The sequence below is a fragment of the Nocardia sp. NPDC004582 genome (assembly GCF_053602115.1).
In genome coordinates this window covers 1-47,714 of sequence record NZ_JBSGCY010000038.1, presented here as the reverse complement: position 1 = coordinate 47,714, position 47,714 = coordinate 1, and the positions used below count along the sequence as shown (strand labels likewise).

Here is a 47,714-nt window from a genome sequence, read left to right as displayed (position 1 = left end):
CGCGAAGAACATGAACGGTGAGCGCGAGCGGGTGTGCGCCGGACTGCACGGCCGAGTCGTCGAGATCGGCTTCGGATCCGGGCTCATACCCGGACCTCGTTCACGGCCTGGTCGAACCCGACGATCGCGCCCGCGGGGTGCTTGGCGAGGTACCGCTGCGCGGCCGCCGGGGTGGTGAAGGGCAGATAGTTGTCGCCGTCGCGCACCCAGATCGCCTTGTCCGCGAACCAGCGGGTGCCCAGCTCGGCGTCGGGTACGTAGGCGGCGCGCACCGTCTTACCCTGTGCCCGAGCCTGTTTCACGGCGCGCAGCAGGGCCGTGGGATCGGCGAGCGACTGCGTGGCGTCCTGCCCGGCGAGCCAGAGTTCACCGCCGGACCCCGGCAGCGGGTTGGCGTTGTTTGCCAGTTCGGCCTCGTAGTTCAGCCCGCGTTCCTGGTACGCCTGCTTCAGCGCCGCCGGGTCGACGAACTTGTCGATGTCGAGGTCGGCGAAGTCGCCGATCGACTTCAGGTACGGCACATCTCCCTTGAAAGCACCCAGCAGCGACGGCTTCAGTGTGGTGTCGAAGGAGGTTCCGCCCGGCCCGTTGTAGAGGTACACGACCTCCGGGGCCAGCCCGGCGTTGTCCGCGACGGTCTGCGCCGCCTCCAGGGGGTGCTGGTGGATGAAGTCGGTGGCGTCGAGCTGGGCTTGCAGGAAGGCATCGAGCACCTCCGGGTGCTGCTTGGCGTAATCGCGGCGGGCGACCACGCCGTGGAAGGTCGGGACGTTCAGCTCCGCGCCGTCGTAGAGCAGCTTGGCCTTGTTCTGGAACACCAGCAGGCCGGGCCAGGCCACGAACTGCGACAGCGCCGCCACCTGTCCGGATTCCAGTGCGGAGGAACCGATCTGGGGCTGCTGGTTGAGCACCTCCACGCCGGACTTGGGGTCGATGCCCGCCCGGGTGAGCGCCTGGACCAGGGTGCCGTGCCCGGCCGAGCCGACACTGGCCGAGATCTTCTGCCCGGCCAGATCATTGATGGACTGCGCCTTGGAGTCGGGCGCGACCACCACCATGTTCAACGCGCCCTTGGGGTTGTAGCCGGTGATGGAGACCAGTTCGGTGCGGGAGCGCTCATTGGCCTGGGTGCGCGAACCGTTGATGAGCAGCGGGTAGTCGCCCATCGAGCCGATGTCGATCTTCTCGGCCACCATCTGTGCGGTGATGGGCGCGCCGGTGTCGTAGTCCTGCCATTCCACCTGGTACTTCGCGCCGCCCTCGGCGCTCAGCGCGTTCAGTCGTTGCTCCAGGAATCCCTTGGCCTTCAACAGGGTTCCGGCGGTGACGGTATTGATGGTCTTGGACTGGTAGCCGATGACGACCTTGACGGTGTCCCCGCCGCCGGCGTTCTCGAGCGAGCAGCCGGACACGGTCAGGGCGAGGGCGGAGGCGAGGGCCGCGGCGATGACGCGGGCGGGGCGGTACTTCATGGGTTTCCTCAGCGGGTAGGGCTCAACGCAGCAGGTAGGGCATGTTGACGGTGACGGCGCCGGTGGGACAGCGGGCCGCGCAGGGGCCGCAGTACCAGCACTCGTCGACGTGCATGTACGCCTTGCCGTTGTCGGGGTTGATCGCCAGCGAGTCCAGCGGGCAGATCTCCACGCAGAGCGTGCAGCCCTGGATGCACAGTGATTCGTCGATGGTGACCGGGACATCCGCCCGGTGTTCGGCCAAAGCCATCTAGGTCAACCTCCAGTCGGTGTCCGCGTCGGACTCCGGTAGGCGTTCCGGCTGCCGGTTCAGGCTGCCGCGCATGGTGATCCGGTCGCCGCGCATGCGGATGTATTCCAGGTCGACCGGGCGGCCGTCCTCGAGTCTGGTGAGCCGCTCGAGCAGCAGCAGGGCGCCGCCCTCGGGCATCTGGAGGGTCATGGCCGAGTGCGCGTCGGCGGTGATGGCCTCCAGCGCGAGGTCGGCCGAACCGAGCGGTCCGCCGCTGATCTGCTCGATGAGGGCGAACACGTCATTGGTCTCGAGGTCGCGCGTGACGACCTCGTCTCCGATGTCGGGCGCCAGGTAGGTGAGGTCCAGGCTGAGCGGCAGGTCGCCGAACCAGCGCAGCCGCTCGATGTAGACGGCCTGGTCGCCGGGCTCGAGCCGCAGCTTGCGGGCGACGGCCGGCGGTGGGGTGACCCGGCGGGCGGCGCGCACCTCGTTGCGCACCTCGCCGTGGCCGCGCAGCGTTTCCTTCAAGCCGAGCAGGGCGTCGAGCCCGTGATCGTATTTGCGCTGGGCGACGTGGGTGCCGACCTTCGGGGCGCGCTCGATCAGGCCCTCGTCCTTGAGCAACGCGAGGGCGTCGCGAACGGTATTGCGGGAGACCGCGAATTCGGCGGCCAGCTCGGGTTCGGTGGGCAGCGCCCGGTCGAAGGCTCCCGAGTGGATCTGCTGACGCAGCACATCCGCCACCTGGCGGGCGCGATCCGCCCGGCGTTCGGGGACGCGCAGCGGTACCGGTTCCGGCGACACCTCGACTCCTTTCCACGCCTTTGACCTGCGGTTTCAGAACTGTAATGGCGAAATAGGGGGCCGCCGGGACACCGCCGGGGAGCGCCGGCGGGCGGTGCCGGTTTACGCCGCCCGCGCAGCCCCGCGGCCTGCCCGGATGCCGGCGAACCGGGGTATTGCGCCACCCGTCCGCAGCAGGGCGGTCTTGGAATCATGGTGAGCGGAATGCGTGTCCATGCGGCCGAAGCGGAGTGGGCTGGGGCCACCGGCGCGTTCTCGAGATATGAGACCCCGATGTGGCGTGCGCCACTCGCCGCACCGCCGCCGGGCATCGCCGACGCCGGCGTGAATGATCAACCGACGCAAAAGATTCGGCCATGAAGGAGGTTGTCCGGAGGGTTTGGGGTGACAGTGCCGCGGCAGGCTCGAGCCTGCCGGGAAGGTCGCGCACGCCTTCCGTTCCCCGTGATCGGAATGATACTTTGATCCTATGTCTGCACGCCGCCCTCTCTCCGCGCCGCGGGTCACCTACGTGACCGTCGCGCTGGGCGTTCGGCTGCCGCTGCAACGGGAACTGTGTTGTCGCTGCCGTCGCGCAGCCGAGTTCTGACCCCCGATTCCGTTTCGAATCCGGGCTCCTCGCTGCACCGCTGAAACCTTCATGTAGGCATTCGTCCACCTCTCGGCAGGTGGACCGCAGCAAGGATTCGACACAGTGTCCAGCCCCACGCTCGAGCGTTCCCATTCCGCCACCTCCGCCGCGGCCGCGCGCCTGGCTCCGGCCCGCCCGGCCGTGCCGCCGGAGCTGCGCATCACCGACAATCCGGCGGCCGCGGTCCTGCGCGCCGCCACCCGCGGCCCGATCTTCCGCGATATCGCCGCCCAGACCACCGGTCTGAGCATCGCCACCGTGAATCGCCAAGTGTCCGCGCTGCTTTCGGCCGGGCTGCTGCGTGAGCGCGCGGATCTGACCGCGTCCGGCGCGGTGGGCCGCCCGCGCGTGCCGTTCGAGGTGGACGTCGACACCTACGTGACGCTGGGTGTGCACATCGGCTTCACCGTGACCCGTATCGTGGCCGCGGACCTGTCCGGCCGGATTCTCGGCGGACTCGAGATCGCCACGCCCCAAACGGGTCAGGACGCGGCGCTGACCATAGTGGCGCGCAGCGCCAAGGCCTTCCTGGACCGCCTGCCGCGCCGCCGCCCGCTGTGGACCGGCGTCGCGCTGGCCGGGCGGGTGGATCCGGCGGCGGGCGTGGTGGATCACCCGCGCCTGGGCTGGCAGGCCGCGCCGGTGGCGGCGGTGTTCAGCAGCGTGCTGGACCTGCCGGTCTCGGTGTCGGCGCACGTCGAGGCGATGGCCGCGGCCGAGCTGCTGCTCACCCCCCGCGAGCCCGGCGAGGACGCCCGGCCCGGTAGCAGCCTGTTCGTGTACGCCCGCGAAACCGCCGGTGTCGCGGTCACTCTGCACGATCGCGTGCACACTCCCACCAACGGCCCCGGTTCCATCGCGCACTTGCCGACCGGCTCGGACGCCGATTGCATCTGCGGCCGGCGCGGCTGCTTGGAAGCCACCATCGGTGAGCGCGCCCTGCTGGAGCGCGCCGTGCGCAAGGGCATCCTGCCCAAGCCGGAGGCCCCGCGCCGCCCGGCCATCGCGGACCTGTACCGGGCCGCCGACGCGGGTCAGGCCGAGGCCCGGGACCTGCTCATCGAGCGCGCCGAAGTTCTCGGCCGCACCGCGGCGCTGGTGCGCGACATGTTCAATCCGGACCGGGTGGTGCTGGGCGGTCAGGCGTTCACCGGCTGGCGGCCGGGTATGGAGCGGGTCGCCAAGGCCTTCGCCGAGTCGACCACGCTGCCCGCGGCGGATCTGCGGATCAGCCGATTCGGCGGCCGGGTGCAGGAATTCGCGGCGGCGGTCACCTCGGTGAGCGCGTTCTACGCCGACCCGCTCTCGGCCATGCGCCGGGCGACGCGGGCCCGCTAGTCCCGCTCCCCCGAACGACGAAATCCCCGCCGGTCACCCGGCGGGGATTTCTCTGTATTCCGTTGTGCCCGGGAGGTATTCCGTTGTCCCGGGAAGCCGGGCCGGATGGTCCACGATCCGGCCCGGCCCCGGTTCCCGCTCCGCGCGCGAGGCCCTGTGCGCGCGGGGCGGGCTACCGCCGCCCGCCCCGGAGTCCCCTTCCAGGCGGGCGGCGGTGGTCTAGGCGGCGCGCGCCTGCGGGGTCAGCCCCCACTCGCGCGCCAGCAGGCGATGCGACCGCACCCGGTCCTCATGGTCGAAAGCCACACTGGTGACCAGGATTTCGTCCGCGCCCGTCAGCTTGCGCAGGGCGTCGAGGCGTTCGGCGACGGTGGCCGGAGCACCCACCAGCTGGGTGGTCACCCGGTCGTCGACCAAGTGCCGCTGCGGTCCCGACAGCGGGGGCGCGGTGGCGGGATCGAGGTAGTCCGACGCGCCCGCGCCACTGCGGATGGAGTACACCCAGTGGCCATAGCTGGAGGCCAGATGGCGGGCGGTGGCGTCGTCCTCGGCGACCAGCACGTCGGCGGACACCACCAGGTACGGCCGTGGGAAGCGGGCCGACGGCCGGAAGGCCGCCCGGTACGCCTCCACGGTCTCCACGATGGTGCCCGGCGACACGTGATAGTTCGCGGCGAACGGCAGCCCGAATCGACCGGCCAGTTGCGCGCTTTCGCCGCCGCTGCTGCCGAACAACCAGGGCTGCACCTCCGCGCCCTCACCCGGGACGGCGTGCAGTTCGACGCCGTCGCTCGTCACGAAGCTCCCGTCGAGCAGCGCGAGGATCTCCTCGACCTGCTCGGTGTACGGCAGCGGCCGCGACCCGGGGAGGTGCAGGGTCTCCAATGCCGCCTTCACCCTGGTGAAGTCGAGCAGCTGGCCCGGATAGAACGGCGGCGGGAGCACCACGCCGTCGCGGACCTCGGTCGGTCGCGGCGGCGCGGGCACCGGCGGCACGCCCGCGGAGCGCACCTGCTCGGCGCGCTGGCCCGAACGGCCGAGCCCCAGATCGACCCGGCCCGGGTAGAGGGCGTCGATGGTGCCGAAGGCCTCCACCACGGAGATCGAGGTGTGATGTCCGAGCTGTACGGCCGCCGAGCCGACCCGGATGGATTCGGTGGCGGCGGCGATCAGTCCGATCAGCGTCGTCGGCGCCGCGCTGGCGACCCGCACGAAGTGATGCTCGGCGACCCAGAACCGGTGGTAGCCCAGCTTTTCCGCCTGCCGGGCCAGGTCGACGGTGTTACGCAAGGCCTGCCGGGGCGTCGAACCCGCACTGATCGGCGACAGGTCCAGGACCGAGAGCGGGATGGTCATAGCGCCCGCCCCCGCCGCGGATCCTGTTCGCCCGCTTCGACGGCCAGCGGCAGCCGGTTCTGCGCCGGGGCGATCGGGCAGGTCGCGTAGTCGGTGAAGGCGCAGGGCAGGTTGACGGCGCGATTGAAGTCCAGCAGTACACCGCCGTCGGCATCGGGCGTGGCGAGATCCAGTCTGCGCGCGCCGCCGTAGGTGGTGTCGCCGCTGGTGGCGTCGGTGAACAGCACGTGCAGGCCGAGCGCTTCGCTACCGAACACCACGAGTTCGCGGCGCTCGCCGTCGAGCTCGAAAGCGACTGTGCCGGTGGCGGTGTGGTGATGTTCGAGGCCCTCGACCACCGCGCCGGTGGTGACGACGCGGGTCTGTGCGAAGGGCTCGAATCGGCCGGTCACGACCCACCGCTGTCGCGGTTCGTAGACGGGGATCTCGGTGAACGCCGCCAGGGTCGGCGCGGCCGGATCGTGCACGCGCAGCGCGAACTGCCCGGTCCGCCGGATCACCTCGATGACGCGGTCGCCGGTGTGCACCTGGAGTCCCGGCGCACCTTCGGCGGGGGTGATCGCGGCCGTTCCGCTCAGCGCCGCACCGTCCAGCAGCAGGTCGGGTTGTGCCGAATCGACCGTGACATAGACGTTTTCACCGTCCGCGTGCCAGCGGCCCGGCAGGCCGTCGACCGTCTCGGCGTCGGCCCCCAGCCAGTGCAGCCCGGTCAGGCTGAGCCAGCCCAGGGGCTGGCGCGCCCACGCGGCGCGTTCGGCGCGAAAAGTAGCCCACTGCTGGTCGTAAGCGGTTTCGGTGGCGGTCATGAGGCGCGTACTCCTTCGGTGCCGTGATGGGGGTGGCGCAGGCCCAGGTGTTCGCGCAGGGTCGCGCCGGTGTAATCGGTGCGGAAGCTGCCCAGGGACTGCAGCTCCGGGACGACCTTGTCGACGAACTCGTCGAGGCCGGTCGGGGTGAGGTGCGGGACCAGGACGAAACCGTCCGCCGCGTCGGATTGCACGTAGCGGTCGATCTCGGCGGCCACCTGCCGGGGCGTGCCCACGAACTGCTGGCGGGCGGTGGTGGCGATGATGAGGTCGCGGATGGAGAGGTTCTCGGCGGCGGCCCTGGCCCGCCACGCCTCGGCGACCGCACGCGGGTCGCGGGCGTGGCGGACCCGCCCGCGGGTGATGTTCGCGTCGTCCACCGGCTCGATGTCGGGCAGCGGTCCGTCCGGGTCGTAGGCCGAAAGGTCACGGCCCCACACCTGTTCGAGGAAGGCGATGGCGGTCTGCGGCGTCACCTGCTGCCGCCGGATGTGCCGGGCGCGTTCGGCCGCGTCCTCGGCGGTGTCGCCGAGCACGAACGCGGCGGCGGGCAGGATCTTCAGGTCGTCGCGGGCCCGGCCGTACTTGGCCAGCCGGTCCTTCACGTCGCGGTAGAAGCGCTGCCCGTCCTCGAGCTCGCCGTGCGCGCTGAAGATGACATCGGCCTTGGCGGCGGCGAATTCGCGGCCTTCGTCGGAGTCGCCGGCCTGGATCTGCACCGGATAGCCCTGGGGACCGCGCGGCAGCACGAACCGGCCCTCGATGTCGAACTGTTCGCTGCGGAATCGCGCTTCCGGGACCGGCTGGGCGAAAACCCCGCGCGCCCGGTCGATCACCAGGGCGTCGGCGGGCCAGCTGTCCCACAGCGCGCGGGTGGCCTCGACCACCTCGTGCGCGCGGGTATAGCGCTTGGCGTGCTCCAGGTAGCCGCCGCGCCGGAAGTTCTCGCCGGTGAAGGCGTCCGAGGAGGTGACCGCGTTCCAGGCCGCACGACCACCGGAGAGGTGATCGAGCGAGGCGAATTGCTTCGCCAGCTCGAAGGGTTCGTTGAAGGTGGTGTTGATGGTCCCGGCCAGTCCGAGCCGGGTGGTGACCGCGGCCAGCGCGTTGAGCACCGTGAAGGTGTCGGGCCGGCCCACCACGTCCAGGTCGTGGATGCGTTCGCGGTGTTCCCGCAGCCGCAGGCCCTCGGCCAGGAAGAAGAAGTCGAACAGGCCGCGCTCGGCGGTACGGGCCAGGTGCACGAAGGAGTCGAAGTCGATCTGGCTGCCCGAGTCCGGGTCGGTCCAGACGGTGTGGTGGTTGACGCCCGGGAAGTGGGCGGCCAGGTGAATCTGCTTGCGTATCCGGTGATCCGGCATGACGGTGACTCCTCAGGCGTGGGCGTAGCGACTGGCGGGCCGGGGCAGGCCCAGGCGTTCGCGCAGAGTCGGGGTGAGGGCGGGCAGATACGGCAGGGCGGCGGCGAGGGCCAGCGGGCGCAGCACCACACCGTCGGCGGCGCAGTCGGTTTCGATGCGGCGCAGGATGTCGCGCAGTTCCGCGGGGGTGCCGATGTGGAAGACGGTGGCCGGGGCGGGCGACGCGGTCCAGTCCTCGAGTTCGGCGACCTCGAGGGCGGCCGCGTCCGCGGTGCCGGCGAGGTGGATGTCGATATCCAGCAGCACCCGCACCCGGTTCGGGTCGCGTCCGGCGGCGGCGATGGCGGACCGCAGTTCGGAGCGGGTAGCGGTGGCGGTCGCGAGATCCGGTGCGGCGATCCGGATCAGGTCGGCGCGGTGCACGGCGACCCGGGTGCTGTGCGGGTCGGCGGCGCGCACCGCGACCGGTGGCTGTCCCTGCGGCGGACGCGGGGTGATGGACGGGCCCTTCACCGAGAAGTGCTCGCCCGCGAAGTCGATGTAGTGCAGCCGGTCGCGGTCGACGAACCGGCCGGTGGCCTGGTCGCGGATCTCGGCGTCGTCCTCCCAGCTGTCCCACAGCCGGGCCACCACCTCGACGGCCTCGTCCGCCTCCTGCCAGCGGGAGCGCTCGTCCTGTTCGGGCTTGCGGCCGAACAGCCGCGCCTCGCCCGCCCCGACGGCCACCTCCCAGCCCGCCCGGCCCGCGGCCGCGAAGTCCAGGCTGGCAATGGCTTTGGAGAGGTGGAAGGGCTCGGTGTGGGTGACCGCGGCCTGCGGGATCAGGCCGATGCGGCGGGTCGCGGCGGCGGCGCGCGCGGCCACAGCCACCGCGTCCAGCCGCCCGATCGCGCCGGCGGATTGCAGCGTGAAGGAGTCCGGCAGGAAGGCCAGCTCGATCCCCGCGTCCTCGGCGGCACGCAGCGCGTCCACCCAGTAGCGGGCGTCGAAGAGGTCCTCGGCGCGGGAGTCGGCGCGCCGCCAGGAGGCGGGGTGCGCGCCGGTGCCGGACAGTTCCAGGCCCAGCAGCAGCGGAGTCGGATGCGGCATCAGGCTGTCCTTTCGAAGGATTCGGGGAGCTCGGGCGTGGCCGCCCGGGGCACGGCCGCGAGCAGCTCGCGGGTGTAGGCGTGGCGCGGATTGCCGAAAAGTTCGGCGGTAGGCGATATCTCGACCACACCGCCCTGCCGCATGACCGCGACCCGGTCGGCCAGGCGGCGGACCACGGCCAGGTCGTGCGAGATGAACAGGTAGGCCAGGTCCAGCTCGGCTTGCAGGCTCTCGAGCAGCTCGAGGATCTGCGCCTGCACCGAGACGTCCAGCGCCGACACCGGTTCGTCGAGCACCAGCAGGTCCGGGCGCAGCGCGAGGGCGCGGGCGATCGCGACGCGCTGCCGCTGCCCGCCCGACAGTTCGGCGGGACGACGGTCGCGGTACGCGGCCGGGAGCCCGACCTGTTCGAGCAGTTCGGACACCGTCGCCCGGCGACCGTGCCGATCGCCGATTCCGAACGCCCGCAGGGGTTCCGCCACGATCGCGCCGATGTCCAGCTTGGGATTCATCGAGACGTACGGGTTCTGGTAGACGACCTGGATGCGACGGCGCAGTGCGCGCAGCGCGGATCCACGCAGGGCGGTGATGTCTTGTCCGTCGAAGGTCACGGTGCCCGCGTCGGGCTCCGTCAGCCGGGCGATGAGGCGCGCGGTGGTGGACTTGCCGGATCCGGATTCGCCCACCACGGCCAGGGTTTCGCCGCGGCCGATCTCCAGCGAGACGTCGTCGACCGCACGGACGGTGAAGTCTCTGGTGACCCGGAAGGTCTTCCGCAATCCGGTCGCCGAGAGCAGCGGCGGCGCGGGTGCCCGGACCGGGCGCGGGCTTTCGTCTCGGTCCAGGCTCGGCGCGGCCTCGATCAATCGGCGCGTGTACTCGTGCTTCGGGGTGCCGAGTACCTCGGCCGCCGTTCCGGTTTCGACGATCCGGCCGTCCTTCATGACCGCGATCCGGTCCGCCCGCTCGGCGGCGACACCGAGGTCGTGGGTGATGAGCAGCACCGCCGTGCCGGCCGCCGCGGTGCGCTCCGCGAGGTGATCGAGAATGCGGCGCTGCACGGTGACGTCCAGCGCGCTGGTCGGCTCGTCGGCGATCACCAGGTCCGGGCCGCAGGCCAGCGCGATGCCGATCAGCACCCGCTGCCGCTGGCCGCCGGAGAGGTCCTGAGGATACTGCCGGGCGCGCAGCTCGGGGCGGTCCAGTCCGGCCTGCTCCAGGATGCGCACCGCCTCGATCCGCGCGGTGCGGCGGTCGGCGCGGCCGTGGATGCGCAGCACCTCGCCCACCTGATCCCCGATGCGCAGCACCGGGTTCAGCGAGGTGCCCGGGTCCTGGGGCACCAGCCCGATGCGCGCCCCGCGGAGCCGCCGCAGCGTGCGCGGCGCGGCCCGGTCGAGCCGCTCGCCCGCGAAACCGATCTCGCCCGCGGTGGTCCGGCCGCCCGGCAGCAGCCCGATCACCGCGTGCGCGAGAGTCGATTTGCCCGAACCGGATTCGCCGACCAGCGCCACCGTCTCACCCCGCCGGACCGTCAGGGACACGCCCCGCACGGCCGCGGTGGTGCCGGTACCGCCCCGGTACTCGACCTGCAGCCCCTCGATACTCAGCAGCTCGGTCATCGGGAATGGTCCTTCTGCAGTGCGCGTGAGATGCGCTGGGTGGACAGCACCAGGACGACGATCACCAGTCCGGGCAGCGTGGTCAGCCACCACGCGGTGGCCAGGTAACCGCGGCCCTCGGAGACCAGCGAGCCCCATTCCGGAGTGGGCGGCACCGCGCCGTAGCCGAGGAAACTCAGCGAGGCCACGAACAGGGTCACCACCCCGAAGTCGACCGCGGCCAGCGCCGCCACCGGCCCGTAGGCGTTGCGCAGGATGTGGCGGAACAGCACGATGTGCCAGCGCACGCCGGAGGCGAACGCGGCCTCCACGTACGGCGCGTTGCGCACCCGCAGCACCTCGCCGCGCATCACGCGAGCGAACTTGGCGATCAGCGAGATGCCCACGGCGATGGCCACATTGCGGGTGCCCAGCCCCAGCACGGTGATGGTGGCCAGGGCGAGCAGCATGTCGGGAATCGAGAGCACCACATCGACCGCACGCATGATCACGGTGTCGACCACGCCGCCCGCGGCACCCGCGACCAGCCCGATCAAGGCACCGGTCACCAGTCCGATCAACACCGCGAACACGGTCGCGCTCAACGACAGCGCCGCGCCGTGCACCACCCGGGTGTAGAGGTCGCGCCCGAGATTGTCGGTGCCGAACCAGTGCTGGAGGCTCGGGCCGCGCAGCTTCTGCGCGGGCACGCCCCGCAGGGGATCACCGCCGGCGAACACCGCCGGCGCGACGGCCCAGGCGAAGACCAGCAGCACCACCAGCGCCGCGGCGACCACACCGGCATTGCGCCGCGCCCGGACCAGGGCGATTCGAACCGAGCCGGATGGAACCCGGCCGACCCGAGTCGCGGTCTCCGGCACGGCGATCGCCTCGGTCATCGGTCATCCCCGAACCGTGCGGGCACGAGCGCCGCGACGCGCCGGATCATCCGGTCACGCATCGGTGGACTCGTCGTCGGACGACCAGTAGGCGAAGCCCGGGTCGAGCAGCGGGTGGGTCAGGGTGATCACCCGCAGCGTCGAGCGCGGGCCCGAGCCGGAACCGGAGCGCAGGCGGGCGCGCAGGTTTCGGATCACGTGCCGGGTCGGGGTCGGCGAACGGTCAGGCATGAGCACGCTCCTTCGTCGAATTCCGTTGCACCACACGGGGGTCGAGCAGTGGGTAGGCCAGGTCCACGAGCAGGTTGACGGTCACGAAGGCCAGGGCGGCGAACACGACGATGCCCTGGACCACCGGGATGTCCTGCCGCAGCACGGATTCCTGGGCGAGGCGGCCGATACCGGGGCGGGAGAAGACGGTCTCGGTGACCACCGCCCCGGCCAGTACGGTCCCCGTCCACAACCCGGCCACGGTGAGGGCGGGCGCGGCGGCCGGGCGCAGGACGTGGCGCAGCTGCACCCACCAGCGGGACGCGCCCTTGGCGAAGGCGACCTCCACGAACGGCTGCCGCCAGGTCGCGATCAGGCTCGCGTAGAGCACCTGCGCGATGACCGCCCCCACCGGGATGGCCAGCGTGATCGCGGGCAGGATGGTCGCGCCGAATCCGGTGCCGCCGAACGCGGGCACCAGCTTCAGCCGGAACGAGAACAGTTGCAGGAGCAGCAGTCCCACCCAGAATCCCGGCATCGACGCCCCGATCGCGGGCAGCGCGGTGAGCAGTCCACGCAACCGTGGACGCTCGGTGTACGCGGCCGCCACGGCCAGCGCCCCGCCGGCCGCCACGGCCAGCAGCAGCCCGGTCGCCGCCAGTGTCAGCGTCGAGGGCAGGGCGTCACCGAGCGCACCGGTGACGGTCCGGCCGGTGGAGATGGAATGGCCGAGGTCACCGCGCACCGCGTGCGACAGGGCCGTCCAGTACTGGGTCCACAGCGGCTGGTCGAGACCGTAGCGGGCCCGCATCTCCGCGATCGCCGCGGCGTCGACGGGGGTGCCGGTGGCCGCGTCGGCCGCCAGCGCCACCGGGTCGCCGGGCAGCAGATACAGCCCGGCGAACGACAGCGTGAACGCCGCCCACAGCACGCCGATAGCCTGCAGCACCCGTCCGATCACGTAGCGGCCCATGGGTTTACCGCGCCAGCCAGGTGTCGTGGAATTGCAGTCGCGCCGAGGCCTCGAACGTCACCCCGGCCACGTTCTTGCCGACGCCGATGGCCTGCGAGAGTTCGATGGTCGGGATCCACAGGCCCTGATCGAGAACCGCGCCCTGGGCGTCGCCGATGATGCGGGCGCGCGCGGCCGGGTCGGTGGCCGACAGCTGCTGGGCGAGCAGGGTATCGAGGGGGTCGGCCGGGCCGCGGGCGTTCAGGTTGCGCTGGTCCACCGCGAAGGTGGTGCGCAGGATGTCGCCGTCGGCTCGGGTGGAGTTGTAGTAGTTGAAGTCGAAGTCCTTGGTGTTCTGGCGCACCGTCGATTCCGCCACCGACAGCGGTTCGAGTCGCAGATCGAAACCGACCGCCCGGAGCTGTTGCTGGGTCAGCTCGAGAATGGGCTGATTGGCGGCGAAGACCGGGGCGAAGATGACGCCCGCGCTCAGCCGCTGCCCGTCCTTGACCCGGATGCCGTCCGCGCCCGGTACCCAGCCCGCCTGCTCCAGCTGCTTCTTCGCGGCATCCGGGTCGTATCTCACCCGGGCCGAAAGATCCACATAGCCTGGCGTTTTGGACGCGAGCACACTGCTGGCCGTCTTGAACTGCGGCCCCAGCACGGTGTCCACCAGTTCCTTGCGGTTGATGGCGGGCAGCAGTGCCGCCCGGACCGCCGGATCGCGCAGCACGCCCCGGGTCACATTGGCCTGCAAGCCGAACGGGATGCCCGGATTGGCGGTGAACTGCACCCGGCCGCCGCCACCCTCGATCTGCGCCACGTCCTGCGGCAGCGCGTCGCTGATGGCGTCGAGCTGGCCGGAGGCGAGACTACCGGTGCGCACCCCGGATTCGGGGACCACGGTGAACACGATCTTGTCCAGCCGCGCCTCGCCCTGGGTGGCGAATACCGCCGAGCCCCAGGCATACCCGGCCCGTTTGGCCAGGGTGGCGGAGGCGTTCTGCTTCCACTCCGCGTAGGTGAACGGGCCGCTGCCGATATTGGTCCCCAGGCAGCGCTCCTCGGCGGCCTTGGCGACGGTCGCCTCGGATTGGATGCCCAGCTGCGAGGTCGAGGTCGCCTGGAGGAACTGGGCGTTCGGCCCGGTGAAGTCCACCCGCACGGTGCGCGGATCCAGCACCGTGGTGCCCGCGTAGCCGGCCAGATAGCTCGCGGCCAGCGGCGCCTTCGCACCGCCGAGCGCGACGATCGAATCGAAGTTGCGGCGCACCGAGTCCGCGGTGAGCGGGGTGCCGTCGCTGAAGGTGACGCCGTCGCGCAGATGGAAGGTGAACGACTTGGCGTCCGGGGAGACGGTCCAGGTGTCGGCCAGCCACGGCTTCAGCTGACCCGTCTCCGGGTCCTGATCGACCAGGGAATCCACCACCTGCCGGGTCACGTAGATCGTCTGATTGGTCGACGACTGCGCGGGATCGGAGCAGGTCGGGGCCGAGGACAGGCCGTAGCGGAGGGTGCCGCCCGCCTGCGGCGGGCCCGACGGCTCACCGCCGGTGGCGGCATCCCCGCCGCCGCACCCGGCGAGGGTGACGGCGGCGGCGAACACTCCCGCCAGGGCCACCGGACGGGTGGCGCGCGCGAGCAGGGTACGGGTCATCGGGGATCTCCAGCGGGGTAACGGTCGGCGCCGAGCGCCCGGCTCGGAACGCGGCGGCGCAGTTCGGGGGCGACTTCGGCCTGGAACAGTTCGAGGCTGTCGCGGTGCTCGGCCTCGGTGCGGCCGTCCGCGTCCGCGCTCAGATGGATGACCTCGTGGCCGAACCGCTCGTGATAGCGGCTCACCTTGTCCAGCACCTGTTCCGGGCTGCCGATCAGCGCCGAGGACCGCGCCGCGAAGTCCTCGACCGAGTCGAACACGATGGGCACGTCGAACCTCCGCGCCACCGCCTGCCGCGCCTCGAAGACCGGGCGGTACAGATCGAGGGCCTGCTGCGAGGTCCGGGTCACCAGGAAGCCCGCGGTGCCGGCGCCCACCAGCGCCGCGGCCGGATCATGGCCGTAGGCCGCCCAGCGTTCCCGATAGTGGTCCACCAGTTCCGCGTACGGCTCGATCGGATAGGTGACGTTCGCGGAGAACAGCGGATCACCGTGCTGCGCGGCGTAATCCGCGGATTCGCGGCTGGTGGCGCTGCCGTGCCAGATGCGCAGCCGCGGCTGCAGCGGCCGGGGCAGCGCCTTGGCCTCGGTCAGCGCGGGCCGGAAGCGGCCGGACCAGGTGACGCTGTCGCTGTCCCACAGCTTGCGGAACAGTTCGTAGCCCTCCCGATTGCGGTCCCACTGGTCGTCGGTGGTGACGTGGAAGAGCTTGGCCTGCGCCGCGCCGTTGCCCTTGCCGATGATCAGTTCCAGCCGGCCGTCGGAGAGATTGTCGAGGGTGGAGTAGTCCTCGAACGCGCGCACCGGATCCAGCAGGCTGAGCGTGGTGACGCCGGTGAACAGGGCCAGGCGGGAGGTGACGGCCGCGATGTGGCTGAGCACCACCGGCGGGGCCGCGGAGATGAACGGATCCTCGTGCCGCTCCCCCACCGCGAAACCGTCGTATCCGAGGTCCTCGGCCAGGCGCGCGCTGTCCACGACCCGGCGCAGCCGCTGCCGGGGCGACTCGGTGCCGCCGGTCACCGGGTCCGGGGTGTGCGTGATCAGAGTCAGGAGCAGGAATTTCATGCCGGGATCGCCTGCTCTCCGGCCTCCAGGAACTTCTCGAACGGGTGCACGTAGCCCACTTCCTTGCGAACATCACGCGGCAACGCGGTGTATCCGGCCGCCGTGTACAAAGCGACCGCCTCCGGCTGCCGCGGGCCCGTGGTCAGGTAGATGCGCCGGTAGCCGCGCCGTGCGATCTCGGTCTCCAGCTGATCGAGCACGAAGCGGCCCAGCCCTTTTCGCCGGTGCTCGGTCGCGGTCCAGATTCGTTTCAGCTCGGCGGTCTCCGCGTCGTAGCGCTGGAACGCGCCGCCCGCCACCGGTTCCCCGTTATCCACGACGATCAACAGGTCACCGTGTGGAGGAGCGAAGTGGCTCGCCGAGTAGCCGGTCAGGTCCGCGTGCACCTCGCCGGGGGTACGGCCGTACCGGGTGCTGTATTCGATGGCCAGCTCCGCCAGCAGCGGTGCGGCCAGGGGATCATGCTGAGCGACGTGGAAAACCCTGCGCGACATGCTCATCCCTTCTTCTTGGGCAGTCCGGGCGGATTGATCCGCGACTGCTGCACCGACTCGGCGCCCAGGCCCCAGCGGTCCAGAACCTGCTGGTAGGTCCCGTGGTCGATGGCGTACTGAATCGCCTGCTGCACCGGGCCGACCAGGCCGTTGTCCTTCTTGGTGAGCGCCGCGATCTCGGCCTGCAGCGCGTCGCCCGCCCCGGACCAGGTGGTCAGAACCTTGTTGCCGGTCGTGGCGGAGTGATACTGCGCCGCCGGATTGGGACCCACGTAGCCGTCGATGCGGCCGGAGGACAGCGACAGGTAGTAGTCGGAGGGCTGCTGGTAGTAGGCGAGTTCCAGTTCGGGCAGACCCTCGGCCACGTTCCGGTCGTTCCAGGCGACCAGCAACTGCTCCTGATTGGTTCCCGAGCCGACACCGATCTTCTTGCCCGCCAGCGACTTCCGATCCTGGTAGGTCCAGGTCGAATCCTTGGGAACTTCCAGCGCGATATTGTCCAGGCGGTAGGTGGCGAAGTCGTACTTCTCCTTGCGCTCCTCGGTCACCGTGGCATTGCTGACGAACAGGTCGGCCTCACCGGAGTCGATCTTCACGAAGTTCTGCGCCCAGTCCCCACTCCGCCGATCCAGCTTCAGGCCGAGGATGTCGGCGATCAACGCCGCGATATCCACCTCGGAACCGATGACGGTGCGATCGTCGGTGGCGTGGAAGCCCAGCGGCGGTGTCGCGCCGATGGTGCCGGTCACCACCAGGACGCCGCGGTCGCGGATGGCCTGCGGGACCTGGGCGGCAATCGAATCCACCTTGGCCGCGTGAATGCGCCCGGTCTGTTCCGGCGAGAGGTCGTAGGTCAGACCGTTCACGCTGCGGGTCTCCGGCGCACCGCCGTCACCCTTGCCGCACCCGCCGACCAGCAGGCTCAGCACGGTGACGGCGACCAGGGTAGTGATCCGTCTGCGACGGCGTGCCAGTGACATGGGCGATTCCTTATCTGGTGGGAACGTCAGAGCACGTGTGCGAGAAAGGCTTTGGTGCGGGGGTGCGAGGGGGCGTCCAGCACCTGCGTGGGCGGCCCCTGCTCGAGGATGCGGCCGGCGTCCATCAGCACCACGGTGTCGGCGACCTCTCGGGCGAAGCCGATCTCGTGGGTGACGATCACCAACGTCGAACCGCCACGCGCGAGACCTTTGATGACATCGAGGACTTCGCCGACCAGCTCCGGGTCCAGCGCGGAGGTGGGCTCGTCGAACAGCACCACCTCCGGACGCAGGGCCAGCGCCCGCGCTATGGCCACGCGCTGCTGCTGTCCGCCGGACAAGCGGTTCGGATACTCGTCCGCCTTGTCCGCCAGCCCGACTCGCGCCAGCAGGTCGAGTGCCTCGGCATCGACCTCGGCCTTGGAACGCCGCTGGGTGGCCACCGGCGCGAGCGTCACGTTCTCCCGAACCGTCAGGTGCGGAAAGAGGTTGAAGTTCTGGAACACGAAGCCGATGCGCGCCCGCTGGCGCAGGATCTCGCGCTCACGCAGCTCGTAGAGCTTGCCGCCCTTGCGGCGGTAGCCGACCAGCTCGCCGCCCACCCGTACGGTGCCGCCATCCACCTGCTCGAGGTGATTGATGGTGCGCAGCAGCGTCGACTTGCCCGAACCCGACGGGCCCAGAATGACCGTGACCTCACCGGGACGGACCGTCAGATCGATGCCGGACAGCACCTCGTCGCGGCCGAAAGACTTTCGAACACCCCGTACTTCGATCGCGAATTCACTCATCGCCGGTCCCCTTCGAGAAGTGCCGTTCGATGTAGAACTGAATGACGCTGAGCACCGAGGTCAGCAGGATGTACCAGACCGTGGCCACCATGAGCAGCGGCACCACCCGGCCGTTGCGGCCGTAGATCACCTGCACCTGATAGAACAATTCGGCGATCGCCATGGTCGAGACGATCGAGGTGCCCTTGAAAAGACTGATCACCTCATTGGCGGCATTCGGCAGAATTCCACGCATGGCCTGCGGCCCGATAACAGTGAAGAACTGCCGCCGCCACGGCAACCCGAGCGACCGCGCCGCCTCCCACTGCCCCGCATCGACCGAGATGATGCCGGCCCGGATGATCTCCGCCGAGTACGCCGCCTGATGCAGCGCCAAACCGATGACGGCCGCGGTGAATCCGCTGATCACCTCATTGGTCTGAAGGCTCACGAACCCCGGGCCGAAGGGAATGCCCAGCGACAGGTTCTTGTACAGGTAGGCCAGGTTGAACCAGAACAGCAGCTGCACGATCAGCGGAATCGACCGGAACGCCCAGACATAGGTCCACGCGATGGCCTTCAGCACCGGATTCTTCGACAGGCGGCCGACAGCCAGCCAGATACCGAGGAAGAACCCCAGCAGGGTGCCCCAGAAGGTCAGCTCGAGGGTCACCTTCAGCGCCGACAGCACCGATTTCGCGGTGATGTACTGCGCGAAGGTGCCCCAGTCCCAGCCCGGATTCGTGATCAGCCCGTGCGCGAACTGCGCGACCAGCACCAGCGCGACCGCCCCCGTGACCCAGCGCCAGGGGTGGCGGGTGCGGACGACGGGCAGATCCTCGTCCTCGGCTCCGGTCGCCACCACCGTCTGCGCGGATACCGCCAGGGTGCTCATGAATACTGACGATACGAAGGCCGGCCCACCCTGTCGCCAGTCCCGATCAGGCTGAATTCAATTGCGCGGCAATCGATTTCCCGGACAAAGCGCGGAAATCACTGCGGTGGAACACCAGGGGCTCGGACTCCGGGCTGACGCTCACCCGGTGCACCCGCAACAGCACCACGGCGTGATCGCCCGCCGGAACCTGCTCGTACACCGAGGTTTCCAGCCAGGCCGTCGCTCCCGCCACGAAGGCGGCGTTTCCGTTCCCGGGCCGCAGTTCCACGTCCCGGAACCGATCGCCGCGCTTGGAGCTCAGGCCCCGCGCCGCGCTCTCCTGATCGCTGCTGAGCAGGCTCAACCCCAATCGGCTCGCCTGCTCCAGCCGCGGCCAGGTCTCCGAGGAGTACTGAATGCACACCGACACCAGCGGCGGATCCAGCGATACCGGCACGAAGGTGCTGGCCACCAGGCCGTGCGGGGTTCCGCCGAGCCGGGCGCAGAGCGCCACCACGCCACTGGGGAAGTGCGCGAAGGTCTTCCGGAGATCGGCCCCGTCGACCGGAGTGAGCGCGGCTGCCGCGCCGTGAATCGAGGTCAGGTCACCCATCGATCCACTCCAGCATCGGCGGCGGCGCGGCGACAGGATTGGGCTCACGCCGATTACAACGACGAACCCCCGCCCGGCTGATGGCCGGACGGGGGTTCGGGGTGCTGCTGCGGGACTTACTTCGGCGCCACCAGGTGGGGCTGGTTGATGGTGACGAAGTAGTTGTAGGCGGAGGCGATCGCGACCGGGGCGGTCACCAGCAGGTTGCCCGCGATGGTGCCCAGGAAGCCGACGGTGCTCGCGCCGATGAAGCAACCGGCCAGCGGGCCGACACCGAACATGGTGGCCAGCGGAGCCGTCGCGGCGGCGAAGACGACCGCGCCCATGGCGCAACCGACGGCCGCGCCGCCCAGGCCACCGACCAGGGTGCCGACGGTGGCGCCCAGGGAGATGGTGTCCTTCATGCGGTTCCAGGCGGCCTGCTCACGGTCGTAGTCCGACTTCCACGGCGCCTGGTCCTCGTAGGGCAGGTTGACGTCCTTGGCCTCGGCGACCGGCTTGTAGGTCGCGTGGTCCATGTCGTACTGCGGGGTCAGGGTCGCGGTGTGGTCGGCGATCTCCGCGGCGATCGGGAACTCGAAATCGTTCACGCGGAAGCTCAGCGGCATACCCGCCACGACGGTGCCGTCGACGGCCTTGATCTTGAAGACACCGTTCTCGACGACCAGCGAGCCGGAATCGGTCCGAATGACGCTGTTGGTCTCGGAAGTGGTTGCGGTGTAATTGATCACGCCGTTGTCAGCGGCCGGAGCGGCGTTGACGGTACCGGCGGTGACGCCCATGGCAGCGGACACCAGGGCCGCGGTCGCGGCGAAAGTCTTGAAGCGCATTTCTCGGTTTTCCTCATCAGGCGGTCCGCGTAGTTGGACCGCATGATCGAAACGGGCCGACGCGAACGAAATATGTCGCACGGGTGCTCAAACGGTGAACACTCCCGAATTGCGAAACCCGCCCGGCCATATGACCGAGCGGGCTGTCCCGATGAGGTGATCGCTGATCCCTGTTGCGCCCCTTGCTCTCCGACTCGGACCGAGTATTACTTGGCCGGCGCCGGAGCGGTGATGTGCGGCTGGTTGATCGTGGTGAAGTACTGGATCGCGGCGGCGATGGCGACCGGCGCGGTGATGAACAGCTGACCCGCGATGGTGCCCAGGAAGCCGACGGTGGCGGCGCCGACGAGGCAGCCGATGACCGGGCCGGCGCCGAACAGCGCGGCCAGCGGGGCGGAGGCCAGACCGGCCACACCGAAGCCGAGGACGCAGCCGACGGCCGCGGCGCCCAGGCCACCGACCAGGGTCGCGACGGTCGCGCCCAGGGCGATGGTGTCCTTCATGCGGTTCCAGGCGGCCTGCTCACGGTCGTAGTCCGACTTCCACGGCGCCTGGTCCTCGTACGGCAGCGCGACATCCTTGGCGACCGGCGCGTAGGTCGCGTGGTCCATGTCGTACTGCGGGGTCAGGGTCGCGGTGTGGTCGGAGATCTCCGCCGCGATCGGGAACTCGAAATCATCCACGCGCACCTTGAGCGGCATGCCGGCGACGACATTGCCGTTGGCGGCCTTGATGACGAAGTTGCCGTTCTCGACGACCATGGAACCGGCATCCGTGCGGATGACCGTGTTGGTCTCGGAGTTGGTGGCGGTGTAGTTGATCACGCCGTTGTTGTCGGCGGCGGGCGCGGCGTTCACGGTGCCGGCGGTGACGCCCAGGGCAGCGATGACCAGCGCGGAAACCGCGGTGAAGTTCTTGAGACGCATGTGTTCGAAAATTCCCTCGTGAGATGAGCGGTGCGCCCCGGGAAACAAAGTCAGATGTATCCCGGGGCCCAGTGATGGAAACCGGCCTTCACAAACGCCGCATGGCAGCCTGGTTTTGGCACGGTGAACCTTTGCCCATCGGTTGCCGAAAATGCCTACTTGGGCGCGGAAAACGGCTGGTTGATAGTCGTGAAGTACTGCACCGCGGCGGCGATCGCGACGGGTGCGGTGACGAACAATTGGCCGGCGATCGTGCCCAGGAAGCCGACCGTGCTGGCGCCGATCAAGCAACCCGCCAGCGGTCCGACGCCGAACAGCGTGGCCAGCGGAGCCGTCGCCGTCGCGAAGGCGACGCCGCCCAGCACGCAACCGAGCGCCGCGCCGCCGAGGCCGCCGACCAGGGTGCCGACCGTCGCGCCGAGGCCGACGGTGTCGCGCAGCCGGTTCCAGGCGGCCTGCTCACGGTCGTACTGGGTCTTCCACGGCGCCTGATCCTCGTAGGGCAGCGCGACCGGCTTGTACACCGCGTGCGCCACGTCGGCCTGCGGGGTCAGGGTGGCGGTGCGGTCGCTGATCTGCGCCGCGATCGGGAACTCGAAATCGTCGATCCGGAACTTCAATTCGGTGCCGGCGACGGTGGTTCCATCGGCCGCCTTGACCTTCAGCGCACCGTCCTCGACGACCAGCGAACCGGCGTCGGTGCGGACCACCGTGCTGCCCTGCTCGGTGATCTGGGACGTGTAGTTGATCGTGCCGTCGTCGGTCTTGGCCGGACCGGCGTACGCGGTCCCGGCGGTGACCCCCGTCGCCGCGACCAGCAATGCCGCGATCCCGGCGAATTCCCTCATCTTCATTCTGATTACTGCTTCCACTGCCGAGAACTGAACTGTCGGCGGCAAGCATCTGTGAACCCCCGGTGAAACAGGAGGTTAAAAACCAGCTTGATTCGATGGCGCGGAAGTGAGGGAGATTACTTCGCCTTGGCGGCGGCCTTGGCCTGCTTCTTGAATTCCCGTACCTGGGTGAGGGATTCGGCGTCGGTGACGTCGGCGACCGAACGGCGGGAGCCGTCCTCGCCGTACGCGCCGGCCGCCTCACGCCAGCCCGCGGCGGTCAGACCACGCTGTTTGCCCAGCAGGGCGAGGAAGATCCGGGCCTTCTGATCGCCGAAGCCCGGCAATTTCTTGAGGCGCTTCAGGACTTCCTTGCCGTCCGGATCGCCGTCCGTCCACAGGCCCGCGGTATTGCCGCCGTAGTTGTCCAGAACGTACTGGGCCAGCTCCTGGACCCGTCGTCCCATGGAGCGGCCGTAGCGGTGAATGGCGGGCGGGGTGGCGGCCAGCTCCTCGAATTCCGCCGGATCAGCGGCCGCGATCCGGTGGATATCGAAACCGCCCATGCGGTCGGCCAGTTTCCACGGACCACGGAATGCGTGTTCCATCGGAAACTGCTGATCGAGCATCATCCCGACCAACAGGGCGAAATCATCGGTCGAAAGCAGCTCGTCGGCATCGGATTCCTGCGCAATACACAGCGTGCGGCTCACCATGCGTCGATCATCCCATTCATCGTGCGTCGCGGTGACGCGGGTCACCCGGTGAGCTTCGAAGGGCTAGGCTCGGCCACATGCCCGACACCATGGCTAATTCTTCGATGCGAACCACGCCGCAACCTGGTGTGGCCCCGGCGGAGCGCGGCGGAGCCGGTTCGGACCCGGCCGGACTGCGACCGGACCGTTTCGACCGCGACGGACAGGATCAGCTCGTCGATGTCCACGATCTACAGGCAGCGCTGCCGGGCATCCGGCGGCTGCGCGCCTGGGCGCACGAGGCCCTGGCCACCCGGCCCGGCGAGAGCGCCGTCGACATCGGCTCCGGCACCGGATCGGAGGTGCTGACCCTGGCCGAGCTGGTCGGGCCGACCGGCACCGCGCTCGGCGTCGAACCCGACCCGAACCTGCTGGCCGCCGCCGAACGCCGCGCGGCCCAGGCCGGCTCCACCGCCACCTTCGTCAGCGGCGACGCCTACGGCCTGCCCGTCGGCAGCGAAAGCTTCGACGTGGCGCTGTGCGAACGCGTCTTCCAGCACCTCACCGCACCCGCCCGCGCGGTCGGGGAGATCGCCCGCGTGCTGCGCCCCGGCGGCCGGGTCGTGGTGATGGACACCGACTGGGGCTCCGCCATCGTGCACCCGGGTGACCGGCACGTGGTCCACGAGGTGATCGAGACCATGATCGCGGGCACCACCAACCCGTTCGCGGGCCGCCGCCTGTCGGGGCAGCTGGCCGCGGCCGGACTGGTCGTCGACGATATCGGCTCGCACGCCCTGATCCAGGACGGCAGCGTCGGCGCGGGCGCGCTGGTCGCCCGGGTCGCGGATCGGGCGGTGGCGCGGGGCTCGATCAGCGAGCGCCAGCGCGATCAGTTGCTCGCCGACCTGGAGGCCGGCGCCGCCAGCGGCGACATCCACCTGTCGGTGACCATCTTCGCGGTGCTGGCGCACAAGCCGAGCTGACCCGAGAACGCGAGCGGCGCGCACCCTTTCGGGTACGCGCCGCTTTTGCGTCGGCGCTACAGACTCATGAGCTTCTCGGAGGCGGCCAGCAGCACACAGGTGGCCAGGCCGTCCATCGCCTTCTCCAGCTCACCGAGGGACGGGAAGCTGGGCGCGATGCGAATGTTCTTGTCCTCCGGGTCCTTTCCGTACGGATAGGACGAACCGGCCGGGGTGAGCGCGATGCCCGCGTCCTTGGCCAGCGCGACCACCTTGCTGGCGGTGCCCTCCAGCACATCGAGGCTGATGAAGTAGCCGCCCTTGGGCTCGGTCCAGGACGCCACCTTCGACGCGCCCAGCCGGTCCTCCAGGATCCGCAGCACCAGTTTGAATTTCGGCTCCAGGATGGCGCGATGCTTCTGCATGTGCTCCCGCACGCCGTCGGCGTCCTGGAAGAACCGCAGGTGCCGCAGCTGGTTCACCTTGTCCGGGCCGATGGTCTTCTTGCCCAGGTGCTCCAGGTACCACTCCACATTGGCGGTGGAGGAGCCGAAGAAGCTGACGCCCGACCCCGCGAAGGTGATCTTCGAGGTGGAGGCCAGCACGAACGGGCGGTTCGGGTGGCCCGCCGCGGCGGCCAGGCCCAGCACGTCCAGCACCGGCTCGGCGGTGTCGGTGAGCGGGTGCACCGCGTAGGCGTTGTCCCAGAACAGGCGGAAGTCCGGCGCCGCGGTCGGCATCGAAACCAGTTCGCGGGTAACGGCTTCGGAGAAGGTGACCCCGGTCGGGTTGGAGTAGTTGGGCACCGCCCACAGGCCCTTGATGGCCGGGTCGGCGGCGACCAGCTCCGCGATCAGGTGAGTGTCCGGACCGTCGTTCTTCATCGGGATCGGGATCATCTCGAACCCGAGCGACTCGGTGATGGCGAAGTGCCGGTCGTAACCCGGTACCGGGCACAGGAACTTGAGCACCGGCTCGTCCGCCCAGCGGCGCTCCGAGTCCGCGGTGCCGTACAGCATGGCGAACACCAGCAGGTCGTGCATCATCTCCAGGCTGGCGTTGTTGCCGGCCAGCAGATTCGACACGGGGATGCCGAGCAGTTCGCCGAAGATCGCACGCAGCTCCGGCAGGCCGTGCAGGCCACCGTAATTGCGGACGTCGGTGCCGTTGGCGTCACGGTAGTCGGCGGCGCCCGGCAGCTCCAGGAGTCCCTGCGAGAGGTCCAGCTGCTCGGGCGAGGGCTTACCCCTCGTAATGTCCAGCGTCAGCTTCTCGGTCTTGAGCTTCGCGTAGTTCGCGGTCTGCGTCTCGTGTTCCGTCACGAGTTCCGCATGGCTCATCAAACCGAATTGCGTCTGCCGAGGCATCTGAGCGCCCTTCCAATGGCGTGGGATGTGTGTCGAGGGTTGCGCGCACCGCGAACCCAACCGCCCAGGTTACTAGGCGGCGTCTCCGATTCGCCGGGGATATCTGTACTTCCGTCACCCACAGCACAGGGCCGGAAAAAGAAAGGGGACCCAGCGCACCCGGCAGAGCCCGTTGACCCTTGCTGCCTTCCGGCCCTGGGGGAGTTCACAGGATGCGCGCCGCGCTGGATCCGTCGGCCAGTGTAGCGGCTCACCGCGCCGGGTGCCGCGCGGGGTCGATACGATGCCTGCGATATGCGGGGTCACCCGCGATTTTCCGGAGGGGTAGAGACGATATGACGAGTTCCGATCCAGGGGCCGGTGCGCCGCACGATCCGCAGAAGGCTCAGGAGACCGCGCAATGGTGGGCCACCGCGCCCGCCGCGGGTGAGGGGCAGCCGGTTCAGGGCGCGGACCCGACCATGCTCAACTACGCCGCCGGCGGCATGCCCCCGTACACGCCGCCCGCGCAGCCCGTTCCGACCGGGCAATCCGCGCCCGGCTACCCGCAGCAGCCGATGCCCGGCTACCAGCAGCCTATGGTCGACGCCTACGGCCAGCCCCTGTCGGGCGGCTTCCCGCAGCAGCAGCAGTTCGCCCAGCCTCCGGTCCCGCCGCCGGGCCAGGGCTACGGCTATCCGGCGCAGCCGCCGCGTTCGGGCGGCAACAAGACCGGCTGGATCATCGGCGGGGTGATCGGCCTGGTGGTGATCGTCGGCGCGGTGATCGGCGTGGTCGCCCTCAGCGGCAGCGACAGCTCGTCGCCGCTGGGCGGGGACAAGAAGAAGGCCGCCGGGAAGTACTCGATGGAGGGCATCACCAACGGCTGCACTGTGATCGACACCTCGGTGCTCAACAAGTGGGCCGCCAACTCCAAGGGCACCCCCGAGCACTCCGAGACCAAGCCCACCGACTACTCGGGCGGCCGCTTCGACTGCCGGGCCGGGAACGAGGAAACCTCCAAGACCGACAAGTACGCGATCGCCAATACCGCCGACCTCACCCTCAACGTCTCGCTGCTGAGCGGCTCGTCAAGCGCCTACAACCGCCCCGAGTACGACATCTGGAAGACCAGCGACACCGGCACCACCGGCAGCGGCCGCACCGCCGGCGACGTCAACGGCATCGGCGAGGCCGGCTACTGGGCGGCCAAGGTCGACGACTACTCCTCCTTCACCACCACCGACTACACGGTCGCGGTCAAGGACGACAACGCCTCGGTGAAGGTCAACATCCGCCTGCGTATGGGCAAGGGCCAGTCCGTCAGCAAGGACGAGATCGCCCAGGTGTGCAAGGAGCAGGCCCAGAAGGCACTCGGCAATCTGAAGAAGAAGTAGCCGCCGACCTCGGCATTTGCTTCCACCAGGGGTGTACCCGGTATATTGCTCGACGGAGGATTCGCCTAGTGGCCTATGGCGCTCGCCTGGAACGCGGGTTGGGTTAACAGCCCTCAGGGGTTCAAATCCCCTATCCTCCGCTTCGAAGGCCCCGGCCGGACTCAGTCCAGCCGGGGCCTTCCGCATATCCGGGCCGATCGGGCACGGATCAGGGCGGGCCCGGCGACGGTGTGACCTGGGACTCGTTCGGGACGCCGGTCGATCGGGGAGTTGGTTACGTCACGGTGCCGCAATCGTCTGGGGGCGTGCGACTTTGGATGGCGTGCCCGTGCGCTCCCGCCAGAACCCAACCAGCAGAGGGCATAACGGATAATCATCACGAAACACCCATAGGCTGACGATTACAGCACTTCCGACCATTGCGGCGCGTCTTGATATGTTGCAGTAGAGGGGATTTCAGGGAATTCGTTCGCCAATTCCTATCGCCGCGGATAGGAACTCGGGACCCGACCGCATCTGAAAATTTGACGATGCGCGATCGACGACCGACTGCGCGGTACCCTCGCCGCCATGGTGACGATGACTACCGCAGGATCTACGAATGGTGAAGTGCGAGTATCCCCGTCACGCGGGACGGGAGGCATTCTCCGTCGACTGAGTTCGTTCAGACCCCGGCTGGCGCATGCTTCGCTGATAGTGACGTCGGTGGTGGCAGTCAAGTCATTCCAGATGTCTTTTGCCGCGTTGCACCAACTCTCGGTGCGAAATCTGGTGCCGCCCGATCTCGCTTCGAATGTGCCGATCGCCATCGATGGCTTGGTGATCGCCTCGATCATCGCCACCGCCGCATTCCGGCAATGGAGCGTCGGCTGGTGGTACTCGACCGTCTTGTTCGCTCTCTCGACTCTCGTCTCGATCGCTGGGAATATCCAGTACGCCCACGAGATCGGCGGAAGCGTTGTGCCGATGTGCCTTTACGCCGGCATGCCGCTGACAATGCTGTTCGCCGTGCACCTCACATTGATGCTCTGGGAACGTGGCAAGCAGGTCACCGCGGAACTCGCGGCCGAACTCGAAGCCGCCGAGATCGAGGACGGGATCGAGATGCCCGAGCTCGCGGACGAGCTCGAGATGTCCGAGCTCGAGGACGTCATCGACGCGGCCGAGCACGACGACCCGGAGCCCGCCCCCGAGCTCTACGATGCGGCGCTCGACTGGCAGGAGACCGGGCGCGCCCAAAACCCGCTTCCCGCGGCTCAGCCGAGGCTGTACCCACTGGAATCCATGGGACCCGGGTATTCCCTGGGACAGACCGCCGGCATCGGCGCCCAGCACCGGCCCGTTTCGTTGAATGCCGACGAACGGCGCCAGTTCTACACGGCCGCAGCGCAAATGTAGTGAGGCATGCGTCCCGATCAACCCCCAACATTCACCACCGACCCTTCTGGAGCGAAGTATGGCGATGAACATATGGCAGGACCAGGGAGTGGATCAGTTCCGGGAAATCGCGATCCGGCTGGCTTCGATCATCCAGAACAGTCTGGATCGATCGGGTGCGATGACCCAGTTCACCGAGGCATTCGGCAACGTCGAATCATTCACGGATCTGATGATCGAATACTCCGGCCGATGGTTCACCGAGACGGGCGGGCGCTCGACACTGATGGGACCCGAAATGTTCTGGATGTTGTCGGAGCCCGCACCGCGCCGCAGCCCGGCGGTCGGTATGCGAATCCAGGACGTCGGGGGCGAATCCGAGAGCCACTCCGGTCATCGCGCGCGAAAACTATTGTTGATCTGTGTTTTCGAAGCACTCACCCATACCCAGTGGGGCGCCCCCGATAGCTTGTCCGAGCATCCGCTGATCAACGGAATGGTTTAACTCTCCACCGAACCCCGCCTCGAAGGCCCCGCCGGACTCGGTCCGCCGGGGCCTTTCGTCCGCACGGGTCAGCGCAAGGCGCGGGCAACCTCGTCCAAGGCGGATTCCAGCAGCTCCAGGTAGTGGTCCGGGTCCGGGATCACGGCGGGGTCGGCGTGGATGGAGATGGTGACGGTGTCGCCGAGGCCGGTGACGCCGTGGGTGAGGTGCATGACCGCGCCCAGGGCCGGGAAGCCCGCGGTGAAGCGGACCGGAGCGCCGTCGAACTCGAGGTCGGCGGGGCCCCGGTCGACGCTGGAGACGACGGTGTGACCTGAGACTCGATCGGGGAGCGAGTCGAGCGGCGCGTTGGTTACGTCACGGTGGAGCAGTGGGGCGGGGAGAACAGCGGTGACCGCGTCGGGCGCGTGCTGGAGGGGGTGGGACGCGCGGGTGCGGCGGGCGGTGAGGTCGGCGGCGATTCGATCGGCGCGGGTGCGCGGCTGGGGTTCGGTGTGGGACAGGTCCACCGAGAGGTCGCGGTAGGCATTGCGGGCGGGACGATTCGGGCCGTCGGTCGCGGGCGCGGTGATCGCCATCGGCACCTGGGCGCGGAGCGCTGGGACGGGCGCGTCGTGGTCGCGGAGATAGCGTTCGAGGGCGAACGAGATGGCGGTGAGGGCGACCACCGTGACCGAATGGCCGGGGGTGCGCAGGCGAGCCTTGTCGCACAACAGTATTCGCGCGATATGCCGCTCCGGGGGTGCGCCGGCGCCGTTCAGGAGGGTCGGTTCGACATCGAGGGCCGGGGGTGGGAGTTCACCGGCGGCGGTGAGGTCGGCCAGGTGGCGCTGGGCCCGCGCGGCGGCCAGGCCTCGAATCACGGTGCGCGCCATGCTGATCGGGATGGCAGGCAGGGCGAGGGTCGCGGCGAGGGCGCCGGTCGCGGCATCGCGCACGCGGCTCGGCAGGTACCGGAGGGGGAACGGGGCGGGTGGTGGCGCGGATGCCGCCGGAAGCTCGCCGGCACCGAAGAGCGCGCGGGCGATGGCGGCGGCCCGGCGGCCGTCGGCCAGGGCGTGGGATAGCTGGAGTACCGCCACCAGGGCGGACTCCTCGGCAGCGAATCCCGGTACGTCCCGGACATTTCGGAAGATATGCAGTCGCCAAGGCCGGTCCTGCGCTCGCAGGCCGGTACCGAGCAGGATGCCGAGTTCGTCGGTGAGATTCACCCAGTTCACATCGCCGAGGTCGTGGTCGAGGAACTGATCGCTGGTGAATTCGCAAGTCGCCCAAAGCGGATACGCAATGTTCGCGGGAGTATCCAGCACGCGTATCAGCAAATCCGGAATGCGGGCCACCCGGTTCGCGACGGCCGACCGCAGCCGCCCCGCATCGCGACCGGTGTCGGCGAAGCAGTACAGCAGGAACAGATCGTTGCGCGTGCGCGCGGACAGCCAGTACATGGTGGCGTCCTGGGCGACCAGGGAATTCACCCGACGACCATAACGAAAACCCGGTGCGCCGCGGACACGGCAGTGCTACCGTTTGTAGTAGAAGCATTAGCACTGTCCCGGGGGCGGGGTGACCGCTATGGCAACCACCAACAAGATCGCCGGTCGACTTGGGAATCAAGCCGATGAGATGGATCAGCGCTACCAGGGCGCCGCATTCCTGAAACGATCGATCAACAAGGTATTTCCGACCCACTGGTCGTTCCTGCTCGGTGAGATCGCGCTGTACAGCTTCATCATTCTGCTGCTCTCCGGCGTCTATTTGACCTTGTATTTCGACCCTTCCATGGGTGACGTCACCTACAACGGCTCCTATCAGCCGCTGCGCGGGGTCACCATGTCGCGGGCCTACGAGACCGCGCTCAACCTCTCGTTCGACGTGCGCGGCGGACTGTTCGTGCGGCAGGTGCACCATTGGGCCGCGCTGCTGTTCACCGCGTCGATGATCGTCCATATGATCCGGATCTTCTTCACCGGCGCCTTCCGCAAACCCCGTGAGGCCAACTGGGTGATCGGCGCGCTGCTGTTGATCATGGCCATGTTCGAGGGCTTCTTCGGCTACTCGCTGCCCGACGATCTGCTCTCCGGCACCGGCCTGCGCGCCGCCTTCGCCGGAATCACGCTGGGCAGCCCGGTCATCGGCACCTGGCTGCACTGGCTCATGTTCGGCGGGGACTTCCCCGGCACCATCATCATTCCGCGCCTCTACATCGCGCACGTGCTGCTGCTACCCGGAATCATGTTGGCGCTCATCGTCGTTCACATCGCGCTGGTCTGGTATCAGAAGCACACCCAGTACCCGGGGCCCGGACGCAGTGAGAAGAACGTCATCGGCACCCGCATCGTCCCGGTCTTCTCACTGGACCAGGGCGCGTTCTTCGCCTTCACCCTGGGCGCGCTCGCGCTGATGGGCGGACTGCTGCAGATCAATCCGATCTGGAATCTGGGTCCCTACAACCCATCCCAGGTCTCGGCCGGCACCCAGCCCGACTTCTACATGATGTGGACCGACGGCTTCCTGCGCCTGTTCCCGGCCTGGGAGGCCTACCCGTTCGGGCACACGATTCCCGGCGCGTTCTCGGTGGCGCTGTTCATGCCGCTGATCTTCACACTGATCATCGCCTACCCGTGGATCGAGAAACGGCTCACCGGCGATCGGGCCCGGCACAACCTGCTGCAGCGCCCGCGCGACGTGCCGGTGCGCACCGCCATCGGGGCCATGTCGCTGAGCTTCTACCTGATCCTCACCCTGGCCTGCGTCAACGACATCATCGCCTACAAGTTCGACATCTCGCTCAATGCCACCACCTGGGCCTTCCGCATCGGCCTGCTCACCGTCCCCGCGCTGGCCTACACCGCGGCCTACCGGCTGTGCGTCGGACTGCAGCGCGCCGACCGCAGTGTGCTCGAGCACGGCATCGAAACCGGTGTGGTGCGGCGGCTTCCGCACGGCGAGTACATCGAGGTGCACCAGCCGCTGGGCCCGGTCGACGCGCACGGCCATCCGATCCCGCTGGAATACCAGGGCGCGCGCGTACCCCGGAAGCTGAACCAACTCGGCCTCGCGGGCCGCCCGGGCACCGGCGCGTTCTTCTGGGCCGATCCCCCGGAGGAACGCGACCTCAACGCCGCCAACGAACACGCGGCCGAGCGCGCCCAGCTGGCGGTGCTGCGGCGAGCGCAGGAGAACGCCTCCGGCAATGGGCAATCCGCCGCGGGCAATGGGCAATCCGGCAACGGGCGGCACTCCACCTGACCACCCCGATGGCTTCGGCAGAGTGAAGCCCCCGAGTCTCCGGGACTCGGGGGCCTCTCGTTTTTCCCGGCGGGGCCGCGGCAGGCCACCTGCAGGCCGCGGTCAGGCCCGCGTGAACTCCCCATCGGAGACGCCGGCTACGAAGGCATCCCACTCGCCGGGGGTGAAAGCCAGGATCGGCCCGGCGCCGTGGTCCTTGGTGTCCCGGACCGCGACATTGCCGTCGCGGAGAAACGCGACCTCCACGCAGTTGCCGTTGGGGCCGCTGTGTTTGCTCTTGCGCCAAACGGCGCCGGTGAAATCCACCTTCACGGTACTAGCTCCTTTTCTGCGTCAAGCTTGGAATCCTGCTGGCATCGATCCTGGCGACCGCGGGATCGCTCTGAAACACGAATCCTCGGGGCTCGCCGCGGGTCGCACGCAAACGCTCCGTACAACCTGTCTCTGCACTTCGCGATGGGAATGCGCCCCCGATGGCCGTTCCCGCGCTAAACCCTAGCAGGGTTCGTCATTAGGAGATCGCATTCTTTCGTTTTCAACCAGCAAATCTAGGGCAAGGTTAGCCAGCAAATTAGTTGCAAGAAATTAGCCCCGATTTGAGGCTATTGAATTTCAAACATGAGAATTCCTTCGCTCGCCCCTCGGGTACCCCGGGTGGACCGGCATACGCGCCACGTACGGAATCATGGAGACCATGCCCCAACAGCCACCGGAGGACGCCGGACGGGACCGCGACGATGACGGCCGTGCCCGGAATGCCCGTCCGCGTGACCGTTTTGGGCGACCTCTCCCCTTCGGCAGTCCCGGCATCCCCCGCATTCCCGATGACCTGGACCTGCCGCCCGCCGAAACCCTCGACTACGCCCAACGGCTGCTGGACGAGGGCCTGGCTTTCAACGCGCACGAGGTACTCGAGGCCGCCTGGAAGAACGGTCCGTTCGCGGAGAAGTCGCTATGGCAGGGCCTCGCGCAATTTGCCGTTGGACTCACCCACATTCAGCGGGGAAACCCCAAGGGAGCGCGCACCCTGTTGCGCCGGGCGGCCGAACGCCTCTCCGCCTACGGATCGGCCCCCTACGGCATCGACTCACCCGGGCTGGTGGATCACGCGCAGACCCTGCTCATGGCCATTGAACAGGGAAAACCCATCTCCGACACGGACCTTCGAGTCCAGCTCACAATCTCAACCTGAATGCGCAACTCCGCTGCCCTACCGCACTCGATGTGCGCGCCCGCAAGAAGGCGAAGGGTCGGCCGCGCTGCGAAGGATGCGAACTACCATCGACAGACATGCCGACAGACCCCGCCCCAGCAACGGCCGCCCACCCCGCACGGCGGCCCGGGGCCGGTCGCTTCGCGCCCAGCCCATCCGGTGATCTGCACCTGGGCAACCTGCGCACCGCATTGCTGGCCTGGCTGTTCGCCCGCTCCACCGGACGCGGATTCCTGATGCGGGTGGAGGATCTGGACCGGGTCAAAAAGGGTGCGGCGGAACGGCAACTGGAGGACCTGGCCGCCATCGGCCTCGACTGGGATCCTCCGGTGTTACGGCAGTCCCAGCGGCTGCCGCTGTACGAGGCGGCCATCGAGCGCCTCACCGAGGCGGGCCTGACCTATGAATGCTTGTGCACGCGTAAGGAAATACAGCAGGCGGTGACCGCGCCGCACGGCCCGATGGGCGCGTACCCGGGCACCTGCCGGAACCTCACCGAACAGCAGCGACGACGCCGGCGCGCGGAGGGCCGGCCCGCGGCGCTGCGCCTGCGCGCCGACCTGACCGAATTCACCGTCACCGATCTCCTGCTCGGCGAATACCGCGGCGCCGTGGACGATCTGGTGCTGCGGCGCGGCGACGGCATCCCCGCCTACAACCTCGCCGTCGTGGTCGACGACGCCGACCAGGGCATCGACCAGGTGGTGCGCGGCGACGACCTGTTGCCCTCCACGCCGCGGCAGGCGTATCTGGCCACCTTGCTGGGCCTGCCCGTTCCCGAATACGCCCACGTCCCGTTGGTGCTCAACACCTCCGGGCAACGGCTCGCCAAGCGCGACGGGGCGGTCACCCTGCGCGATCGGACAGCTCTGGGCGAATCCCCGCGACACGTGCTGGGCGCGCTCGCGGCGTCGCTCGGCTACGACGGCGCAATCACTCCGTCCGGTGTGCTGGAACGATTCCGGCCGGAAAACCTACCCAAGGAACCCTGGAGACTCGACCCCGACGGGTTGTTGCAACCCAGCTGGTGTCCGTAACGTACGCACTCGACCAGATCCCGAACGAAATCGACGAGGACGGCGGAAACAATGACGAGCGGTGGGTACGACCCCAACCAGTATCCGCAGGGCGGCCAGCCGTACGGGCAGCCGCAGCAGCCTTACGGCCAGCCGCAGCAGCCACAGCAGCCGTACGGTCAGCAGCAGCCCTACGGGCAGTCCGACCCCTACGGCCAGCAGCAGCCGCCGCAGCCTTACGGCCAGCAGCCCTACGGACAGCAGCAGCCCGACCCGTACGGCCAGCAGCAGCCGCCGCAGTTCGGTCAGCAGCAGCCCTACGGCCAGTCCGACGCCTACGGACAGCAGCAGCCCTACGGCCAGCCCGCCTACCAGCCCTACCCGGACGGCGGCCAGCCCGGTTTCGGCGGCGGCTTCGGCGGCTCGCAGCCCGGTGACCTGTGGACCCGCTTCGCGGCCCGCATCATCGACGGTCTGATCATCGGTATCCCGGCCGGCATCATCGAGGTGCTGCTGCCCAACAGCATCGCGTGGCTGTGGAGCGTGCTGGTCCCGGTCATCTACTTCGGCTACTTCATCTTCATGGAGACCCAGCAGGGCGGCCAGACCCTGGGCAAGAAGCTGCTGAACCTGCGCGTGGTCGGCCCGGGCGGCGCGCCGCTGGACCCGGCCACCTCCGCCAAGCGCAACCTGTTCATGATCGTGCAGCTGGTCCCGTGCCTGGGCACCCTGGTCGGCATCGGTATGGCGATCTACATCGCCGTCACCATCGAGCAGAGCCCGACCAAGCAGGGCTGGCACGACCAGTTCGCGGGCGGCACCCAGGTGCTGAAGGGCTGACGCTCTTCTCCCCCGAGCCCGGAAATGGGGCGCGTCCTTCCCGGATGCGCCCCATTTTCTTTGCTGCCCACCGACTTTCCGTCAGGACCCGGTCGCGCTGGCGATGATGAAGATGAGGAACCCGCCCAGTCCCAGGACCGTCCCGGCCGCGCCCACCCAGATGCCGCCGAGCGCCAGACCGCGCCCCTGCTGCCCGTTCGTCTTGAGCTGGTTGAACGCGATGATCCCCAGCACCAGTCCGACGATCGAGACCACCGGCAGGAAAGCGCAGAAGAACATGGCCGGGATGCCGATGATCGACACCACCAGCGACGCGATGGCCAGCGAGCTGGTCTGCTGGGCCGGCGCCGCGTACCCGTAGGGCTGATAGCCCGGATAGCCGCCGTAGCCCGGAGACTGCGGCGTGGGCTGCTGGCCCGCACTCGGATAGCCCGGCGCCGGATTCGCCTGCGGCGGCGGATAGCTCGGATACACCGGCTGCGGCGGCGGGGTCAGCGGCGGCTGCTGGTACTGCGGCGCGGAGGTGTAGCCGGGCGGAGGCGGCGTCGGTTGCTGGGGCGCCACGGGCGGGGTCTCGGGCGCGACGCCCTCACCCCCGTACTGCTTCCACCACTCGTCGGAATCGCCAGGATTCGTCATTCGTCCAGCCTAGGGCACCCCAGCTATCCGTACCTCGCGGTCGAGGCAGGGGATACTTTCGGGCGTGAGTGATATCGAAACGGTCGATACCGACCGATCTGGACACCCCACGCCGCAACACGCCGCATTCGCGGACGCGGCGGGGGGATATTTCACGCCGGTGGCGGTGGCCTTCACCGCTGTCCTGCTGATTTCCAACGTGTGCGTCGCCAAAGGCGTCCAGTTCTTCTCCGGACAGCACCTCTCCCTGGGCCCGCTGACCATCCTGCCGATCACCATGGACGGCGCGTTCTTCCTCTTCCCGATCGCCTACGTCATCGGCGACATTCTCAGCGAGGTGTACGGGTTCCGGGCCACCCGCCGCACCGTCTACTACGGGTTCGCGGCGCTGCTGCTGATGATCATCTGCTTCCAGATCGTCATCAAGCTGCCCACCGGTGACCTGCAGCAGAACTCGACCTCCTTCGGGGACGTGCTCGGCAATACCCCGCAGCTGGCGCTGGCCGGGATCACCGGCTACTTCGTGGGCCAGTTCCTGAACTCCAGCACGCTGGTGCTGATCAAGGAGCGCACCAAGGAGAAGCACCTGTGGGCGCGACTGCTCGGGTCCACGGTCGCGGGCGAGTTCGGTGACACGCTGGTGTTCTGCTCGATCGCGGCGACCGCCATCGGCATCAACACCTGGGGCGACTTCGTCAACTACGTGATCGTCGGCTTCATCTGGAAGACCCTGGTCGAGGCGTGCGTGCTGCCGATCAGCTACCGCTGCATCGCCTTCCTCAAGAAGCGCGAACCCTCCTACCGCCCCCGCGAGCGCTCCGCCATCTACGAGTGAGGCAAGGTAACTCTCGGGACTCTCGGGGGTACCCGCTGAAACCCCGAGAGCGGCGAGGCGTGGCCGTATCGAATCCCCTTATGCGCCAGGGGCTTTGATGCGGCCGCGCCAACGGCCCAGGAATTCGGCGTGGTAGTCGTCGAAGTAGCCGCCGTCGATGCTCTCGCGGACCCGATCCACCAGGCGCACCGTGAACCGCTCGTTGTGGATGGTGCACAGCGTCGAGGCGAGCATCTCCTTCGCCTTGAACAGGTGGTGGATGTAGGCGCGCGTGTAGTGCGCGCAGGTGTAGCAGTCGCAGTTCTCGTCGATGGGCGTGAAGTCGCGCTTGAACCGGGCCGTATTGATATTGAACCGGCCCTCGTCGGTGTACAGCGCCGCATTGCGCGCCACGCGTGAGGGATTCACGCAGTCGAAGGTGTCCGCGCCGTTCTCCACCGCGGTGAAGATGTCCTCCGGCTCACTGATACCGAGCAGATGCCGGGGCTTGCCCTCGGGCAGCTCGTCACAGCACCAGCCGACGATGGTGCCCAGATTGTGCTTCTCCAGCGCGCCGCCGATGCCGTAGCCGTCGAATCCCGTTCCGGCCGCGCCCCGCAACTCCTCGAGGTCGCGACAGGCCTTGCGGCGCAGGTCCTCGTACTGCGCGCCCTGAATGACGCCGAACAGCGCCTGATAGGGCCGATGCGAGCGCGCCTCGGTGAGCCGCTCGTGCTCGTCGAGGCAGCGTTTGGCCCACAGCCGCGTGCGCTCCAGCGATTCCTCCTGGTAGCCACGGGTGTTCATGAGCGTGGTGAGCTCGTCGAAGGCCATCATGACGTCCGCGCCCAGCTGGTGCTGGATGCCCATGGACACCTCGGGGGTGAACCGGTGCTTGGAGCCGTCCAGGTGGGACCGGAAGGTGACGCCGTCGTCGTCGACGTGCGCCAGCCGCTCCTTGCCCTTGGCGATCACGTCGTCGTCCTGCACGCCGACCGATTCCATGGCCAGCACCTTCTTGAAGCCGACGCCCAGCGACATGACCTGGAAGCCGCCGGAGTCGGTGAAGGTCGGGCCGTGCCAGTTCATGAACTCGGCCACACCCCCGGCCTCGTCCACGATGTCGGGGCCGGGCTGCAGGTACAGGTGGTAGGCGTTGGCCAGCAGCGCCTGCGAGCCGAGTTCCTTCATGGTCTCGGGCAGCACGGCCTTGACCGTGGCCTTGGTCCCGACGGGGATGAAGGCGGGTGTCGCAATATCGCCATGTGGCGTACTGATCACACCGGTCCTGCCGTGCCGGCCTTCCAGACGGGTACCGACCTTGAACGAGAACTCGGAGGCAGCAGACACCGAGCTATCCTCTCACTTCGTCAGCGGAGCGATTGTCCTCGCTCCGCCATGGGAACGTCGGGTCATTTGGTGAGCACGACCGCGTCCGGCTCCGGATCGTCCACATTGTTGCCCTCGCCGTCGGTGATGGCGGCGGCGAACTGGGCGTTGTAGAGCCGGTGGTAGAAGCCGCGGGCGGCGAGCAGTTTCTCGTGCGTGCCCTGCTCGACGATCTTGCCCTTCTCCATCACCACGATGGTGTCGGCGTCGCGGATCGTCGAAAGCCGGTGCGCGATCACGAAACTCGTGCGGTCCCGGCGCAGCGCCGCCATGGCGTGCTGCACCAGCAGCTCGGTGCGGGTGTCGACCGAACTGGTGGCCTCGTCCAGGATCAGGATGGACGGCTTGGCCAGGAACGCACGGGCGATCGTGATGAGCTGCTTCTCGCCGGCGCTGACGCCGGAGCCCTCCTCGTCGATGACGGTGTCGTAGCCCATCGGCAGCGCGTGCACGAACCGGTCCACGTAGGCGGCGCGAGCGGCCTCGAGGATGTCCTCCTCGGAAGCGTTCGGATTGCCGTAGGCGATGTTCTCCCGGATGGTGCCGCCGAACAGCCAGGTGTCCTGCAGCACCATGCCCATACGCGAGCGCAGGTGGTCGCGGGTGATGGCCGTGATGTCGACGCCGTCGATGGTGATGGCGCCGGAATCCACCTCGTAGAACCGCATGAGCAGGTTGACCAGGGTGGTCTTGCCCGCACCGGTCGGCCCGACGATGGCCACCACGTGCCCGGGTTCGGCCACCAGCGAGAGGTTCTCGATGACCGGGGTCTCCGGCTCGTAGCGGAAGGACACGTCCTCGAACGCGACCCGACCCCGCTCCAGCGGCCGGGAGTCCTCCGGATCCGGGTCCGGCGACTGCTCCTCGGCGTCGAGGATCTCGAAGATCCGCTCCGCCGACGCCACACCCGACTGCAGCAGGTTCATCATCGAACCGATCTGGGTGAGCGGCTGGGTGAACCCGCGCGAGTACTGGATGAACGCCTGCACCTCGCCCAGCGACAGCTGACCCGACGCCACCCGCAGCCCGCCGACCACGGCGATCAGCACGTAGTTCAGGTTCCCGAGGAACATGATGGCGGGCATGATCAGCCCGGAGATGAACTGCGACTTGAACGAGGAGTTGTAGAGCTTCTCGTTGGTCTCGTCGAACTTCTCGCCCACCTCGCGCACCCGGCCGAAGGCGCTGACCACCTCGTGACCGGTGAAGGCCTCCTCGACCTGAGCGTTCACCTCTCCGGTGAACTTCCACTGGTCCACGAAGTGCGGCTTCGAGCGCTTGGCGATCTGCGCGGTCACGATGACCGCCAGCGGCACGGTGAGCAGCGCGATCAGCGCCAGGATCCAGGAGATCCAGAACATCATGATCAGGATGCCGATCACCGACAGCACGTTGATGATCAGCTGCGACATGGTCTGCTGCAGCGTCTGCGCCACATTGTCGACGTCATTGGTGACCCGCGAGAGCACGTCGCCGCGCGGCATGGAGTCGAAGTAGCGCAGCGGCAGCCGGTGGATCTTCTCCTCGATCTGCGCGCGCATCCGCTTCACGGTGCGGTTGAGCACCACGATCAGCAGCTGCGCCTGCAGCCAGCCGAACAGCGCGGAACCGATGTAGAGCGCCAGCACCCAGGCCAGCACATGCCCCACGGCGGTGAAATCGATTCCGGTGCCGGGGATCACGTCCATGCTGGCGAGCATGTCGGCGAAGGTGCTGTTGCCGCCCGCGCGCAGGCCCTCGACCAGTTCGTCCTTGCTCTGCCCGGCGGGCAGCTGCTTGCCGACCACACCGTCGAAGATGAGGTTGGTGGCCTTGCCGAGGATCTGCGGACCCAGGGTGTTGAGCACCACCGAGCCGACCGCCAGCACGAAGACGACGATCAGATACGCCTTGTCGGGCGCGAGCATGCGCAGCAGGCGCTTGAGCGACGGGCCGAAGGACTTCGCCTTCGCGTCCGGCGCACCGGGATTGACCGCTCCGGGCCTCATCGCACCTCCTCCGCGCTGAACTGCGATTCCACGATCTCGCGGTATTCGTTGCAGTCGAGCAGCAACTGGTCGTGGGTGCCGATGCCGGCCATCGCGCCGTCCTCCAGCACCACGATCTGGTCGGCGTCGCGGATGGTCGAGATCCGTTGCGCCACAATGATGACCGACGCGTTCGCGGTCTCCGGCCTCAGGGCCTCGCGCACCCGCATATCGGTGGCGACGTCCAGGGCGGAGAAGCAGTCGTCGAACAGGTAGACGCGCGGCTTGCGCACCAGCGCGCGGGCGATCGCCAGGCGCTGCCGCTGACCGCCGGAGACGGTCGTACCGCCTTGCGCCACCGGCGTTTCCAGACCCTGCGGCATCTCGCGCACGAAGTCGGCGGCCTGCGCGATCTCCAGCGCGTGCCAGAGTTCCTCGTCGGTGGCGTCCGGCTTGCCGTAGCGCAGGTTCGAGGCCACGGTGCCGGAGAACAGGTACGCCTTCTGCGGGACCAGGCCGATCTCGGTGCGCAGCGTCTCCAGTCGCAGTTCACGGACGTCGGTGCCGCCCACGAGGACCGCGCCGTCGGTGACGTCGATCAGCCGCGGGATCAGGTTGATCAGCGTGGTCTTGCCCGCGCCGGTCGCACCGACGATGGCGGTGGTGGTGCCCGGCTCGGTCTGGAAGCGGATGGCCTTCAGCACCGGCTTCTCCGCGCCCGGGAACTTGAACTCGGCGAATCGCAGATCCACCTTGCCCGGGTCGTCCTGGAACGGCTGGGGCAGCCCCGGTTCCGACACCGAGGACTCGGTGTCGAGCACCGCGCTGATCCGCTCGGCCGAGACCGCGGCGCGCGGGGCCATCATGGCCAGGAAGGAGGCCATCATGACCGCCATCAGGATCTGCATGATGTAGGCCAGCATCGCGGTGAGCGTGCCGATCTGCATATCCCCGTTGTCGATCGAGTGGCCGCCGAACCAGATCACGCCGACCGTGGTGACGTTCGAGATCAGCATGACCATCGGGAACATCAGCGCCATGTACTTGCCGACGTAGAGCGACTGTTCGGTCAGCTCGCTGTTCGCGACACCGAACCGCCAGGTCTCCTGACGTTCCCGCACGAACGCCCGCACCACGCGGATACCGGTGATCTGCTCGCGCAGCACCCGGTTCACCGCGTCGATCCGGTCCTGCATACGCCGGAAGCCGGGCACCATGCGGGTGATGATGAAGCCCATCGACAGCGCCAGCGCCGGCACCGCGATCAACAGCAGCCACGACAGCTGCATGCTCTCGCGCAACGCCATGAAGATGCCGCCGACGCACATGATCGGGGCCATCACCAGGATGGTCGCGCTCATCAGCACCAGCAGCTGCACCTGGCCGATGTCATTGGTATTGCGGGTGATCAGCGACGGCGCGCCGAACACGCCGACCTCCCGCGCGGAGAAGGTGCCCACCCGGTGCAGCAGGGCCGCGCGCATATCGCGGCCCGCGCCCATGGCGGCCTGGGCGCCCAGATAGACCGAGGCGGCCTGGGCGATGATCTGGATGGCGGTCACCAGCAGCATCCAGCCGCCGGTGGACCAGATGTAGCCGATATCGCCCTTGGTGACACCCTGGTCGATGATGTCGGCGTTCAGTGTGGGCAGATACAGCATGGCGATGACCGAGATCAGCTGGAGCACGACGACCCCCGCCAACTGATTGCGGTAGGGCCGCATGGAGGTGCGTAGAAGTCGGATCAACATGATGCTTGGCAGGCTACCGCCATCCTCGAACGCTCGCCGTGACCTTTTCCGGCGGCACCGGAACCGCCCCGCTAGATGTCGGGTTGATCCAGATCACGCCACTCGCCCGCGGTGGGCTGCGCGGGCGTGGTCGCCACCGCGCCACCGGCCGGGCGGGGGCGGCGGGTCCAGGCGTCCGGGTCGTGCAGCAGCTCGTCCAGGAAGGAGGGGAGCAGGTCGTGGGCGATGTCGGCGATGGTGACGCGCTCGAGCACGGAACGGATGTTCACGCGCAGCCCGATCCACACCCGCTGCAGGGGTTCGGCCGCGCCGGTATAGCTGACGTCCTCCGGGCGCTGCCCGCGCACCGAGGCCAGCGGGCCCTCCACGGCTCGAATCACATTCGCGATGCTGATCTCGGCGGCCGGACGGGCCAGCCGGTAACCGCCGTCCGGACCGCGGCGGCTGATCACCAGATCGCCCTTGCGCAGATCCGCGACCACCGATTCCAGCACCTTCGGCGGAATGTCCTGGGCGGCGACGATCGCGTCGGCCTTCACCGAATCCGGTTGCCCCTTCGCGATTTCGACGAGGGTGCGCACCGCGTAATCGACCTTCGCGGTGATGTGCACGGAAACTCCTGATATCGGACCGGTGGTGTGAAAACCCTATCGCGCTGGATACAGCACGCCGAGTGCGGCATTGAGCAAGGTCGTCTCGACGTGGTCGATATCCATGTCGGGGACGATCTCCTGGGTCATCATCGCGGTGCTGAGCACCTGCATGGCCGCGGCGGCGCGCAGCAGGGTGTCGGCATCGGGATCGGGTCCGGCCATCCAGCGGCACATGCGGTGATGCAACTCGATCATGTCGGGATAGCGATTGCCGAGCGCGTTGACGATGGCGACGGTGTCGCGCATGCACAGCGCGCCCACCTGACGGTTGGCCAGGGTGGAGTGCAGGCGCTCGCGGATCACCGCGCGGACGTTCTCGGGAGTCGCGGGCAGTTCGTCGAGGCTCGCCACCTGATCCCGCACTTCGTCGAACATCGGCTCGATGATCGCTACCAGAAGATCGACCTTCGAGGCATAGTGATAGTAGAGCGAGGCTTTTGTGATTCCCACCGCATCGGCGACCTCGCGCAAACTACTGTGGTCGAACCCTTTGCTGGCGAATAACTGAAGAGCGGCGTCTCGGATCGCTTCTTTAGTGCTTCTACCTGCGACAACGGTTCCGGAACCGTTCTGGCCAGCCATGCTCTCATCCTCTCACTCGCGCTCGAAATGCGATCAACGCCACCTAGAGTCGAGGTTGTTCCTCCACTTAGCCCCTCGGTAGTCTACCTACCGCACGGTAGGCAGATTTCGTTTCGTGAAGGCGGGGAGCCACAGCTCCCGGCGGCAGTGTTGTCTACGCGCTCGCACACCAGCACCCCTGTTCAAGCCCGAACAAACATCGCCAGGAGAACCCCTCGTGTCCGTATACCTCTATCGGTGGGGAAAGTTCGCCTTCCGCCGTAAATGGATCGTCATCGCGGCGTGGATCGCCGCGCTGTTCGTCATCGGCGGTGTGGGCGGCTCGCTCGCCAAACCGTTCCAGGACTCCTTCACCATGCCGGACCTGCCATCCGAGCGGGCCACCAAGATCCTCGACGAGCATTTCCCGGGCGCCTCCGCCGGCTTCGACCAGAATGCCGTCAACGGCACCTATGTGATCGCCGCGCCGAAGGGTCAGAAGCTGACCGATCCCGGCAACGCGGCCGCCCTGCAGGCCTTCGTCACCAAACTCGGCGAACTCGGCATCATCGACAAGACCGCGCCGCTGATGAACCCGGTCGACATCACCAAGAAGATCGGTGAACGCGCTGGTATCGACTGCCTCGCCGGCGACCGCTCCAACCCGGCCTTCGCCGCGAACTGCTCGAGCGCACCGCTGAACGTGCTGAACAAGGAGCACCCGGACTCGGTCGCGACCATGCAGGTCAAGTACACGATCCCGAAGTACTCCGACCTCACCGCGGACGACCGGGACGCCGCCTACAAGGTCGGTGACGAGGCGCGCGCGGCCGGCCTGCAGGTCGAACTCATCGGTTCCATCACCCAGGATCCGGGCGGCTCCAGCGGCGCCTCGGAGATGATCGGCATCGCGGTGGCACTGGTGGTCATGGTGATCGCGTTCGGCGCGATCGTGGCGGCCTTCGTGCCGATCCTCACCGCGCTGGTCGGCGTCGGCACCGCCATCTCCGTCATCATGTTCGGCACCCACTGGCTGACCGTGCCGACCTTCACCCCGATCCTGGCCTCCATGATCGGCCTGGCGCTGTCCATCGACTACGCGATGTTCATCGTCTCCCGGTACAAACACGAACTGGCCGTGTCGAATTCGCCGGAGGAAGCCGCGGGCACCGCGGTCGGCACCGCCGGATCGGCCGTCATCTTCGCCGGTCTGACCGTCATCATCGCGCTGGCGGGTCTCACCTTCGTGCGGGTCAGCTTCCTCACCTCGATGGGTATCTTCGGCGCGGTCTCCGCGGCCATGGCGGTGCTGGTCGCCGTCACCCTGATGCCCGCACTGATGGGCGCGTTCGGCCGCTTCCTGTTCAAGCCGAAGCTGCCGCTGGTCGCCCGGCACGATCCCGAGGACGACACGTCGGTCACCAACGGCCAGCGTTTCGCCCGCCTCATCGGCAAGGCCCCCGCGCTGACCCTCGGCATCTCCGTGGTGCTGCTCGGCCTGCTCGCCGCCCCCGCCGTGAACCTGCAGCTGGGTCTGCCCGGCGGCGACTCGATGCCGCACGACACCACCATCCGCAAGGCGTACGACCTGCAGACCGAGGGCTTCGGCGAGGGCTCGAACGGCACCCTGATGGTGGCGGTCGACCTCAGCAAGACCCCGGAGAATCAGCGCACCGAGGCACTGAACGCGTTGCGCGACAAGCTGGCCCACTACCCGGGCATGGACTACCTGACGGTGGCCCAGCACAGCCAGGACGGGCAGGCCGCCATGTTCATGGGCGTCCCGCACGCCGGGCCGAACAACAAAGAGACCAAGGACCTGGTCAAGGACGCCCGCGATGCCGAGTCCGAGCTGAAGGCTCAGTACGGCATGGAGTACGGCATCACCGGTACGACCGCCATCTTCGCGGACGTCTCGCAGGCGCTGCTGGTCAAGATCATCCCGTACCTGGCGATCGTGGCCGGCGCGGCATTCATCCTGCTGCTCTTGGTGTTCCGCTCGATCCTGGTGCCGCTGACCGCCGCGCTCGGCTTCCTGCTGTCCATGGCGGCGACCTTCGGCGCGACCGTGCTGATCTTCCAGGACGGCAAGTTCGGCCTGGTCGAACCGCACCCGCTGGTCAGCTTCCTGCCGATCATGTTGATCGGCTTGGTATTCGGTCTCGCCATGGACTACCAGGTCTTCCTGGTGACCCGCATGCGTGAGGAATACGTGCACGGCAAGTCCGCCAAGGACGCCATGATCAGCGGCTACCACCACGGCGCCCGCGTCGTGACTTCCGCGGCCATCATCATGATCTCGGTCTTCAGCGCCTTCATGCTGCAGGACAACGTGGTGGCCAAGTCCATGGGCTTCGCCATGGCGGCGGGTGTGTTCTTCGACGCCTTCATCGTCCGCATGGTGCTCATCCCGTCGCTGCTCGCCCTGCTGGGCGACTCGGCGTGGTGGATCCCCAAGTGGCTGGACCGCATCCTCCCCGACATCGACGTGGAGGGCGCCAAGCTCACCGAGCTGAAGCAGTCCACCGTCCCCGCCGAGGCGAAGGAACACGCCACGATCGGCTGATCGACGCGTCGCACGGTCGGCCCCCACCCGAAGCCTCGGGTGGGGGCCGAGTTCGTTTGCGCACCTTCATGATCAGCGTAGGAAGCGGACAGCCGTATTGCGGATCGCGATACCGGCGGCGGTGCCCGGAACCATGAGGGCGGTGGCGGCGCGGAAGCCGCGTTGCCTGGGTTCGGCGAGTCTGCGGTGGCGGCGCTCGTAGGCCGCCAGCGCCTGCTGGGGATCGTCCGGAGTGCGGGTGAGTTCCTCGGCGAGGGTGTGCGCGCCCGCGATGGCGAGGGTGGAGCCGTCACCGAACAGGGACAGCGAGGATCCGGCGTCGCCGAGCAGGGCGACGCGGCCGATCGACCAGTGCGGCAGGCTGATTCGGCTCACCGAGTCGAAGTAGATGTCGTCGGCGGCCCGCAGTTGATCGAGGAGATCAGTGAAGATGCCGGTCCGGCCGGTGAAGGCGGCGGCCACCAGGCGCTTGTGCTGTGCGAGGTCGCGGTGGTCGAAATCCGGGACCGCGGGCTGCCGGAACAGGAAGGCGGCCACCGCATTTCCCTTGGACGGGTGCACAGTGATGGCTCGACCCGGCCGGTTGAACATGACCACCTCGCGTTCGTCGTCGAAGACCTGGTCGACGGGCAGGGTGGCGGCGTACATGCCCATGTGGTGAATGAATCCGGCCTCGTCGCCGAACACCAGTCGCCGCACATTCGAATGCAGGCCGTCGGCTCCGATCACATAGTCGTAGTGGCCGGTGGCACCGCTGTCGAAGCGGACATCCACTCCGCCCACATCTTGCGCGATCGCCGCAATCGACTCTCCCCAAAGGACTTCGGCCTTGTCGCGGGCCGCATCGAGCAGGACGCCGGCCAGATCCGCCCGAGGGACCTCCACCTCCCGGTCGCCCGCCCCGCCCTGAAAGGCACTGAGCCGCAGCCCCGACCGCTTCCTACCTGTCTCGTCCACGAAGCTCATCCGATCCACGGACGACGCCGCCGCCCGCAGGGCGGGCATCACCCCCATGGCTTCCACGACCTCGACCGCGGGCCCCTTCACGTCGATCGGGTTCCCGCTGGACCGCTGCCCGCGGGCCCGCTCGACCACGGTCACCTCGAATCCGCTGCGCCCCAGCCAATACGCCAGCGTCGCCCCCGCGATCCCCGCCCCGGAGATCAATACGGCCTTGCTCATCGTTCTCACCTCCAGCCTAAGTGGACGATTTTCGTCCACTTATCGGACGGTACAGTAACCGGAAGAAATTCGTCCACTTATTTCGGGAGGTGAGGACAACGACCGAGCTCAGGTCCGATGCCCGCAACAACCGCGACCAGATCCTGGCCGCCGCCCAGCTCGTCTTCCGGGAGCAGGGCGCCAATGTCTCCATGAAGGACATCGCCGACGCCGCCGGCGTGGGCGTCGGCACCCTCTACCGCCGCTTCCCCGACCGCGGCGCCCTCATCACCGCCGCCGCCCACTCGTACCTCTCGGCCCTCTCCGACCTGGCCGCCACCGCCGAACGCGAAGCCCCCACCGCCTTCGAGGCCCTCACCCGCCTCCTCCGCGAATGCGCCGAACTCCGCCTCGGCGCCCTGGCCGCCGCCATCGAACCCACCCTGCACGCCGACATCAAGGCCGACCCCGCCCTCACCGAAGTCCGCGCCACCATCACCGACCGCATCGACCGCCTGACCACCCGAGCCCACGCCGAGGGCGCCCTCCGCCCCGACGTCACCCCCGCCGACATCGGCCGCCTGATGACCCTCCAGATCTACGCCACCCCCGACGAGCCCTACCCCACCGCCGTCCACCGAGTCCTCGACCTACTACTCGACGGCCTCCGCCCCTGAAAACGCGCGCCCCACAACGGTTCAACGATGCGGGGCGTTGATCCAGCGGGTGACGGAGGGCAGAGCGGCGAGGATGACCACGCCCAGATAGAAGGCCATGAACCCGAGGGACCAGACCATAACAACAGGGCTCGTGGGCAGGTGCTTCTGCCAGTCGAGCACCTGCACGGTGAAGAGCGGTACGAAGCCGAGTATCACCAGGACTCGGCCTACCGAGGTACGACGCAGCAGCAAGACACCGCCGGGAATCAGGAGCAGGGCCGCGATCGGGCCGCACACCATCGAGGGCAGCACACCGACGAGCTCCCGCATCTCAGCCGAATAGCTCCACCACAGGTGGTACTGCATAACGCTTCCCAACGCATTGAGCAGTCCGAATCCAAGGGCCGCGATTCCCGCGAGCAACGCGGCAGCGCTGACCGGACGAGGCGGCACGGGCTGCGCGGGGTGCCAATATGGCTGACCAAGCTGGTTGTACGGGTGGGACATCGAAGCCTCCGGGCTGCTCGTTCGCATGGAAAGTGCTGCGTTGCAAGCAATCCTGCGGACCGAGCCTTAAACAAACCTTTTCGTCCGGATAACGCCCTACGCCGGTAGCGCGCCCGCCGATTCGGCGCGCGAGGCCCGGACATAGAAGAAGCCCCTCACCTGCGAACAGGTGAGGGGCTTCTCAGCGGTGGCGGAGGGATTTGAACCCTCGGAGGGGGGTTACCCCTCACACGCTTTCGAGGCGTGCTCCTTAGGCCGCTCGGACACGCCACCGGTGGTGACTTTACAGGAGGACCGTGCGGAAACCGAAATCGGCTGGAGAGGGGGCTAGGGGCGGTGGGATTGGAAGAAAGAGTCGAGGAGGGCGGCGCATTCGGATTCGAGGACGCCGGCTCGGACTTGGGGGCGGTGATTGAGACGTCGGTCACGGACCACGTCCCAGAGGGAGCCGACGGCGCCGGTTTTGGGTTCCCAGGCGCCGAAGACGACGCGGGAGACGCGGGCGAGGACCAGGGCGCCGGCGCACATGGTGCACGGTTCGAGGGTGACCGCCAGGGTCGCGCCCTCGAGCCGCCAGCCGTCGCCGTGGACCCGGGCGGCGGCGCGCAGGGCGAGGACTTCGGCGTGGGCGGTCGGATCGCCC

Annotated in this window: 46 protein-coding genes, 2 tRNA genes, 1 other RNA gene and 1 pseudogene; 14 read left to right on the top strand and 36 right to left on the bottom strand. The window is 68.3% G+C overall.

The window, feature by feature from the left end; all coding sequences use genetic code 11:
- Positions 1-85 (top strand): annotated as a pseudogene (locus ACWELJ_RS13905) (SAM-dependent methyltransferase); the annotation flags it as partial.
- Here ACWELJ_RS13905 and ACWELJ_RS13900 read toward each other — a convergent pair.
- Genes ACWELJ_RS13900 through ACWELJ_RS13890 form a run of 3 tightly spaced genes read right to left on the bottom strand, consistent with a single transcriptional unit; the run spans position 84 to position 2,511 of the window.
- A complete protein-coding gene (locus tag ACWELJ_RS13900) occupies positions 84-1,472 on the bottom strand; it encodes an ABC transporter substrate-binding protein (RefSeq protein ID WP_452366522.1) in 1,389 nt (462 codons plus the stop codon). The pseudogene ACWELJ_RS13905 and the gene ACWELJ_RS13900 overlap by 2 nt on opposite strands.
- 22 nt (positions 1,473-1,494) lie before the next feature.
- Positions 1,495-1,722, bottom strand: coding sequence for a 4Fe-4S dicluster domain-containing protein (locus ACWELJ_RS13895; RefSeq protein ID WP_213558872.1), 228 nt, complete (start codon positions 1,720-1,722; stop codon positions 1,495-1,497).
- Positions 1,723-2,511, bottom strand: coding sequence for a GntR family transcriptional regulator (locus tag ACWELJ_RS13890; protein WP_452366521.1), 789 nt, complete (start codon positions 2,509-2,511; stop codon positions 1,723-1,725). It lies immediately after the preceding gene.
- A gap of 694 nt (positions 2,512-3,205) precedes the next feature.
- Between ACWELJ_RS13890 and ACWELJ_RS13885 the strand changes: the two genes are divergently transcribed.
- Positions 3,206-4,480 (top strand): ROK family protein, encoded by a 1,275-nt coding sequence (locus tag ACWELJ_RS13885; RefSeq protein WP_452366520.1) that lies wholly within the window; start codon positions 3,206-3,208, stop codon positions 4,478-4,480.
- A 219-nt stretch (positions 4,481-4,699) separates the two neighbouring features.
- Here ACWELJ_RS13885 and ACWELJ_RS13880 read toward each other — a convergent pair whose 3' ends face one another.
- The 19 genes from ACWELJ_RS13880 to ACWELJ_RS13790 all read right to left on the bottom strand — a co-directional run bounded on the left by ACWELJ_RS13880 (position 4,700) and on the right by ACWELJ_RS13790 (position 22,517).
- A complete protein-coding gene (locus tag ACWELJ_RS13880; RefSeq protein WP_452366519.1) occupies positions 4,700-5,836 on the bottom strand; it encodes an LLM class flavin-dependent oxidoreductase in 1,137 nt (378 codons plus the stop codon).
- A complete protein-coding gene (locus ACWELJ_RS13875; RefSeq protein ID WP_452366518.1) occupies positions 5,833-6,642 on the bottom strand; it encodes a DUF1684 domain-containing protein in 810 nt (269 codons plus the stop codon). The genes ACWELJ_RS13880 and ACWELJ_RS13875 overlap by 4 nt, the downstream gene beginning before the upstream one ends.
- Positions 6,639-8,003, bottom strand: coding sequence for an NtaA/DmoA family FMN-dependent monooxygenase (locus ACWELJ_RS13870; protein ID WP_452366517.1), 1,365 nt, complete (start codon positions 8,001-8,003; stop codon positions 6,639-6,641). Before ACWELJ_RS13870 ends, ACWELJ_RS13875 begins: the two co-directional genes overlap by 4 nt.
- Before the next feature lie 12 nt (positions 8,004-8,015).
- Positions 8,016-9,092, bottom strand: a complete 1,077-nt coding sequence (locus tag ACWELJ_RS13865; protein ID WP_452366516.1) for an LLM class flavin-dependent oxidoreductase — start codon at positions 9,090-9,092, stop codon at positions 8,016-8,018.
- A complete protein-coding gene (locus ACWELJ_RS13860) occupies positions 9,092-10,714 on the bottom strand; it encodes a dipeptide ABC transporter ATP-binding protein (RefSeq protein ID WP_452366515.1) in 1,623 nt (540 codons plus the stop codon). The genes ACWELJ_RS13865 and ACWELJ_RS13860 overlap by 1 nt, the downstream gene beginning before the upstream one ends.
- A complete protein-coding gene (locus ACWELJ_RS13855; RefSeq protein ID WP_452366514.1) occupies positions 10,711-11,592 on the bottom strand; it encodes an ABC transporter permease in 882 nt (293 codons plus the stop codon). The genes ACWELJ_RS13860 and ACWELJ_RS13855 overlap by 4 nt, the downstream gene beginning before the upstream one ends.
- 54 nt (positions 11,593-11,646) lie before the next feature.
- Positions 11,647-11,823 carry a hypothetical protein gene (locus ACWELJ_RS13850; RefSeq protein WP_452366513.1) on the bottom strand — a complete coding sequence of 59 codons (177 nt, stop codon included), beginning with the start codon at positions 11,821-11,823 and terminating at the stop codon, positions 11,647-11,649.
- Positions 11,816-12,775, bottom strand: coding sequence for an ABC transporter permease (locus ACWELJ_RS13845; RefSeq protein ID WP_452366512.1), 960 nt, complete (start codon positions 12,773-12,775; stop codon positions 11,816-11,818). The genes ACWELJ_RS13850 and ACWELJ_RS13845 overlap by 8 nt, the downstream gene beginning before the upstream one ends.
- A 4-nt stretch (positions 12,776-12,779) precedes the next feature.
- Positions 12,780-14,411 (bottom strand): ABC transporter substrate-binding protein, encoded by a 1,632-nt coding sequence (locus tag ACWELJ_RS13840; RefSeq protein ID WP_452366511.1) that lies wholly within the window; start codon positions 14,409-14,411, stop codon positions 12,780-12,782.
- Entirely contained in the window at positions 14,408-15,478 is a 1,071-nt protein-coding gene (locus ACWELJ_RS13835) for an LLM class flavin-dependent oxidoreductase (protein WP_452366510.1), read from the bottom strand. The genes ACWELJ_RS13840 and ACWELJ_RS13835 overlap by 4 nt, the downstream gene beginning before the upstream one ends.
- Positions 15,475-15,978, bottom strand: coding sequence for a GNAT family N-acetyltransferase (locus ACWELJ_RS13830; protein WP_452366509.1), 504 nt, complete (start codon positions 15,976-15,978; stop codon positions 15,475-15,477). The genes ACWELJ_RS13835 and ACWELJ_RS13830 overlap by 4 nt, the downstream gene beginning before the upstream one ends.
- Positions 15,975-16,952: an ABC transporter substrate-binding protein gene (locus ACWELJ_RS13825; protein ID WP_452366508.1), complete on the bottom strand. Its 978-nt coding sequence runs from the start codon at positions 16,950-16,952 to the stop codon at positions 15,975-15,977. Before ACWELJ_RS13825 ends, ACWELJ_RS13830 begins: the two co-directional genes overlap by 4 nt.
- Before the next feature lie 26 nt (positions 16,953-16,978).
- Positions 16,979-17,743 (bottom strand): amino acid ABC transporter ATP-binding protein, encoded by a 765-nt coding sequence (locus ACWELJ_RS13820; RefSeq protein WP_452366507.1) that lies wholly within the window; start codon positions 17,741-17,743, stop codon positions 16,979-16,981.
- On the bottom strand, positions 17,736-18,617 hold the full coding sequence (locus ACWELJ_RS13815; protein ID WP_452366506.1) for an amino acid ABC transporter permease: 882 nt from the start codon (positions 18,615-18,617) through the stop codon (positions 17,736-17,738). Before ACWELJ_RS13815 ends, ACWELJ_RS13820 begins: the two co-directional genes overlap by 8 nt.
- 46 nt (positions 18,618-18,663) lie before the next feature.
- The gene (locus ACWELJ_RS13810) at positions 18,664-19,212 is read right to left on the bottom strand and encodes a flavin reductase family protein (protein WP_452366505.1); all 549 of its coding nucleotides are present in this window, start codon (positions 19,210-19,212) and stop codon (positions 18,664-18,666) included.
- Positions 19,213-19,328: 116 nt separating this feature from the next.
- On the bottom strand, positions 19,329-20,042 hold the full coding sequence (locus ACWELJ_RS13805) for a hypothetical protein (RefSeq protein WP_452366504.1): 714 nt from the start codon (positions 20,040-20,042) through the stop codon (positions 19,329-19,331).
- A 206-nt stretch (positions 20,043-20,248) separates the two neighbouring features.
- Entirely contained in the window at positions 20,249-20,968 is a 720-nt protein-coding gene (locus ACWELJ_RS13800) for a hypothetical protein (protein ID WP_452366503.1), read from the bottom strand.
- 155 nt (positions 20,969-21,123) lie between these two features.
- The gene (locus tag ACWELJ_RS13795; RefSeq protein ID WP_452366502.1) at positions 21,124-21,822 is read right to left on the bottom strand and encodes a hypothetical protein; all 699 of its coding nucleotides are present in this window, start codon (positions 21,820-21,822) and stop codon (positions 21,124-21,126) included.
- 116 nt (positions 21,823-21,938) lie between these two features.
- Positions 21,939-22,517: an HhH-GPD-type base excision DNA repair protein gene (locus tag ACWELJ_RS13790; RefSeq protein WP_452366501.1), complete on the bottom strand. Its 579-nt coding sequence runs from the start codon at positions 22,515-22,517 to the stop codon at positions 21,939-21,941.
- 104 nt (positions 22,518-22,621) lie between these two features.
- Between ACWELJ_RS13790 and ACWELJ_RS13785 the strand changes: the two genes are divergently transcribed.
- Positions 22,622-23,482 (top strand): methyltransferase domain-containing protein, encoded by an 861-nt coding sequence (locus ACWELJ_RS13785; protein ID WP_452366523.1) that lies wholly within the window; start codon positions 22,622-22,624, stop codon positions 23,480-23,482.
- A gap of 56 nt (positions 23,483-23,538) precedes the next feature.
- Here the strand turns inward: ACWELJ_RS13785 and ACWELJ_RS13780 are convergent, their stop codons facing one another.
- Together ACWELJ_RS13780 and ffs are read right to left on the bottom strand one after the other, a co-directional pair.
- Positions 23,539-24,828, bottom strand: a complete 1,290-nt coding sequence (locus ACWELJ_RS13780) for an aminotransferase class I/II-fold pyridoxal phosphate-dependent enzyme (protein WP_452366500.1) — start codon at positions 24,826-24,828, stop codon at positions 23,539-23,541.
- 140 nt (positions 24,829-24,968) lie between these two features.
- Positions 24,969-25,063: signal recognition particle sRNA small type (gene ffs / locus ACWELJ_RS13775), an RNA gene on the bottom strand.
- Positions 25,064-25,163: 100 nt separating this feature from the next.
- Between ffs and ACWELJ_RS13770 the strand changes: the two genes are divergently transcribed.
- The 4 genes from ACWELJ_RS13770 to ACWELJ_RS13755 all read left to right on the top strand — a co-directional run bounded on the left by ACWELJ_RS13770 (position 25,164) and on the right by ACWELJ_RS13755 (position 28,086).
- A complete protein-coding gene (locus tag ACWELJ_RS13770; RefSeq protein ID WP_452366499.1) occupies positions 25,164-26,204 on the top strand; it encodes a hypothetical protein in 1,041 nt (346 codons plus the stop codon).
- Between the two features lie 54 nt (positions 26,205-26,258).
- Positions 26,259-26,344, top strand: a tRNA-Ser gene (locus ACWELJ_RS13765).
- 430 nt (positions 26,345-26,774) lie between these two features.
- Positions 26,775-27,602 carry a DUF2637 domain-containing protein gene (locus ACWELJ_RS13760; RefSeq protein ID WP_452366498.1) on the top strand — a complete coding sequence of 276 codons (828 nt, stop codon included), beginning with the start codon at positions 26,775-26,777 and terminating at the stop codon, positions 27,600-27,602.
- A 58-nt stretch (positions 27,603-27,660) separates the two neighbouring features.
- Positions 27,661-28,086 carry a hypothetical protein gene (locus tag ACWELJ_RS13755; RefSeq protein ID WP_452366497.1) on the top strand — a complete coding sequence of 142 codons (426 nt, stop codon included), beginning with the start codon at positions 27,661-27,663 and terminating at the stop codon, positions 28,084-28,086.
- Positions 28,087-28,154: 68 nt separating this feature from the next.
- On the opposite strand, the gene ACWELJ_RS13750 is transcribed toward ACWELJ_RS13755, so the two are convergent.
- Positions 28,155-29,561 carry a WS/DGAT domain-containing protein gene (locus ACWELJ_RS13750; RefSeq protein ID WP_452366496.1) on the bottom strand — a complete coding sequence of 469 codons (1,407 nt, stop codon included), beginning with the start codon at positions 29,559-29,561 and terminating at the stop codon, positions 28,155-28,157.
- Positions 29,562-29,658: 97 nt separating this feature from the next.
- On the opposite strand from ACWELJ_RS13750, the gene qcrB reads away from it, so the two are divergent.
- Positions 29,659-31,335, top strand: coding sequence for a cytochrome bc1 complex cytochrome b subunit (gene qcrB, locus ACWELJ_RS13745; protein ID WP_452366495.1), 1,677 nt, complete (start codon positions 29,659-29,661; stop codon positions 31,333-31,335).
- Between the two features lie 102 nt (positions 31,336-31,437).
- Here the strand turns inward: qcrB and ACWELJ_RS13740 are convergent, their stop codons facing one another.
- Positions 31,438-31,647: a DUF397 domain-containing protein gene (locus tag ACWELJ_RS13740; RefSeq protein WP_357087983.1), complete on the bottom strand. Its 210-nt coding sequence runs from the start codon at positions 31,645-31,647 to the stop codon at positions 31,438-31,440.
- A 382-nt stretch (positions 31,648-32,029) separates the two neighbouring features.
- Here ACWELJ_RS13740 and ACWELJ_RS13735 point away from each other — a divergent pair, with 382 nt between their 5' ends.
- From ACWELJ_RS13735 to ACWELJ_RS13725, 3 genes are all read left to right on the top strand, one after another.
- On the top strand, positions 32,030-32,527 hold the full coding sequence (locus ACWELJ_RS13735; protein ID WP_452366494.1) for a DUF309 domain-containing protein: 498 nt from the start codon (positions 32,030-32,032) through the stop codon (positions 32,525-32,527).
- Between the two features lie 98 nt (positions 32,528-32,625).
- Positions 32,626-33,585, top strand: coding sequence for a tRNA glutamyl-Q(34) synthetase GluQRS (gene gluQRS, locus ACWELJ_RS13730; protein WP_452366493.1), 960 nt, complete (start codon positions 32,626-32,628; stop codon positions 33,583-33,585).
- A gap of 51 nt (positions 33,586-33,636) precedes the next feature.
- A complete protein-coding gene (locus tag ACWELJ_RS13725) occupies positions 33,637-34,404 on the top strand; it encodes an RDD family protein (RefSeq protein ID WP_452366492.1) in 768 nt (255 codons plus the stop codon).
- Between the two features lie 81 nt (positions 34,405-34,485).
- On the opposite strand, the gene ACWELJ_RS13720 is transcribed toward ACWELJ_RS13725, so the two are convergent.
- The gene (locus ACWELJ_RS13720; RefSeq protein WP_452366491.1) at positions 34,486-35,043 is read right to left on the bottom strand and encodes a DUF4190 domain-containing protein; all 558 of its coding nucleotides are present in this window, start codon (positions 35,041-35,043) and stop codon (positions 34,486-34,488) included.
- A 64-nt stretch (positions 35,044-35,107) separates the two neighbouring features.
- Between ACWELJ_RS13720 and ACWELJ_RS13715 the strand changes: the two genes are divergently transcribed.
- Positions 35,108-35,878 (top strand): queuosine precursor transporter, encoded by a 771-nt coding sequence (locus ACWELJ_RS13715; RefSeq protein WP_452366490.1) that lies wholly within the window; start codon positions 35,108-35,110, stop codon positions 35,876-35,878.
- Positions 35,879-35,956: 78 nt separating this feature from the next.
- Here the strand turns inward: ACWELJ_RS13715 and tgt are convergent, their stop codons facing one another.
- From tgt to ACWELJ_RS13690, 5 genes are all read right to left on the bottom strand, one after another.
- Positions 35,957-37,207: a tRNA guanosine(34) transglycosylase Tgt gene (gene tgt, locus ACWELJ_RS13710; RefSeq protein WP_452366489.1), complete on the bottom strand. Its 1,251-nt coding sequence runs from the start codon at positions 37,205-37,207 to the stop codon at positions 35,957-35,959.
- A 62-nt stretch (positions 37,208-37,269) separates the two neighbouring features.
- The gene (locus ACWELJ_RS13705; RefSeq protein WP_452366488.1) at positions 37,270-39,234 is read right to left on the bottom strand and encodes an ABC transporter ATP-binding protein; all 1,965 of its coding nucleotides are present in this window, start codon (positions 39,232-39,234) and stop codon (positions 37,270-37,272) included.
- Positions 39,231-40,964, bottom strand: a complete 1,734-nt coding sequence (locus ACWELJ_RS13700; protein ID WP_452366487.1) for an ABC transporter ATP-binding protein — start codon at positions 40,962-40,964, stop codon at positions 39,231-39,233. The genes ACWELJ_RS13705 and ACWELJ_RS13700 overlap by 4 nt, the downstream gene beginning before the upstream one ends.
- A gap of 71 nt (positions 40,965-41,035) precedes the next feature.
- Positions 41,036-41,575: an RrF2 family transcriptional regulator gene (locus ACWELJ_RS13695; protein ID WP_379103362.1), complete on the bottom strand. Its 540-nt coding sequence runs from the start codon at positions 41,573-41,575 to the stop codon at positions 41,036-41,038.
- Positions 41,576-41,611: 36 nt separating this feature from the next.
- A complete protein-coding gene (locus ACWELJ_RS13690) occupies positions 41,612-42,199 on the bottom strand; it encodes a TetR/AcrR family transcriptional regulator (protein ID WP_452366486.1) in 588 nt (195 codons plus the stop codon).
- 217 nt (positions 42,200-42,416) lie between these two features.
- Here ACWELJ_RS13690 and ACWELJ_RS13685 point away from each other — a divergent pair, with 217 nt between their 5' ends.
- Positions 42,417-44,744, top strand: a complete 2,328-nt coding sequence (locus tag ACWELJ_RS13685) for an MMPL family transporter (RefSeq protein ID WP_452366485.1) — start codon at positions 42,417-42,419, stop codon at positions 44,742-44,744.
- 72 nt (positions 44,745-44,816) lie between these two features.
- Here ACWELJ_RS13685 and ACWELJ_RS13680 read toward each other — a convergent pair whose 3' ends face one another.
- The gene (locus ACWELJ_RS13680; protein ID WP_452366484.1) at positions 44,817-45,926 is read right to left on the bottom strand and encodes an FAD-dependent monooxygenase; all 1,110 of its coding nucleotides are present in this window, start codon (positions 45,924-45,926) and stop codon (positions 44,817-44,819) included.
- Positions 45,927-46,015: 89 nt separating this feature from the next.
- On the opposite strand from ACWELJ_RS13680, the gene ACWELJ_RS13675 reads away from it, so the two are divergent.
- Positions 46,016-46,582, top strand: a complete 567-nt coding sequence (locus ACWELJ_RS13675; protein WP_452366483.1) for a TetR/AcrR family transcriptional regulator — start codon at positions 46,016-46,018, stop codon at positions 46,580-46,582.
- Between the two features lie 21 nt (positions 46,583-46,603).
- Here the strand turns inward: ACWELJ_RS13675 and ACWELJ_RS13670 are convergent, their stop codons facing one another.
- From ACWELJ_RS13670 to ACWELJ_RS13660, 3 genes are all read right to left on the bottom strand, one after another.
- Positions 46,604-46,930 carry a hypothetical protein gene (locus ACWELJ_RS13670; RefSeq protein WP_452366482.1) on the bottom strand — a complete coding sequence of 109 codons (327 nt, stop codon included), beginning with the start codon at positions 46,928-46,930 and terminating at the stop codon, positions 46,604-46,606.
- 326 nt (positions 46,931-47,256) lie between these two features.
- A tRNA-Ser gene (locus ACWELJ_RS13665) sits at positions 47,257-47,344 on the bottom strand.
- 54 nt (positions 47,345-47,398) lie between these two features.
- A partial coding sequence (locus tag ACWELJ_RS13660; protein ID WP_452366481.1) for a nucleoside deaminase occupies positions 47,399-47,714 on the bottom strand: 316 nt, incomplete at its 5' end.

Excerpts from the sequence above, each read along its gene's own strand:
- ACWELJ_RS13855 (WP_452366514.1), bottom strand. The coding sequence starts at position 11,592 with ATGACCGAGGCGATCGCCGTGCCGGAGACCGCGACTCGGGTCGGCCGG.
- ACWELJ_RS13845 (WP_452366512.1), bottom strand. The coding sequence starts at position 12,775 with ATGGGCCGCTACGTGATCGGACGGGTGCTGCAGGCTATCGGCGTGCTG.
- ACWELJ_RS13725 (WP_452366492.1), top strand. The coding sequence starts at position 33,637 with ATGACGAGCGGTGGGTACGACCCCAACCAGTATCCGCAGGGCGGCCAG.
- ACWELJ_RS13850 (WP_452366513.1), bottom strand. The coding sequence starts at position 11,823 with ATGCCTGACCGTTCGCCGACCCCGACCCGGCACGTGATCCGAAACCTG.
- ACWELJ_RS13670 (WP_452366482.1), bottom strand. The coding sequence starts at position 46,930 with ATGCAGTACCACCTGTGGTGGAGCTATTCGGCTGAGATGCGGGAGCTC.
- ACWELJ_RS13785 (WP_452366523.1), top strand. The coding sequence starts at position 22,622 with ATGCGAACCACGCCGCAACCTGGTGTGGCCCCGGCGGAGCGCGGCGGA.
- ACWELJ_RS13795 (WP_452366502.1), bottom strand. The coding sequence starts at position 21,822 with ATGAAGATGAGGGAATTCGCCGGGATCGCGGCATTGCTGGTCGCGGCG.
- ACWELJ_RS13690 (WP_452366486.1), bottom strand. The coding sequence starts at position 42,199 with ATGGCTGGCCAGAACGGTTCCGGAACCGTTGTCGCAGGTAGAAGCACT.
- ACWELJ_RS13810 (WP_452366505.1), bottom strand. The coding sequence starts at position 19,212 with ATGGGTGACCTGACCTCGATTCACGGCGCGGCAGCCGCGCTCACTCCG.
- ACWELJ_RS13680 (WP_452366484.1), bottom strand. The coding sequence starts at position 45,926 with ATGAGCAAGGCCGTATTGATCTCCGGGGCGGGGATCGCGGGGGCGACG.
- ACWELJ_RS13790 (WP_452366501.1), bottom strand. The coding sequence starts at position 22,517 with ATGGTGAGCCGCACGCTGTGTATTGCGCAGGAATCCGATGCCGACGAG.
- ACWELJ_RS13755 (WP_452366497.1), top strand. The coding sequence starts at position 27,661 with ATGGCGATGAACATATGGCAGGACCAGGGAGTGGATCAGTTCCGGGAA.
- ACWELJ_RS13865 (WP_452366516.1), bottom strand. The coding sequence starts at position 9,092 with ATGCCGCATCCGACTCCGCTGCTGCTGGGCCTGGAACTGTCCGGCACC.
- ACWELJ_RS13870 (WP_452366517.1), bottom strand. The coding sequence starts at position 8,003 with ATGCCGGATCACCGGATACGCAAGCAGATTCACCTGGCCGCCCACTTC.
- ACWELJ_RS13770 (WP_452366499.1), top strand. The coding sequence starts at position 25,164 with ATGACGAGTTCCGATCCAGGGGCCGGTGCGCCGCACGATCCGCAGAAG.
- ACWELJ_RS13805 (WP_452366504.1), bottom strand. The coding sequence starts at position 20,042 with ATGCGCTTCAAGACTTTCGCCGCGACCGCGGCCCTGGTGTCCGCTGCC.
- ACWELJ_RS13780 (WP_452366500.1), bottom strand. The coding sequence starts at position 24,828 with ATGCCTCGGCAGACGCAATTCGGTTTGATGAGCCATGCGGAACTCGTG.
- qcrB (WP_452366495.1), top strand. The coding sequence starts at position 29,659 with ATGGCAACCACCAACAAGATCGCCGGTCGACTTGGGAATCAAGCCGAT.
- ACWELJ_RS13880 (WP_452366519.1), bottom strand. The coding sequence starts at position 5,836 with ATGACCATCCCGCTCTCGGTCCTGGACCTGTCGCCGATCAGTGCGGGT.
- ACWELJ_RS13700 (WP_452366487.1), bottom strand. The coding sequence starts at position 40,964 with ATGTTGATCCGACTTCTACGCACCTCCATGCGGCCCTACCGCAATCAG.
- ACWELJ_RS13705 (WP_452366488.1), bottom strand. The coding sequence starts at position 39,234 with ATGAGGCCCGGAGCGGTCAATCCCGGTGCGCCGGACGCGAAGGCGAAG.
- ACWELJ_RS13830 (WP_452366509.1), bottom strand. The coding sequence starts at position 15,978 with ATGAGCATGTCGCGCAGGGTTTTCCACGTCGCTCAGCATGATCCCCTG.
- ACWELJ_RS13860 (WP_452366515.1), bottom strand. The coding sequence starts at position 10,714 with ATGACCGAGCTGCTGAGTATCGAGGGGCTGCAGGTCGAGTACCGGGGC.
- ACWELJ_RS13875 (WP_452366518.1), bottom strand. The coding sequence starts at position 6,642 with ATGACCGCCACCGAAACCGCTTACGACCAGCAGTGGGCTACTTTTCGC.
- ACWELJ_RS13835 (WP_452366510.1), bottom strand. The coding sequence starts at position 15,478 with ATGAAATTCCTGCTCCTGACTCTGATCACGCACACCCCGGACCCGGTG.
- ACWELJ_RS13800 (WP_452366503.1), bottom strand. The coding sequence starts at position 20,968 with ATGCGTCTCAAGAACTTCACCGCGGTTTCCGCGCTGGTCATCGCTGCC.
- ACWELJ_RS13815 (WP_452366506.1), bottom strand. The coding sequence starts at position 18,617 with ATGAGCACCCTGGCGGTATCCGCGCAGACGGTGGTGGCGACCGGAGCC.
- ACWELJ_RS13825 (WP_452366508.1), bottom strand. The coding sequence starts at position 16,952 with ATGTCACTGGCACGCCGTCGCAGACGGATCACTACCCTGGTCGCCGTC.
- gluQRS (WP_452366493.1), top strand. The coding sequence starts at position 32,626 with ATGCCGACAGACCCCGCCCCAGCAACGGCCGCCCACCCCGCACGGCGG.
- ACWELJ_RS13720 (WP_452366491.1), bottom strand. The coding sequence starts at position 35,043 with ATGACGAATCCTGGCGATTCCGACGAGTGGTGGAAGCAGTACGGGGGT.
- ACWELJ_RS13760 (WP_452366498.1), top strand. The coding sequence starts at position 26,775 with ATGGTGACGATGACTACCGCAGGATCTACGAATGGTGAAGTGCGAGTA.
- ACWELJ_RS13900 (WP_452366522.1), bottom strand. The coding sequence starts at position 1,472 with ATGAAGTACCGCCCCGCCCGCGTCATCGCCGCGGCCCTCGCCTCCGCC.
- ACWELJ_RS13840 (WP_452366511.1), bottom strand. The coding sequence starts at position 14,411 with ATGACCCGTACCCTGCTCGCGCGCGCCACCCGTCCGGTGGCCCTGGCG.
- ACWELJ_RS13735 (WP_452366494.1), top strand. The coding sequence starts at position 32,030 with ATGCCCCAACAGCCACCGGAGGACGCCGGACGGGACCGCGACGATGAC.
- ACWELJ_RS13820 (WP_452366507.1), bottom strand. The coding sequence starts at position 17,743 with ATGAGTGAATTCGCGATCGAAGTACGGGGTGTTCGAAAGTCTTTCGGC.
- ACWELJ_RS13895 (WP_213558872.1), bottom strand. The coding sequence starts at position 1,722 with ATGGCTTTGGCCGAACACCGGGCGGATGTCCCGGTCACCATCGACGAA.